The organism is Pseudomonas sp. Irchel 3H3 (assembly GCF_900187635.1).
Classification (GTDB): domain Bacteria; phylum Pseudomonadota; class Gammaproteobacteria; order Pseudomonadales; family Pseudomonadaceae; genus Aquipseudomonas.
In genome coordinates this window covers 57,672-115,342 of sequence record NZ_FYEC01000005.1, presented here as the reverse complement: position 1 = coordinate 115,342, position 57,671 = coordinate 57,672, and the positions used below count along the sequence as shown (strand labels likewise).

The window sequence follows — 57,671 nt, the reverse complement described above, 5'->3', positions numbered from 1 at the left end:
CGTCCGGCTGCAGGCCGATGGAACGCAGTTCCTTGACCGAATGCTGGGTTGGCTTGGTCTTGGTTTCGCCTGCGGTGGCGATGTACGGTACCAGCGTCAGGTGCATCAGCATCGCGCGCTTGGCGCCGACTTCGAAACGCAGTTGACGGATGGCTTCCAGGAACGGTTGCGACTCGATGTCACCCACGGTGCCACCGATCTCGACCATCGCCACGTCAGCGTCGCCAGCACCCTTGATGATGCGGCGCTTGATTTCGTCGGTGATGTGCGGGATCACCTGGATGGTTGCACCCAGGTAATCACCACGGCGCTCTTTGCGCAGCACGTGCTCGTAGACACGGCCAGTGGTGAAGTTGTTGTTCTGGGTCATGGTCGTGCGGATGAACCGCTCGTAGTGGCCCAGGTCCAGGTCGGTCTCGGCGCCGTCGTGAGTGACGAACACTTCACCGTGCTGGAACGGGCTCATGGTGCCCGGGTCGACGTTGATGTACGGGTCCAGCTTGAGCATGGTGACCTTAAGTCCCCGCGCCTCCAGGATGGCCGCCAATGATGCCGATGCAATGCCTTTCCCCAATGAAGAAACAACACCGCCCGTGACGAATATGTAGCGCGTCATGAAAAACCCTAGAAGTCTGCGTTAAAGCGGTCAGTGCCGCCGGGGAAAGCGAAGGAAGGCCGAAGCCCCCGATCACCTGCATTAATTACAGTGCATCTTTCAAAAAAACCGCCGCGTTGGGACAGACCGGTAGATGAATCACCAGTAGGTTGCTCGCTACACATTTTTTGGAATCGCCCAGCAAAGACTGCTTGGTAATCGGCAACTCCTGCAATTCAGGCGAATCCACAGAAGTTGTATCAAGAAGGGAGCGTAGTCTACCGGAAAGCCCCTTTCAGCTCAAACCTTGATCGTTGATTACTGGCTGCCATCGTAAAACCAGGTTTGCCCCCGCACTGACGTCCAGCCCGGGCAGGTTGGCCACGGCGATCAGTTGCTCATCGCAGTACAGCAGCGGCAATCTGCCACGGGCAAACAACGGCACCTGACGCTCATTGAGCAAGCGCTTGAGGTCACGGTGGCCACGACCGGGCAACTGCATGATTTCCCCGCCCTGGCGGTAGCGCACGCTGAGCAGGCCTTGCGGGGCCTCACCCGCCAGGCTGAGCCGGCCATTGCCGGGCAGTGCCAGTTCAACTGATGGATCAGCCCAGGGCACAGTACCCGTGAGCGCGGGCAGTCCCGCGCCGGACAACCACCAGACCCGCCCATTGGCCCGATGCAGCTCGCCATCTGCCAGGCGCCAGATCGGCCGGGCATCCGCCGCGGCATCCCGCAGGCTGTCCCAACCCGACCAATGGTCAGTGTCTGGCAGCCGAGTCAGCGTTGCCAACCAATGCCCCAAGGCGTTGCGCTGGCGAGCCGCGGACAGCCCGGCCAGCACCGCCAGGTCCAGCGACGGTTGCCCCAGCCAGGCAAATTCATGGGCAGTGGCAGCCTGGGCCAGGTCCATCTGGGCCAACTCATCGAGCAAGCCCTGGGCCTCGCGCAGATGGCCGGCACTACGAGCCAGGGTGGCGGCAGCCTGGGGCCAGCGGCAACTGAGCAAGGGGAAAACCTGCTGGCGCAGGTAATTGCGGGAAAACTGCTGGTCGCCGTTCGAGGGGTCCTCGACCCAGCGCAACTGATGCGCCCGGGCGTACGCCTCAAGCTCGGCCCGTGGCACATCCAACAACGGCCGCACCAGACTCCCGCGTCCCAAGGCACGATGGCCCGGCATTGCCGACAAGCCCCTGACCCCCGCGCCCCTTAACAGACGAAACAGCAGGGTCTCAGCCTGATCGTCGCGGTGCTGGGCCGTCAGCAACAGCTCACCGGCCTCAGTCACCTGGATAAAGGCGGCATAACGCGCCTCGCGGGCGGCTCGCTCCAGGCTGGCACCCGCCTGGACCTGCACCCGAATCACCGCCAGCGGCACGCCCAACTCGTCACACACGGCCTGACAATGCTGCGGCCATGCATCAGCCGCAGCCTGCAGGCCGTGATGTACGTGGACAGTTTGGAGTTTTGGCAGGTCCTGGGTTTTAGCCAGTTGCGCCAGGAGGTGCAGCAGCACGGTGGAGTCAAGGCCACCGGAGAAGGCGATACGCCAGGTCGGCGCGTTACGCCAGGGGGTCAGGTTCAACAGCAGTCTTGCAGATAGATCCGTGAGCTGGCGCATAACGATCACTTCGCACACATCAAAGGTGGGAGCGAGCCTGCTCGCGAAAAAAGCCAGCCAACACTGAGGTTGACTGTAGCTCCGTCATCGCGAGCAGGCTCGCTCCTACAATGATCTCGCGTCAGATCACAGACCGTAGCTCATCAGGCGCTCGTAACGGCGGGCCAGCAGCGCGTCGTTGTCGAATTTCTTGAGCATCTGCAGTTGCGCGACCAGTTCGCCACGGATCGAGGCAGCCGCAGCGGCTGGATCACGGTGGGCGCCGCCCAATGGCTCGCCGATCACTTTATCGACGATACCCAAGCCCTTGAGGCGCTCGGCGGTGATGCCCATCGCTTCGGCAGCATCCGGGGCCTTTTCTGCGGTTTTCCACAGGATCGAGGCACACCCTTCCGGCGAGATCACCGCGTAGGTCGAATACTGCAGCATGTTCAACTGATCGCAGACACCAATGGCCAGTGCACCACCGGAACCACCCTCACCGATCACGGTGGCGATGATTGGGGTTTTCAGGCGGGACATGACCCGCAGGTTCCAGGCAATGGCTTCGCTCTGGTTGCGCTCTTCGGCGTCGATCCCCGGGTACGCGCCCGGCGTGTCGATGAAGGTCAGGATCGGCATTTTGAAGCGCTCAGCCATTTCCATCAGGCGGCACGCCTTGCGGTAGCCTTCCGGGCGCGGCATGCCGAAGTTGCGGCGAACCTTCTCGCGCACTTCACGGCCTTTCTGGTGACCGATCACCATTACTGGCTGGTCGTCCAGACGGGCTACACCGCCAACAATCGCCGCGTCATCGGAGAAGTGACGGTCGCCGTGCAGTTCATCGAACTCGGTGAAGATGTGTTGGATGTAGTCCAGGGTGTAGGGACGACGCGGATGACGCGCCAGACGAGCGATCTGCCAGCTGGTCAGCTTGCCGAAGATGTCTTCGGTCAGCGTGCTGCTCTTGTCCTGCAGGCGCGAGATCTCATCGCCGATATTCAGCGAATTGTCATTACCGACCAAGCGCAACTCTTCGATCTTGGCTTGCAGGTCGGCGATCGGCTGTTCGAAATCTAGAAAATTCGGGTTCATAGGCGTCCGTCTTGGGTCGACGTCCAAGTGAGCTTGGGTCGGCCGGTTGTCTATTCGCGCCCTACCTTAAGGGACAGGCGCGTTCAGGTCGAGATTAAAAATTCGGGTCATGGCCAGGGCGCTTCAAGGGCCCCTGACCGTCAACGGTATTGGAGGAAGACGTTGTCTCGCCCGAACTGGTCACGCAGGGCTTGAATCAAGCTGTCTGCCGGATCGATTCGCCAGGTCTCGCCAAATTGCAGCAAGGCCTTCGCGTCGGGGCTGGTGTACTCCATGGTGATGGGGCAGGCGCCACGATGACGCTTGAACAACTCCCCCAGCCAGCGCAACTGATCGCCCTTGAGGTCCTGGGTCTGCACCTTCAGGCGCAGGCTTTCGGCCAGGTTGGTGCGCGCATCTTCCATGCTCATCACCCGCTTGACCCGTAGCCGCAGGCCACCGGAGAAGTCGTCATTGCTGACTTCGCCCTCGACCACCACCATCGCGTCGGTTTGCAGCAGCGATTGCGCGGAATGGAACGCCTCGGCGAACAGCGACGCCTCGATCCGGCCCGAACGGTCGTCGAGGGTGATAAAGCCCATCTTGTCGCCCTTTTTGTTCTTCATCACCCGCAGGGCGATGATCATGCCGGCGACAGTCTGGGTGTCGCGAGCCGGCTTCAGGTCGATGATGCGCTGGCGGGCAAAACGGCGGATTTCACCTTCATATTCGTCAATCGGGTGACCGGTCAGGTACAGCCCCAGGGTGTCTTTTTCACCCTTCAGGCGTTCCTTGAGCGTCAGCTCCTTGGCTTTGCGGTGATTGGCGTAGACGTCGGCGTCTTCTTCGACAAACAGCCCGCCGAAGAGGTCGGCGTGCCCGCTGTCGTGGGTCCGCGCCGTCTGCTCGGCCGCCTTGATCGCCTCTTCCATGGCCGTCAGCAGCACCGCGCGGTTACGGTCGATGTTGGCTTGGTAGGCTTTGGTCTCATCAAAGAAGTACGGACCCAGGCGGTCCAGCGCGCCGCTGCGGATCAGGCCGTCGAGGGTGCGCTTGTTGATTCGCTTGAGGTCGACCCGCGCGCAGAAATCGAACAGGTCCTGGAACGGCCCATCCTGACGCGCCTCGGTAATCGCCTCGACCGGCCCCTCGCCCACGCCCTTGATCGCGCCCAGGCCGTAGATGATCCGGCCCTCCTCGTTCACCGTGAACTTGAACTCCGAAGTGTTCACGTCCGGCGCGTCGAGACGCAGCTTCATGGTCCGCACTTCCTCGATCAAGGTCACGACCTTGTCGGTGTTGTGCATATCTGCCGAGAGTACCGCGGCCATGAACGGCGCCGGGTAGTGGGCTTTCAGCCAGGCCGTCTGGTAAGACACCAGGCCGTAGGCGGCGGAGTGGGATTTGTTGAAGCCGTAACCGGCGAATTTCTCCACCAGATCGAAGATGTTACCCGCAAGGTCAGCGTCGATATTGTTGGTCGCGCAACCTTCGATGAAACCGCCACGTTGCTTGGCCATCTCTTCGGGTTTTTTCTTACCCATGGCCCGACGCAGCATGTCCGCACCGCCGAGGGTGTAGCCGGCCATGACCTGGGCGATCTGCATCACCTGTTCTTGATACAGGATGATGCCGTAGGTCGGTGCCAGTACGGGCTTGAGGCCCTCGTACTGGTAGTCGGAGTGCGGGTACGCCAGCTCGGCGCGACCGTGCTTACGGTTGATAAAGTCGTCCACCATGCCCGATTGCAACGGGCCGGGACGGAACAGGGCCACCAGTGCGATCAAGTCTTCCAGGCAGTCGGGCTTGAGCTTTTTGATCAGCTCCTTCATGCCGCGCGACTCGAGCTGGAACACCGCGGTGGTCTCGGCCTTTTGCAGCAAGCTGTAGGTCGGCTTGTCGTCCAGCGGGATAAAGGCGATATCCAGCGGCGGCTCATCGACCTTGGCACGGTCGCGGTTGATGGTTTTCAGCGCCCAGTCGATGATCGTCAGGGTCCGCAGACCCAGGAAGTCGAACTTCACCAGGCCGGCCGCCTCGACGTCATCCTTGTCGAACTGGGTGACCAGGCCGCCACCCTCTTCATCGCAATAGATCGGCGAGAAGTCGGTCAGCTTGGTGGGTGCGATCACCACACCACCGGCGTGCTTGCCGACGTTACGCACAACACCTTCGAGTTTGCGCGCCATCTCCCAGATTTCCGCCGCCTCTTCATCGACCTTGATGAAGTCGCGCAGGATCTCTTCCTGCTCGTAGGCTTTTTCCAGGGTCATGCCGACTTCGAAGGGAATCATCTTCGACAGGCGATCCGCCAGGCCGTAGGACTTGCCCTGGACCCGCGCCACGTCGCGCACCACCGCCTTGGCGGCCATGGAGCCGAAGGTGATGATCTGGCTAACCGCGTTGCGCCCGTATTTCTCGGCCACGTACTCGATGACCCGGTCACGACCGTCCATGCAGAAGTCGACGTCGAAGTCGGGCATGGAGACCCGTTCCGGGTTGAGGAAACGTTCGAACAGCAGGTCGTATTCCAGCGGGTCGAGGTCGGTGATTTTCTGGACATAGGCCACCAGCGAGCCGGCACCCGACCCCCGGCCCGGCCCCACCGGAACCCCGTTGCTCTTGGCCCACTGGATAAAGTCCATCACGATCAGGAAGTAACCGGGGAACCCCATCTGGATAATGATATCCAGCTCGAAATTCAGCCGGTCGACGTAGACCTGGCGCTTGGCCTCGTAGTCCTCGGTGGTGTCCTTGGGCAGCAGCACGCTCAAGCGCTCTTCAAGCCCGTCGAAGGACACCTTGCGGAAATACTCGTCGATGGTCATGCCATCGGGAATCGGGAAGTTGGGCAGGAAGTGCTTGCCCAGTTTTACATCGATATTGCAGCGCTTGGCGATCTCGACCGTGTTCTGCACGGCATCGGGCAAGTCGCTGAACAGCTCGAGCATTTCCTCGGCACTCTTGAGGTATTGCTGGTCGCTGTAGTTCTTCGAGCGCCGGGGATCGTCGAGCGCCCGGCCTTCACCGATGCACACCCGGGTTTCGTGGGCGGCGAAGTCTTCCTGCTTGATGAATCGCACGTCGTTGGTAGCCACCAGCGGCGCGCCAATCTTGTCGGCCAGGGCCACGGCTGCGTGCAGTTGCTCTTCATCGTTGGGACGGTTGGTACGCTGGATTTCCAGGTAAAAACGGTCCGGGAACACCGCCATCCACTCGCGAGCCAGGGTTTCGGCTTCGTCCGGGTTGCCGCCGAGCAGGGCCATGCCGATCTCGCCCTCCTTGGCTGCCGAGAGCATGATCAAGCCTTCGTTGGCCTCTGCCACCCATTCGCGCTCGATGATGACCTGGCCATTGCGCTGGCCATCAATGAAGCCGCGGGAAATCAGCTCGGTGAGATTGCGATAACCGACCGCATTCATCGCCAGGAAGCTGATCCGGCTCAACGCGTTGTCCGGGTCCTTGTTCGACAGCCACAGGTCGGCGCCGCAGATCGGCTTGATCCCCGCACCCATGGAGTTTTTGTAGAACTTGACCAGGGAACACATGTTGTTCTGGTCGGTGACCGCTACGGCCGGCATGTTCATGCCGACCAGGGTCTTGACCAGCGGCTTGATCCGCACCAGACCGTCGACCAGGGAGTATTCAGTGTGCAGGCGTAGGTGAACGAATGAAGCCGGCATAGTGATCCTGCTAATAACGTGGAGACAACAAGGCCCGGATTGTACCGGGCCTTGGCAAAAACATCAGCTTGGACTAGCGCTCAAGCAGCCCTTCGCGAGCCTCGTAAGCCTGCCGCACCGGCGCGAACGAACGCCGGTGAATCGGGGTCGGGCCCAGGCGCGCCAGGGCTTCCAGGTGCACGGGAGTCGGATAACCTTTGTGGCCGCCGATGCCATACCCCGGGTAAATCAATTCAAAGGCGGCCATTTCGCGGTCGCGGCTGACTTTGGCCAGGATCGACGCCGCGGCAATCGCCGGGACCTTGCTATCGCCCTTGACCACCGCTTCCGCCGGCATGGCCAGCTTGGGGCAGCGGTTACCGTCGATCATCGCCAGTTTTGGCTGGATGTGCAGGCCTTCGACGGCGCGCTGCATCGCCAGCATGGTGGCATGGAGAATGTTCAACTCGTCGATTTCTTCGATTTCAGCGCGAGCGATACACCAGCTCAGGGCTTTTTCACAGATTTCGTCGTAGAGCTTTTCGCGACGAGCTTCAGTGAGCTTCTTCGAGTCATTGAGGCCGAGGATCGGGCGCAGCGGATCGAGGATCACCGCCGCCGTCACCACCGCGCCACAGAGTGGACCGCGCCCTACTTCATCGACTCCGGCGACCAGCGCTTGCGCATCCGCGACAAGGTTGAAATCCAGGCCCATTTGCATCTTTACCGTAGTCATTGTGGTGCGCCGATCAAATTGAGGACCGCGTCAGCAGCCTGGTTCGAGGCATCGCGGCGCAGGGTCCGGTGGATCTGGTCAAAACCGATGGTTTGCTCTTCGCCGCCATCGATCAGCGGCGACAGGGTCAGCGCCAACGCCTCGGGCGTCGCATCGTCCTGCAGCAACTCGGGCACCAGCAGACGCTGGGCCAGCAAGTTCGGCAAGGAGATGTAGGGGCTTTTCACCATGCGCTTGAGAATCCAGTAGGTCAGTGGCGCCAGGCGATAGGCCACGACCATCGGCCGCTTGTACAACAAAGCCTCCAGCGTCGCAGTACCCGAGGCGATCAGGACCGCGTCGCAGGCGGCCAGCGCCAGGTGCGAGCGCCCGTCCAGCAAGGTGACCGGCAAATCACGGCCAGCCAGCAGCTCTTCGAGCTGCACCCGCCGCTCAGGGTTGGCACACGGGATGACAAACCGCACCCCGGGGCGCATGGCCCGCAACCGCTGGGCGGCATCGAGGAACAAGCCGCCCAGGCGCCCGACTTCACCGCCCCGGCTGCCCGGCATCAGGGCGACCAGAGGGCCGTCCGGCAGGCCCAGCTCGGCGCGCGCTGCGGCGCGGTCGGCTTCCAGCGGAATGGCATCGGCCAGGGTGTGGCCGACAAACCGCACCGGCACGCCTTTCTCTTCGTAGAACCGAGCTTCGAACGGCAGCAGCGTGAGCATCAAGTCGCAGCCTTCGCGGATCTTCAGCACACGCTTCTGCCGCCAGGCCCAGACCGAAGGGCTGACGTAGTGCACGGTCTTGATCCCGGCCTGGCGCAGCTTGAGTTCGATATTGAGGGTGAAGTCTGGTGCATCGATGCCGATAAACACGTCCGGCTTTTCGGCGATCAAGGTCTTGATCAACTTCTTGCGCCGAGCCAACAGTTCACGCAAGCGCCCCAGGACTTCCACCAACCCCATGACCGACAAGCGCTCCATGGGAAAATAGGACGTCAGGCCTTCAGCCTGCATGAGCGGGCCACCGACACCGATGAACTCGACCGCCGGGTGGCGAGCCTTGAGCGCACGCATCAAGCCCGCGCCCAGGATGTCGCCGGAAGCTTCGCCCGCCACCAGCGCTATACGCAGATTAGCCATGGTTAGCGGGTGATGCCGCGGGTCGAAGACTGGATCGAGTCACGGAACACTGCAACTTCCGGAAACTGCGCCGAAGGCTCGACCAGCTCAGCCAATGCCTGCTCCACGGTCAAGCCCTGGCGGTAGACCACTTTGTAGGCGCGACGCAGGGCATGGATAGCTTCTTCGCTGAACCCACGACGGCGCATGCCCTCGAAGTTCATGCTGCGCGCTTCGGCCGGGTTGCCGAACACCGTGACATAGGCCGGTACATCCTTGCCGATGGCCGTGCCCATGCCGGAGAAGCTGTGGGCACCAATGTGGCAATACTGATGAACCAGGGTGAATCCGGAGAGGATCGCCCAGTCGGCCACGTGTACATGCCCGGCCAACGCGGTGTTGTTGACCAGGATGCAGTGGTTGCCGATGACGCTGTCGTGGCCGATGTGGGCATAAGCCATGATCAGGTTGTGATCGCCCAGGGTGGTTTCCGAGCGGTCCTGGATGGTCCCACGGTGAATCGTCACCCCTTCACGGATAACGTTGTGGTCACCGATCACCAGCCGCGTCTCTTCCCCCTTGTACTTCAGGTCAGGGGTGTCCTCACCGATCGAGGAGAACTGATAGATGCGGTTGTGCTTGCCAATCCGGGTCGGCCCCTTGAGCACCACGTGCGGGCCGATCACTGTTCCCTCGCCGATTTCCACACCTGCGCCGACGATCGACCAAGGGCCGACCTCAACGCCCTCAGCCAGTACGGCTGTCGGATCGATGATTGCGCGAGGGTCAATCAAACTCATACTTTTTGTTCCGCACAGATGATCTCGGCCGAGCACACGGGCTTGCCATCCACCGAAGCCTGGCATTCAAACTTCCAGATCTTGCGCTTGCAGCTGATGAAGGTGGCTTCGAGGATCAACTGGTCGCCCGGCTTGACCGGCTGACGGAAGCGTAGCTTGTCGGAGCCGACAAAGTAGTAAAGCGTGCCATCGGCAGGCTTGACGTCGAGCATTTTGAAACCAAGGATTCCGGCAGCCTGGGCCATCGCTTCGATGATCAATACGCCCGGCATGATTGGATGCGCGGGGAAGTGACCGTTGAAGAACGGCTCGTTGATGCTGACATTCTTGTAGGCACGAATGCGCTTTTCCTCAACATTGAGGTCCACTACGCGGTCCACCAGCAGGAACGGGTAACGGTGAGGCAGGTATTCGCGAATCTCGTTGATGTCCATCATTTCGGGGGGAAGCCTATGTAAAGATTGGGAACGCGCGACTGATGCACGCTCCTCTAGCAAATCAAGGAGGCAGTCTAACGGCTGTGCACGCTTGATATGGAAATGGTATCAGCCATCTGATGAAGCATTACCACCGGGGGTCACTTCACCTACCTGCTTTTCCAGCTGGCGCAGGCGTCGCGCGATGTCATCGAGCTGACGGATGCGTGCCGCGCTTTTGCGCCACTCGGCGGCCGGCTGCATGGCCGTACCGGAAGAATAGGCGCCCGGCTCGGTAATCGAGTGGGTAACCATGGTCATTCCGGTCAGGAATACGTTGTCGCAGATCTCGATGTGCCCCACCAGCCCGACACCGCCGGCCAGCATGCAATGCTTGCCGATCTTGGTGCTGCCGGAAATGCCTACGCACGCTGCCATGGCGGTGTGATCACCGACCTGCACGTTGTGCGCGATCTGAATCTGGTTGTCCAGCTTCACCCCATTGCCGAGGATGGTGTCAGCCAAGGCGCCACGGTCGATAGCGGTATTCACGCCAATCTCCACGTCATCACCGACCAGCACCCCACCGACCTGGGCAATTTTCTGCCAGATGCCCTTTTCGTTGGCGAAACCAAACCCTTCACCGCCGAGCACCGCACCGGACTGAATGACCACCCGCTTGCCAATGCGCACGTCGTGGTACAGCGTCACTCGCGGGGCCAACCAGCCACCTTCACCGATCTCGCTACGGGCACCGATGAAGCAATGGGCGCCGACCGTGACACCGGCAGCAATCCGGGCACCGCTCTCGATCACCGCAAACGCACCGATGCTCGCCGCCGGGTCAACCACCGCGTCCGCCGCGATGACTGCCGTCGGATGGATACCGGCAGCCGCCTTGGGCTTGGGATCGAACAGGTGGGACACCCGCGCGTACGCCGCGTAAGGATCCGGCACCACCAGCGCATCACCGGCAAAACCTTCGGCGTCAGCGGCCTTCAGCAACACGGCTGCGGCATGGCTGTCGGCCAGGTATTTACGGTATTGGGGGTTTGCCAGAAAGCTCAACTGAGCTGGGCCAGCCTCTTGTAAAGTGGCTAGCCCAGTAATTGTCTTCTCTGGGTCACCACACAATGTGGCGCCCAGGAACTCGGCCAATTGGCCGAGGGTTTTAGTCGCTGTCATGGATTACTTCAGCTGATTCATGCGCTCGATAACCTGGCGGGTGATGTCGTATTGCGGCTTGACATCAATCACTGCGCCACGCTCGAAGACCAGGTCAAAAGCACCTTTCTTGATGACTTCTTCCACAGCGCTGTCCAGTTTCGGCTTGAGCTGCTTGAGCATTTCACGGTCGGCAACAGCCTTGGCTTCGTTCAATTCCTTGGACTGGAACTGGAAGTCGCGGGCCTTTTGCTTGAATTCAAGCTCCAGACGCTCACGCTCGCCCTGGGCCATTTTGTCGCCACCGCTGACCAGACGATCCTGGATGCCTTTGGCACTGCTTTCCAGGGTCTTGAGCTTGCTCAGTTGTGGGCCGAACTTCTTCTCGGCGTCCACTGCGTACTTCTTCGCCGCGTCGGATTCCAGCAGCGCCATCTGGTAGTTCAGTACGGCGATTTTCATGTCGGCAAATGCCGGGGTCGCTACCAGGACAGTTGCCAGGAGAACCAATTGAGTCAACTTACGCACGATGCACTCCTACAAAATCCATTGTCGTTGTCTTGGGGCAGACGCTTAGAACGTCTGACCGAGGGAAAATTGGAACACTTGGGTTTCAGCGTTATCCGGTTCTTTCACCGGCATGGCCAGAGCAAAGCTCAAAGGACCCAATGCGGTAACCCAGGTCACGCCAATACCCACGGAGCTGGCCAGGTTGCTGAGGCTGACGTCGTTGCACTGCGTGTTCGAGTACGAACCAGGCTTGGTGTTCTTGGTCTGCTCGCACTTGGAGTCGAACACGTTACCGACATCCCAGAATACGGAAGTACGCAACGAACGCTGATCCTTGACGAATGGCAGCGGGAACAACAGCTCGGCACCGCCCTGGATCAGGACGTTACCACCAAACGGCAGCGGATCGTTGTCCGGATCGGCGACTGTACCCGCGTTGCCGGTACCATTCGGACCATCCGCCCCACGACTCGGAGTACTACGTGGACCCAAGGTGCTGTCCTTGAAACCGCGAACCGAGTTGAAACCACCAGCATAGTAGTTTTCGTAGAATGGCAAGCCATCCGTCGAGCCGTAGCCGTCACCGTAGCCCAGCTCGGTGTGCAGGCGCACGGTGTAGTTATCGGTCAATGGCTGGAACAACTGGCCACGGTAGTCGAGCTTGAAGAACGACAGGTCGCTGCCCGGCACCGTGGTTTCCAGGGTCACGCTCTGGGAGTGACCACGGGTGGCCAATACGCCTTTGTTCAGGGTCGACTCGGACCAACCGGCCGAAGCCTTGAAGTTCAGGTACTGGTCGCCTTCACGGTTAACGAAGTCGAAGATCTCGTCGACGGTGTACTGGCCGGTCTTGATCTTGTCTTGCTGTGCGTTCAGACCAAAGGTCAGGCGCGAAGTCTCGCTGATCGGGTAACCCACGCTGACACCGGCACCCAGGCTGTCCACGGCATAGCTGGAAACGTCGGTATCGAGCTCATCGTAGTCAGTGGTGCGGTAGAACGCGTTGTAACCCAGGCTCACGCCATCGGCTGTCCAGTAGGGGTCCACGTAACCGAAGTTGTAGCGGCTCTGGTATTCACTGCGGGTCAAACCGATGCTGACCTTGTTACCGGTACCCAGGAAGTTGTTCTGGGTAATCGAACCACCGAGGATCAGGCCGGCGCTCTGGGCAAAACCGACGCTGGCAGTGATGGAACCGGATGCTTGCTCTTCAACGCTGTAGTTGACGTCTACCTGGTCATCGACACCCGGCACGGCCGGCGTCTCGACGTTGACTTCCTTGAAGAAGCCCAGGCGTTCCAGGCGGGTCTTGGACTGGTCGATCAAGTAGGTCGAAGCCCAGCCACCTTCCATCTGGCGCATTTCACGACGCAGCACTTCGTCTTCGGACTTGGTGTTGCCACGGAAGTTGATACGGTTCACGTAGGCACGCTTGCCCGGATCGACCACGAAGGTGATATCGACCGTGTGGTCTTCGTCGTGCGGCTGAGGCACGCCGTTGACGTTGGCGAAGGTGTAGCCCTCGTTACCCAGGCGACGGGTGATCAGTTCGGAGGTGGTGGTCATCAGCTTGCGCGAGAACACTTGGCCTTTCTGCACCAGCAACAGCGCCTTGACCTGGTCTTCAGGCACTTTCAGGTCGCCGCTGAGCTTCACGTCACGAACGTTGTACTTCTGGCCTTCGTTGACGTTGACGGTAATGTAGACGTGCTTCTTGTCCGGGGTGATGGACACCTGGGTCGAAGCGATATCCATGTTGATATAGCCGCGGTCCAGGTAGTAGGAGCGCAGGCGCTCGAGGTCACCGGAGAGTTTTTCACGGGCGTACTTGTCATCGTTCTTGAAGAACGACAACCAGTTGGTGGTCTTGAGTTCGAACAGGTCGATCAGGTCATCGTCGGGGAAAACCGTGTTGCCCACCACGTTGATGTGCTGGATAGCGGCAACGGTGCCTTCGTTGATGTTGACCTTCAGGCCTACGCGGTTGCGCGGCTGAGGGACCACTTCGGTATCAACGGTGGCCGAGTAGCGGCCTTGAGCCACGTACTGGCGCTGCAGTTCGTTACGCACGCCTTCGAGGGTTGCGCGCTGGAAGATTTCGCCTTCAGCCAGACCGGATTGCTTGAGGCCCTTCATCAGGTCTTCAGTGGAGATCGCCTTGTTGCCTTCGATCTCGATACTGGCGACGGAAGGACGCTCGACCACCGTGATGACCAGGACGTTGCCGTCGCGACCCAACTGGATGTCCTGGAAGAAACCGGTTTTGAACAGCGCACGAGTGGATTCGACCAGGCGACGATCATCCGCCTGCTCACCGACGTTCAACGGCAAGGCACCAAAGACGCTACCGGCGGAAACCCGCTGGAGGCCGTTGACGCGAATATCGGAGATAGTGAAGGACTCGGCGTGAACTTCGGCGATCATCAATACGGTGAGAACCGCAGTTAGCAGCAGACGTTTCATGAAGTCCTTTCTTATTCCAACTGGCAATAAAAACTGCCGCAAAATGCGGCAGATTCGCAATTCAGCGAAGCGTTACAGTCGACCCAGATCGTTGACCAAGGCAAGCAACATCACCCCGACCACCAAACTGATACCGATCTGTATCCCCCAACCTTGCACCCGATCCGACAAGGGACGACCACGCGCCCACTCGATCAGATAAAACAACAAATGCCCCCCATCCAGTACAGGAATGGGCAACAAATTCAGAACCCCCAGGCTAATACTCAGATAAGCAAGGAAATTCAGGAAATCAGCGACGCCCGACTGGGCAGAAGCGCCCGCCACTTTAGCAATGGTTATCGGTCCACTCAAGTTTTTTACCGAGAGCTCGCCGAACAACATTTTCTTCAGCGAATCGAGGGTCAGCACACTCATGGTCCAGGTGCGCCGCGCCCCTTCGCCAATGGCCGCTACAGGACCGAAGCTGACCTCACGAATCATCGTTGGTGGCCAATCGACAGCTTTCACCCCCGCCCCCAGGTAACCGGTGGCGGCCTTGCCGTCACCTCGGACCGCCAGGGTCACAGGGACGTCGATTTGAGCACCGTCGCGCTCGACCTGCAGCACAATTTTGGTTTCAGGACGTACACGCACCCAATCGACCACTTGCTGCCAATCCGTCAGCGCCTGGCCATCGAGCTTCAACAGCCGGTCGCCGGTTTTCAGGCCTGCCGCCTGGGCCGGCCCCTTGGGATCGAGCTCAGCCAGGACCGGCGGCAAGGCCGGACGCCATGGACGAATGCCGAGGGAGCGAATCGGATCAGGCTCATCGGCGCCCTTGAGCCACTTGTCCAGAATCAGTTCACGGGGGGTATCGGCAGTGGAGCCCTCCTCGCGCACCAACAACTGCACCGCACCACTCTCACCCAGGCGGCGCACCAGTTGCAGATTGACGGCGGCCCAACCGGAAGTGGCCTCACCATCGACGGCGACGATTTCCTGGCCCGGGCTCAAGCCGGCCTTGGCGGCGATACTGCCGATTTCAACTGCGCCAATCACCGGGCGCACCTGCTCGGTACCGAGCATGGCCAGGACCCAGAAGAACACCAGGGCCAGCAGGAAGTTGGCAATAGGGCCGGCAGCAACGATAGCGATACGCTGGCGAACCGACTTGCGATTGAAGGATTGCTCCAATTGATCAGCCGGCACGTCGCCTTCACGCTCATCGAGCATTTTCACGTAGCCACCCAGCGGAATGGCGGCAATCACAAATTCGGTGCCCTGGCGATCGTGCCAGCGTATCAACGGCATGCCGAAGCCTACGGAAAAACGCAGGACCTTGACGCCACAACGACGCGCGACCCAGAAGTGGCCGAATTCATGGAAGGTGACCAGCACACCCAGGGCTACCAGGGTGCCGACAATCATATAGAGCGCGCTCATCTACTTTCTCCGCAATCCTATTCAGCGCTGGCGCCGGCAAACCTGCCGCAACACCTATCGCCCGTGGCGGCTCAACCAACGCTGCGCCAGTACACGCGCTTTCGCGTCCGCCGTAAACACTGCCTCGAGATCCGCCACAGCCACCACCGGCTCAAGGTTCAATACTTCCTCGATGATACTCGCGATCTCCAGGTAGCGGACACGCCCATCCAGAAAGGCGGCAACCGCCACTTCGTTGGCCGCATTCAACATGGCCGGCGCGCTGTTACCCGCCTCGGCCGCCTGGCGTGCCAGGCGCAGGCACGGGAAACGCTCTTCGTCGGGTGCCTGGAAATCCAGGCGCGCGATAGCAAACAGATCAAGCGGCGCCACACCGGAGTCAATCCGCTCAGGCCAGGCCAGCGCATTGGCGATGGGTGTGCGCATGTCCGGGTTGCCCAACTGGGCCAGCACCGAACCGTCCACGTAGTCGACCAGCGAGTGAATCACGCTCTGCGGGTGGATCACCACTTCGACCTGGGAGGGCTTGGCATCGAACAGCCAACAGGCCTCGATCAACTCCAGCCCCTTGTTCATCATGCTCGCCGAGTCGACCGAAATCTTGCGCCCCATCGACCAGTTGGGATGGGCGCAGGCTTGATCCGGCGTCACATCTGCCAGCTCGGCCAGGGCGGTCTGGCGGAACGGGCCACCCGATGCAGTCAGCAGAATCCGCCGCACCCCGACATTGCCCAGCCCGCGGGAAAAGTCCGTAGGCATGCACTGGAAGATCGCATTGTGCTCACTGTCGATCGGCAACAATACCGAACCGCTCTTGTGCACCGCCTGCATGAACAAGGCGCCGGACATCACCAGCGCCTCCTTGTTGGCCAGCAGGATCTTCTTGCCAGCTTCCACTGCCGCCAGGGTCGGGCGCAGTCCTGCCGCACCGACTATCGCCGCCATCACCGCATCCACTTCGGGATCGGCAGCCACCTGGCACAACCCCTCCTCCCCCACCAGCACACGGGTCGGCAGGCCAGCAGCCCGCAGATCGTCCTGCAGACGCCGCGCCGCGTCAGGTTGCGGGACCACGGCAAAACGCGGCACGTGACGGATGCACAAGGCCAGCAACTCACTAAGGCGCGAGAAGCCACTCAAGGCAAAGACCTGGAAACGCTCCGGGTGGCGAGCGATGACGTCCAGAGTGCTCAGGCCTATGGAGCCGGTCGCACCGAGGACGGTGATCTGTTGTGGCCGGCTCACGGTGCGGCCATCCACAACAGCACGGCAAACAAGGGGATTGCAGCGGTCAGGCTGTCGATTCGATCCAGCACACCGCCGTGACCCGGCAGCAGGTTACTGCTGTCCTTGATCCCGGCCTGACGCTTGAACATGCTTTCGGTCAGGTCACCGACCACCGAGATGAACACGATGATAGCCGCGCCGATCAGGCCCATGAGCAACTGGCCCACGCTCCAGTCGCGTACCAGGCCGACGACCAGGGTAATCACCAGGCTCAACAGCAGCCCGCCATACACCCCTTCCCAGCTCTTGCCAGGACTGACCAGCGGCGCCAGCTTGCGCTTGCCGAAGGCCCGGCCGGAGAAGTAAGCGCCGATGTCCGCGCCCCAGACCAGCACCATGACCGCCATAATCAGCCAGTTGCCCAGCGGGTATTGCTTGATCAGCACCAGGCCTTGCCAGGCCGGCAACAGGATCAGCAGGCCGATCACCAGCTTGCAGGCGGCACTCGCCCAATGCTCGCTGGTCTTGGGGTAGGTCAGCACCAGGAACGTCGCCACGCCCCACCACAGCACGGCTGCGCCCAACACCCAAGGCGCAAGCCCGGGCACCAAATGCAGGACCAGCAGCATCGCGGCTACCACGGCCCCGTAGGCGACACGCATCGACTGCGCCTCGAAGCCCGCCAGGCGCGCCCATTCCCAGGCGCCCAGGGTTACCACCAGGCCGATGAACAGCGCAAAAGCGGAACCTTCGAGCAGGAAAAACCCGCACAGGGCGATTGGCAGCAGGATCAGTGCCGTGATGATTCGTTGTTTAAGCATTAAACCCGGGCTCCAGCTTCGACCTGTTCGCTCGTTTTACCGAAGCGACGTTGGCGAGAAGCGAAATCGGCCAGTGCAGTACGCATGGCTTCGTGTTTGAAGTCCGGCCAGAACAGGTCGGAGAAGTACAACTCGGAATAGGCCATCTGCCACAACAGGAAGTTGCTGATGCGATGCTCGCCACCGGTGCGAATACACAGGTCCGGCAACGGCAGGTCGCCTGTGGACAGGCAGGTCTGCAGCAAATCCGGGGTGATGTCGTCCGGCCGCAGGTGGCCGGCCTGAACTTCTCGCGCCAGACGCTGCGCAGCCTGGGCAATGTCCCACTGACCGCCATAGTTGGCGGCGATTTGCAGGACAAAACGATTGGCCCCGGCCGTCATCGCCTCGGCTTCACGCATGGCTGCCTGAAGCTCCGGATGAAAACGCGAGCGATCGCCAATGATGCGCAAGGAAATGTTGTTGTCGTTGAGGCGCTTGGCCTCACGACGCAACGCCTTGAAGAACAGGTCCATCAAGGCACTGACTTCATCGGCCGGGCGCTGCCAGTTTTCACTGGAAAACGCGAACAGGGTCAGGACTTCCACCCCCGATTCCGCGCACACCTCGATTACGGCGCGCACAGCATCGACGCCCGCCTTGTGCCCGGCAACGCCGGGCAAGAAACGTTTTTTTGCCCAGCGATTATTGCCGTCCATGATGATCGCGACATGTCGCGGCACCGTGGACAGCGCAGGCTGCTTGGTCTTTTCCATGAAAGCGCGACCCTTATACGGCCATCAAATCCGCTTCTTTTTGCTTGGTCGCTGCGTCGATTTCGGCCTCAGCCTTGTCGGTCAGCTTCTGGATATCAGCAGCGGCACGACGCTCTTCGTCTTCGCTGATTTCCTTGTCCTTGACCAGTTTCTTCAGATCGCCCAGTGCATCACGACGAATGTTGCGCACGGCAACACGAGCATCTTCAGCTGCGCTACGCGCCTGCTTGGTGAAGCCCTTGCGGGTTTCTTCAGTCAGAGCAGGCATGGAGATCAACAGCAGCTCGCCCAGGTTCGTCGGGTTGAGGTTCAAACCTGCACTTTGGATCGCCTTGTCGACTGCCGCGAGCATATTGCGCTCAAACGCCACGACCTGAAGGGTCCGGGAGTCTTTTACCGTGATGTTGGCCACTTGGGTGATGGAAGTGTCCGTGCCGTAGTACGGCACCATCACGCTACCCAGGATGCTTGGGTGAGCCTTGCCGGTACGAATCTGACCAAATGCATGGTTCAGAGAGTCCAGCGATTTCTGCATGCGCTCTTGAGCGTCTTTCTTGATTTCGTTGATCATTGTTCGCCTTCCTCGATCAGAGTCCCTTCAGCGCCGCCATGTACGATGTTCAGCAGGGCGCCGGGCTTGTTCATGTTAAATACGCGCAGCGGCATCTTGTGGTCGCGGCACAGGCAGATAGCCGTCAGGTCCATGACACCCAGCTTGCGATCCAGTACTTCATCGTAGGTCAGATGATCGAACTTCTCGGCATGCGGGTCTTTGAATGGATCTGCGGTGTACACACCGTCAACCTTGGTCGCTTTCAGCACGACGTCGGCATCGATTTCGATCGCGCGCAGGCAGGCAGCCGAATCGGTGGTGAAGAACGGGTTGCCGGTACCGGCCGCGAAGATCACCACTTCCTTGGAGTTGAGGTGACGCATGGCTTTGCGGCGATCGTAGTGATCGGTCACGCCAACCATGGAGATGGCCGACATCACGATGGCCGAGATATTCGCACGTTCCAGCGCGTCGCGCATGGCCAGGGCGTTCATCACAGTGGCCAGCATGCCCATGTGGTCGCCAGTGACCCGATCCATGCCGGCCGCACTCAGTGCCGCGCCGCGGAACAGGTTGCCGCCACCGATCACCAGGCCGACCTGGACGCCGATACCGACCAGTTGGCCGACTTCCAGCGCCATGCGATCCAGGACCTTTGGGTCGATCCCGAACTCTTCGGAGCCCATCAAGGCCTCGCCGCTAAGCTTGAGTAGAATGCGTTTATAGCGAGCCTGATAACCACTGCCCTGCTGAGCCATTGCGAATCTCTCCTGCGGCGTATTTTAAAAAATTCTGTGCTGGCTGTTTACAGCCTGCGTTTACTCTAGCTTGACGCTATCACAGCGCCATCAGAACACGGCTTTGTAAGCCAGTTCCGAAGGGAAGCCAAATAAAATCGACCTCCCATTTGAAAAGAGGCTGCGCGCGTGAGCGGGCAGCCTCTTTCGGGCGACAGTTGAAAACTGTCTTATTGCTTGGCAGCAGCCAGCTGGGCAGCAACTTCTTCAGCGAAGTTGTCGACCGGCTTCTCGATGCCTTCGCCTACTTTGAAGTAAGTGAAGGAAACGATTTCAGCACCGGCTTTCTTGGCCAGTTCGCCAACCTTGATTTCAGGGTTCTTGACGAACGCCTGCTCAACCAGGCTTGCTTCAGCCAGGAACTTGCTGATACGGCCTTTGACCATGTTCTCAACAATGTTTTCTGGCTTGCCTTTGATTTTTTCTTCGTTCAGCTGCAGGAACACGGCTTTTTCGCGCTCGATCGCTTCAGCGGAAACTTCCGATGGCAGCAGGAACTCAGGGTTGCTAGCAGCTACGTGCATAGCGATGTCCTTGGCCAGCTCAACGTTGCCGCCTTTCAGAACAACAGCTACACCGATCTTGTTGCCGTGCAGGTAACCACCAACCACATCACCTTCAACGCGAGCCAGGCGACGGATGTTGACGTTTTCGCCAACCTTGCCGACCAGTACCAGGCGAGCAGCTTCTTGAGCCTCGATCAGCGGAGCGACGTCAGTCAGCTTGTCGGCGAACGCTTTTTCAACGCTTGCAGCAACAAATGCCTTGAAGTCGTCCTGCAGAGCCAGGAAGTCAGTCTGCGAGTTCACTTCCAGCAGGACTGCGGATTTACCGTCTTCCTTCAGGGCGATAGCGCCTTCAGCAGCAACGTTGCCTGCTTTTTTGGCAGCCTTGATGGCGCCCGAAGCACGCATGTCATCAATGGCTTTCTCGATGTCGCCGCCAGCCTTGGTCAAGGCCTTTTTGCAGTCCATCATGCCTTCGCCAGTACGCTCGCGCAGTTCTTTGACCAACGCTGCAGTAATCTCTGCCATTTTCAAATTCCTCTTGGATAGGTTTTCAACCATTCCACCCGATCGAACGGGCGTTCAATTCTTCTCGATCCACCCTTTGTTAGCTGCCGCACGTTACAAAAGGGCAGTGGGCGCCGACAAATGGTTTTCGAGGTGGCAAAAAGGGGGCCAAGCCCCCTTTTTGCTTACTGAGTCAACGCCAAGGCGTCAATTACTCAGCTGCTGCTACCGGAGCTTCTTCTACGAACTGCTCGGTGCCGCCAGCAACGTGGTTGCGACCGCGGATTACAGCGTCAGCCATCGAACCCATGTACAACTGGATAGCGCGGATTGCGTCATCGTTGCCTGGGATGATGTAGTCAACGCCTTCCGGGCTGCTGTTGGTATCGACTACGCCGATAACCGGGATGCCCAGCTTGTTGGCTTCGGTGATCGCGATGCGCTCGTGATCAACGTCGATAACGAACAGTGCGTCAGGCAGACCGCCCATGTCCTTGATACCACCCAGGGAACGATCGAGCTTTTCCAGGTCACGAGTGCGCATCAGCGCTTCTTTCTTGGTCAGCTTGGCGAAAGTACCGTCTTCGGCTTGCACTTCAAGGTCACGCAGACGCTTGATGGAAGCACGGATGGTTTTGAAGTTGGTCAGCATGCCGCCCAACCAGCGGTGATCGACGTACGGCGAACCGCAACGTGCTGCTTCTTCAGCAACGATCTTGCCAGCGGAACGCTTGGTGCCGACGAACAGAATCTTGTTTTTGCCCTGGGCCAGACGCTCTACGAAAGTCAGAGCTTCGTTGAACATTGGCAGGGTTTTTTCAAGGTTGATGATGTGGATCTTGTTACGCGCGCCGAAAATGTATTTACCCATTTTCGGGTTCCAGTAACGGGTCTGGTGACCGAAGTGCACACCGGCCTTCAGCATATCGCGCATGTTGACTTGGGACATGATAGTTCCTTAATAAGTCGGGTTTGGCCTCCACGTATCCCAATGACCAACCAGCAGCTTCAGCTGAAGGCACCCAGGTCATCGTGTCGACACGTGTGTGGATTTAAGCCTTTCGGGGCATCCCCGGAAAGCGGCGCATTTTATACCACAGCAAGGCTGAAAACGGAACCCGGTTTCTCAAAACCGGGCCAGCGCAGGTGTTCCAGCCCTTGGAATCGCTCCAGAATGCGCCATTCTATAGAGAGAAGCGATGCATGCCGCCACGGATTTGCCGTGATCGTCTGTTAGAATCGCCTTTTTCAGGCCTGCGCACCGCATCACGCAGAGCCCATTCCGTATAGCAAGCGCCACTGAGCGTAGAGAGAGCCTGTATGACCGTCACCCTCAAAACCCCAGAGGACATCGCCAAAATGCGTATCGCCGGCAAACTCGCCGCCGATGTGCTGGAAATGATTGCCGAACACGTCAAGCCCGGGATCACCACCGAAGAGCTCGACCGCATCTGCCACGACTACATCGTCAACGAGCAGCAGGCCATCCCTGCCCCGCTCAACTACAAAGGCTTCCCGAAGTCGATCTGCACCTCGATCAACCATGTGGTCTGCCACGGCATCCCGAACGAGAAAGCCCTGAAAGACGGCGACACCCTGAACATCGACGTCACGGTGATCAAGGACGGCTACCACGGCGACACCAGCCGCATGTTCCACGTCGGCAGCGTGCCGGTCTGGGCCGAGCGCCTGTCCCAGGTCACCCAGGAATGCATGTACAAAGCCATCGAGATCGTCAAACCCGGCTGCCGCCTGGGCGATATCGGCGAAGTGATCCAGAAGCACGCTGAAAAGAACGGTTTCTCGGTCGTGCGCGAGTTCTGCGGCCACGGCATCGGCAAGGTGTTCCACGAAGAGCCACAAATCCTGCACTACGGCCGTGCCGGTACCGGCATGGAACTGCAAGCCGGCATGACCTTCACCATCGAGCCGATGATCAACCAGGGCAAGGCCGACACCAAGGTCCTGGGCGATGGCTGGACCGCCATCACCAAGGACCGCAAGCTCTCGGCCCAGTGGGAACACACCCTGCTGGTGACCGAGACCGGCTACGAAATCTTCACCTTGCGCAGCGATGACACCATCCCTCGCGTTTCTGCCTGACCTGCCGTTCCCAGCCTTATAGAAAGGAAAGCCAATCGATGCCGCAGGTGGATCCCGAACTCTTCGACCGCGGCCAGTTCCAGGCTGAACTGGCCCTGAAGGCAAGCCCGATTGCGGCTTTCAAGAAGGCCATCCGCCAGGCTCGCGAGGTGCTGGATACGCGCTTTCGCAGTGGCCGGGACATTCGCCGGCTGATCGAGGATCGCGCCTGGTTCGTCGACAACATCCTGCAAAAGGCCTGGGACCAGTTCGACTGGAGCGAAGACGCCGACATCGCGCTGGTCGCGGTCGGCGGCTACGGCCGGGGCGAGCTACACCCCTATTCCGATATCGACCTGCTGATCCTGCTGGACAGTGCCGATCACGAAGTTTTCCGCGACTCCATCGAACGCTTCCTGACCCTGCTGTGGGACATCGGCCTGGAAGTAGGCCAGAGCGTGCGCTCGGTGGACGAATGCGCAGTGGAAGCCCGCGCCGACCTGACGGTTGTCACCAACCTCATGGAAAGCCGCACCATTGCCGGCCCCGAGCACTTGCGCCAGCGCATGCTCGAGGTCACCAGCACCGCACACATGTGGCCGGCCAAGGAGTTCTTCCTGGCCAAGCGCGCCGAACAGAAGGCCCGCCACCACAAGTACAACGACACCGAATACAACCTGGAACCCAACGTCAAAGGCTCGCCCGGCGGCCTGCGGGATATCCAGACGATCTTGTGGGTAGCCCGCCGCCAGTACGGCACCCTGAACCTGCGCGCCCTGGCCGGTGAGGGTTTCCTGGTGGAGAGCGAGAACGCCCTGCTGGCCTCCTCCCAGGAGTTCCTGTGGAAAGTCCGCTACGCCCTGCACATGCTCGCCGGACGCTCGGAAGACCGCCTGCTGTTCGACCACCAGCGTTCGATCGCCGGCCTGCTGGGTTTTCAAGGTGAAGACGCCAAGCACGCCATCGAAAACTTCATGCAGCAGTACTATCGGGTCGTCATGAGCATTGCCCAGCTCAGCGACCTGATCATCCAGCACTTCGAGGAAATCATCCTCGCCCCGGCCGACGAAGCGCCGCCGCAGCCGATCAACTCGCGCTTCCAGCTGCATGACGGCTACATCGAGGCCATCAACACCAACGTGTTCAAGCGCACGCCGTTTGCCATGCTGGAAATCTTCGTACTGATGGCCCAGCAGCCGGAAATCAAGGGCGTACGCGCCGATACCATTCGCTTGCTGCGCGAACACCGGCACCTGATCGACGACACCTTCCGCAACGACATCCGCAACACCAGCCTGTTTATCGAACTGTTCAAGTGCAAGATCGGTATCCACCGCAACCTGCGGCGGATGAACCGCTACGGCATCCTCGGCCGCTACTTGCCGGAGTTCGGTTTTATTGTCGGGCAGATGCAGCATGACCTGTTCCACATCTATACGGTCGATGCCCATACCCTGAACCTGATCAAACACCTGCGTAAGCTGCAGTACACCCAGGTGTCCGAAAAATTCCCGCTGGCCAGCAAGCTCATGGCCAAGCTGCCCAAGCCGGAGCTGATCTACCTGGCCGGGCTGTACCACGATATCGGCAAAGGCCGGCATGGCGACCATTCCGACATCGGCGCGGTGGACGCGGAAGCCTTCTGCCAGCGCCATCAGCTCCCTGCCTGGGACAGCCGCCTGATCGTCTGGCTGGTGCAAAACCACCTGGTAATGTCGACCACCGCCCAGCGCAAGGACCTGTCCGACCCGCAGGTGATCCACGACTTCGCCCAGGCAGTCAGCGACGAGACCCGCCTCGACTACCTGTATGTACTGACCGTCGCGGACATCAACGCCACCAACCCGACCCTATGGAACTCCTGGCGCGCCAGCCTGTTGCGCCAGCTCTACACCGAGACCAAGCGCGCCTTGCGCCGTGGCCTGGAAAACCCGGTAGACCGCGAGGAGCAGATTCGCCAGACCCAAAGCGCGGCCCTGGACATCCTGGTTCGCGGCGGCACCGATCCGGACGACGTCGAGCAGCTCTGGTCGCAACTGGGCGACGACTACTTCCTGCGCCACACCGCCGGCGATGTCGCCTGGCACAGTGACGCGATCCTCCAGCAACCAGCCGACGGCGGCCCGCTGGTCCTGATCAAGGAGACCACCCAGCGCGAGTTCGAAGGCGGCACGCAGATCTTCATCTATGCACCGGACCAACACGACTTCTTCGCCGTGACCGTGGCCGCGATGGACCAGCTCAACCTGAACATTCACGACGCCCGGGTCATCACCTCCACCAGCCAGTTCACCCTCGACACCTATATCGTGCTCGACACCGATGGCGACTCGATTGGCGACAACCCGGCCCGGGTCAAGCAGATCCGCGACGGCCTGACCGACGCGCTACGCAACCCGGACGACTACCCGACTATCATCCAGCGTCGGGTGCCGCGCCAGCTCAAGCATTTCGCCTTCGCGCCCCAGGTGACGATCCACAACGACGCCCACCGCCCCGTGACCGTGCTCGAGCTCAGCGCTCCGGACCGCCCGGGCCTGCTCGCGCGGATCGGCGGGATATTCCTGGAGTTCGACCTGTCGCTGCAGAACGCCAAGATCGCCACCCTCGGCGAGCGCGTGGAAGACGTGTTTTTCATTACCGACGCCCACAATCAACCGCTCTCGGACCCAGAGCTGTGCCGCCGACTGCAGGATGCAATCGTCGAGCAGTTGAGCGTCAACCAGGAACCGGATATCAAGCTGTCGCGCCTGAGCATTTGACTCCCAGCTTCCCCCTGTGGGAGCGGGCTTGCCCGCGATGGCGCCGGCACATTCAAGACCCACAGTGGCTGATCCACCGCTATCGCGGGCAAGCCCGCTCCCACGCTGGATCTGCTGCATTACACAGATTGCATTCATTTAATGACGCCATCGAGACTCACCGATGAACAACGCTCTGAACCAGCTCCAGCCCTACCCGTTCGAAAAGCTGCGCGCCCTGCTCGGTGCTGTCACGCCCAACCCTGACAAGCGCCCGATCGCCCTGTCCATCGGCGAGCCGAAACACCGCTCGCCAAGCTTCGTCGCCGAAGCCCTGGCCAGCAATCTGGAAAAAATGGCGGTATACCCGACTACCCTCGGTATCCCGCAGCTGCGTGAAGCCATCGCCGGCTGGTGCGAGCGGCGCTTCAACGTACCCGCCGGTTGGCTCGACCCGGCGCGCAACGTATTGCCGGTCAATGGCACCCGTGAGGCACTGTTTGCCTTCACCCAGACCGTGGTCAACCGTGGCGATGACGCGCTGGTGGTCAGCCCGAACCCGTTCTACCAGATCTACGAAGGCGCCGCGTTCCTGGCGGGGGCCAAGCCGCACTACCTGCCGTGCCTGGACGAGAACGGCTTCAACCCGGACTTCGACGCTGTTTCGCCGGACATCTGGAAACGCTGCCAGATCCTGTTCCTGTGCTCGCCAGGCAACCCGACCGGTGCATTGATCCCGGTGGACACCCTGAAAAAGCTGATCGCCCTGGCTGACGAATACGACTTCGTGATTGCCGCTGACGAGTGCTACAGCGAACTGTACTTCGACGAACAAACCCCACCACCTGGCCTGCTGAGTGCCTGCGTGGAACTGGGCCGCCAGGACTTCAAGCGCTGCGTGGTATTCCACAGCCTGTCCAAGCGCTCCAACCTGCCGGGCCTGCGCTCGGGCTTCGTGGCCGGGGATGCCGAGATCCTCAAGGGCTTCTTGCTGTATCGCACCTACCACGGCTGCGCCATGCCGGTCCAAACCCAACTGGCCAGCGTTGCCGCCTGGAACGATGAAGAGCACGTGCGCGCCAACCGCACCCTGTACCGCGAGAAGTTCGACGCAGTGCTGGCGATCCTCAGCCCGGTGCTCGACGTCCAGCGCCCTGACGGCAGCTTCTACCTGTGGCCGAACGTCGGCGGCGACGACGCCGCCTTCTGCCGCGACCTGTATGTCGAGGAGCACGTGACGGTAGTGCCGGGCTCTTATCTGTCTCGCGAAGTCGACGGCTTCAACCCGGGCGCCGGGCGCGTACGCCTGGCCCTGGTTGCGCCCCTGGCCGAATGCGTGGAAGCCGCCGAGCGGATTCGCGCCTTTATCCAGCGCCACCCGTAAGCCGGCGTCACTTCACCGGCCCCAGGTTGGCCTCGCTCAAATCGAGGTCGGCCAGCACCTCGCGCAGCACGTCATCGCCGATCTGGTGATGACGACTGAGCCGGTACAACTCCAGACGCTGGGCCCGCAGCGCATTCAAGCGCAGGCGCCGCTCCAGCAAGTCCATCTGAAACGCCAGGGCCTGGGCTTCGGCGGAATCGTTGAACACCTCCAGTTGATGCCGGTACTCGGACATGATCCGCGCCTTGAGCTCGGCAGCCAGTGCAGCCTGCGCCGCATCCTGCGGATTGGCCTCCTCGGCCTCCAAGGCATGAATCGCCGCCTCGGCGGTCTTGCGCCAGGCGTCGCGCACCTCTTGCCGGCGCTTGTCGTCCGGACTCTTCGGCAGGCCGCGCAACAGCAGCGGCAAGGCGATGCAGGCCGTCACCAGGGACAACAGGATCACCCCGGCAGCAATGAAGATCAGCAGGTCGCGTTCTGGAAATGCCTCGGCGCCCATCAGCATCGGCACCGACATCACACCCGCCAGCGTCACCGCCCCGCGCACACCACCCACCGTCAACAGCCAGCAGGAACGAGCGGTCGGCACCTCGGTCAGCTCGCCCTTGCCACGCCAGCGCCGCAACAGCACCGACAAGCGCCAGATGCTCTGCACCCAGATAAAGCGCAGCATCAGCAAAGCGAGGAAAATCGCCAGCACTTCCAGGCAACGATAAAACAGGGTCGGCCACAGCGTGCTTTCGTGACTGACCACGGCCTTGATGATGTCCGGCAGTTGCAGGCCCAATAGCAGGAAAATCAGGCCATTGAAGGCGAACTCCAGCAGCGACCAGACACTGCGATTGAGCAGCCGGGTACTGGTCTGGCGCGGCAGCAGGTCAAGCCAGCTCTGCATCATCCCCGCCGCCACCGCCGACAGAATGCCCGAGACACCCAGGCGCTCGGCCAGCACATAGGCGGCAAACGGCAGTAGTAACATGAACACCACGTGGGTCGCCGGGTCGTCCCAGCCACGGGCGATCATCCAGGCCCGCAGACGGCCGACCAGCCAACTCAGGGCCACGCCCACCAACAGCCCGCCAATCGCCACCAGGACAAAGGTCAGACTGGCATTGGCCAGGGAGAACGCTCCGGTAATGGCGGCCGCCAGGGCAAACTTGAAGGTCACCAGGCCCGAGGCATCATTCATCAGGGCCTCACCCTGCAGCATGTGCATCAAGGGCGTAGGCAAGCGGTTCTGGGAGATTGCCGAGACTGCCACGGCATCGGTCGGCGACAACACCGCTGCCAGCGCGAAGGCCACCGGCAATGGAATGCTCGGCACCAGCCAGTGAATGAAGTACCCCGCCCCGACCACGGTGAACAACACCAGCCCCACCGCCAGGGTCAAGATCGGTCCACGCAACTTCCACAGCGCCCGCTTGGGCATGCGCCAGCCATCGGAGAACAGCAGCGGCGGCAGGAACAGGAAAAGAAACAGCTCGGGATCGAGTGCCACATGCAGCCCCAGTGTCGGCCACGCGAGCAGTGCCCCGGCGGCGATCTGCACCAGCGGCAACGGCAGTGGAATCACCCGGCCCACCAGACGCGAGACACTGACCAGCATCAGCAGGATGAGGACGGTATAAGCGGTTTGCATAAAACAACAGTTCCCGGACAGTCGACGTGCAACAGCACACATCAGGCAACAAGTTGCCGTTGAAGTGCCATATTAGACGCTTAAGCTAGCCTTCGACCTTTGCACAAAGGTCGCACCTGACCCGGTAACCTGTCGCACAATCGTTTTATGGCCGTCGTCGCCGACGCCGAACCCCCTCGGTCATGGCATAATCCTTCACCTTTTAGTTCCAGCACCTCCAAAGGGGGGCAATTCCTTGACCGCTTCAAGCAAAACGTTGCACCTTTTCGGCATCAAAGCCTGCGACACCATGAAAAAGGCGCGCACCTGGCTCGATGAAAACGCTGTCAGCTTTGATTTTCACGATTACAAGACGGCCGGAATCGACCGTGAACACCTGACCCAGTGGTGCAACGAGCACGGCTGGCAAGTGGTGCTCAACCGTGCAGGCACGACCTTTCGCAAACTCGACGACGAACGCAAAGCCGATCTCGACCAGGCGAAAGCTATCGAACTGATGCTCGCACAACCCTCGATGATCAAGCGCCCGGTGCTCGATCTCGGTGACCGAACCCTGATTGGCTTCAAGCCAGATATCTACGCGGCCGCACTCAAGTAAGGCAGCCCGTTCAATTTTGTTAGAGGTAATTGCATGTCCACTACCCTGTTCAGCGTGGCCTTTGGTGTTGGTACCCAGAATCGTCAAGGCACATGGCTGGAAGTGTTTTACGCCCAACCCCTGCTCAACCCGTCGGCCGAATTGATCGCCGCCGTTGCCCCGATCCTCGGCTACACCGAAGGCAACCAGGCCATCGCGTTCACTACCGCCCAGGCCGCGCAACTGGCCGAAGCCGTGAAAGCCATCGATGCCACCCAGGCCGCCCTGCTGACCCGCCTGGCGGAAAGCCACAAGCCGCTGGTCGCCACCCTGCTGGCCGAAGACGCACAACTGAGCTCCACCCCTGAGGCCTACCTCAAACTGCACCTGCTGTCCCACCGCCTGGTCAAGCCGCACGGCCTGAACCTGGCCGGGATCTTCCCGCTGTTGCCTAACGTAGCCTGGACCAGCCAGGGCGCCATCGACCTCGGCGAACTGGCTGAACATCAACTCGAAGCGCGCCTGCGTGGCGAGTTGCTGGAAGTGTTCTCGGTGGACAAGTTCCCGAAAATGACCGACTACGTAGTGCCGGCTGGCGTGCGTATCGCTGACGCCTCGCGGATCCGCCTGGGTGCCTACGTGGGCGAAGGCACCACCGTGATGCACGAAGGTTTCGTCAACTTCAACGCCGGCACCGAAGGCCCGGGCATGATCGAAGGCCGCGTGTCGGCTGGTGTCTTCGTCGGCAAGGGTTCGGACCTGGGCGGCGGCTGCTCCACCATGGGCACCCTGTCGGGCGGCGGCAACATCGTGATCAAGGTCGGCGAAGGCTGCCTGATCGGTGCCAACGCTGGTATCGGCATTCCGTTGGGCGACCGCAACACTGTCGAGTCGGGCCTGTACGTCACCGCTGGGACCAAAGTGGCCCTGCTGGATGAAAACAACCAACTGGTCAAAGTGGTCAAGGCTCGTGAGCTGGCCGGTCAGTCCGACCTGCTGTTCCGCCGCAATTCGCAGACCGGCGCCGTGGAATGCAAGACCCACAAGTCGGCCATCGAACTGAACGAAGCGCTGCACGCTCACAACTAAGCGTCACTCGAATACCTGTGTAGGAGCGAGCATGCTCGCGATGGACGTCAACGATAACGCGGGAAAGCAGACAGCCCGCATCATCCATGCGTTTTTCGCGAGCATGCTCGCTCCTACAGGGGTTCGGCGTACCTCCTGCAGGGCCCGATAGCATGATGATTCCCTCACCCTGGCGCGCCGATTTCCCGGCCATCGCCGCCCTGCAACGGCAAGACCAGACCTATCTGGACAACGCCGCCACCACCCAGAAACCCCAAGCCCTGCTCGACGCGCTGGCGCACTACTACGCCAACGGTGCGGCCAACGTCCATCGGGCGCAACACCTGCCCGGTGCCCATGCCACGCAAGCGTTCGAAGACAGCCGCAACAAAGTCGCGCATTGGCTCAATGCGCAAACCAGCGGGCAAATCATCTTCTCCCACGGCGCGACCTCTGCGCTGAACCTCCTGGCCTATGGCCTGGAACACCTTTTCCAAGCGGGCGATGAAATTGTCATCAGCGCCCTGGAACACCACGCCAACCTGCTGCCCTGGCAACAACTGGCCAAACGTCGCGAGCTGAAACTGGTGGTACTGCCACTGGACGTCGACGGCGTGATCGACCTGCAGGCCGCCAGCACACTGATCGGGCCCCGCACCCGGTTGCTGGCAGTCAGCCAATTGTCCAACGTACTGGGGGCCTGGCAGCCACTGGCGCCCCTGCTGGCCCTGGCACAGGCCCACAACGCCTTGACCGTGATCGACGGTGCCCAGGGCGTGGTTCATGGCCGGCACGACGTGCAGGCGCTGGGCTGCGACTTCTATGTGTTTTCCAGCCACAAACTCTACGGGCCCGATGGTCTGGGGGTGGTATTTGGCCGCAACGCCGCCCTGGAGCAATTGCGCCCCTGGCAGTTCGGCGGCGAGATGGTGCTGGACGCCAACTACCACGACGCACGGTTCCGCCCGGCGCCCCTGGGCTTTGAAGCCGGGACCCCGCCGATTGCCAGCGTGATCGGCCTGGGCGCGACCCTCGACTACCTGGCAGGGCTGGATCAGGACGCGGTGTCGGCCCACGAAGCGGCGCTGCATGAGTACTTGTTGAAGGGCCTGCTGGCGCGCAATGGCATCCGGCTACTCGGCAAACCCCAACTGGCACTGGTCAGCTTTGTCGTCGAGGGCGTGCACAACGCCGACCTGGCCCACCTGCTCACAGAACAGGGAATTGCCGTGCGCGCCGGTCATCACTGCGCCATGCCATTGCTCAAGAGCTTCGAGCTGGCCGGGGCCATTCGTGTGTCGCTGGCGCTGTACAACGACTCCGAAGACCTTGAGCGCTTCTTCGAAGCCCTGGACCAAGCCCTGGAGCTGTTGCGATGAACCTGCCCGCCGAGGCCGTCAACGCCCTGCACACCTTCCAGGCCGCCGCCGGCTGGGAACAAAGGGCGCGCCTGTTGATGCAATGGGGCGACCGCCTGCCGCCCTTGAATGAAGCCGACAAATCCGAAACCAACCGCGTGCACGGCTGTGAAAGCCAGGTGTGGCTGGTGGGTGAACTGCACGACGGTCACTGGCAGTTTGCCGCGAGCAGCGATGCACGGTTGATTCGCGGGCTGGTGGCATTGCTGCTGGCGCGGGTCAATGGCTTGTCCGCGCAAGAGTTGCAACAGGTGGACTTACCAGACTGGTTCAACCAACTGGGCCTCAGCCGCCAGCTCTCACCGTCCCGCAGCAATGGCTTGAACGCGGTGTTGCAGCGGATGAATGAGTTGGCGGGTTAATCGCCATCGCGAGCAGGCTCGCTCCCACAAGGGGATTTGTACTCGCCACAGATCCACTGCGGGAGAGAGCCGGCCGGTGCTCCGTCTGCTCGCGACAAGGCCATCAGAGCCGACCATTAAGCCTGAGGCTTGACCTTGTCCGCCGGCCGTCGCACTCCCGCGACGATCTTGTCCACAGCCTTGGTCGCCGCGACCATGCCGAAGGTCGCGGTCACCATCATCACCGCGCCAAAGCCACCGGCGCAGTCGAGCTTGACGCCGTCACCGACAAAACTCTTCTGCAGGCAGATGCTGCCATCGGGTTTCGGGTAGCGCAGTTGTTCCGTGGAGAACACGCACGGCACGCTGTAGTGGCGGGTCACGGTGCGGGAAAAGTTGTAGTCGCGACGCAGGGTCGAACGCACTTTTGAGGCCAGTGGGTCATTGAAGGTGCGGTTCAGGTCGCAGACCTGGATCAGCGTCGGGTCAATCTGTCCGCCAGCGCCGCCAGTGGTAATGATCTGGATCTTGCGGCGCTTGCACCAGGCGATCAGGGCGGCCTTGGCGTTGACGCTGTCGATGCAATCGATCACGCAGTCGATATTCGGCGTGATGTACTCGGCCATGGTCTCGCGGGTGACGAAGTCCGCCACCGCGTGCACCGTGCACTCGGGATTGATCCCGCGCAGGCGCTCGGCCATGACCTCGACCTTGGGTTTGCCCACCGTGCTGTCCAAGGCATGCAATTGCCGATTGGCGTTGCTCACACAGACGTCGTCGAGGTCGAACAGGGAAATCTCGCCCACCCCGCAACGGGCTATGGCTTCCGCCGCCCAGGAACCTACGCCACCGACGCCGACAATTGCCACGTGGGCCGCGCGCAAGCGGGCCAGGCCTTCAATGCCATACAAGCGGGCGATGCCAGCAAACCGCGGATCTTCTGTACTCATGACCACTACCCTAAAAACCGGCGCGCATTATAGGGCCACGGGCCGACAAGTTTTCACCTTCTGGCTACAAGTGTAAGAACTAATGTGAAAGTAGGTTGCCCAATGTCCGGCATTTCCCTGTCTGCTATACGGTCAGTGAAGGCCCAGTGTAGGATGCGCGCCCTTTGGCGGTAAGCCGACCACCCCCTCGTTCCGCACCTTTTGGAACCCGAAATAGCCATGTCATCGCGTAAATTTGGACTCAACCTGGTGGTAGTGCTGGCAATCGCCGCGCTGTTCACTGGTTTCTGGGCGCTGATCAACCGCCCGGTCACGACCCCCAACTGGCCAGAGCAGATCTCCGGTTTTTCCTACTCGCCGTTCCAGCAAGGCCAGTTCCCGCAGAAAAACCAGTTTCCGTCCGACGAAGAAATGCGTCGTGACCTGGAAATCATGAGCAAGCTGACCGATAACATCCGCACCTACTCCGTCGACGGCACCCTGGGCGACATTCCCAAGCTGGCGGAAGAGTTCGGCCTGCGCGTGACCCTCGGCATCTGGATCAGCCCGGACCTGGAACGCAACGAACGGGAGATCCTGCGCGCCATCGAGATTGCCAACACCTCGCGCAGCGTGGTGCGGGTAGTGGTCGGTAACGAAGCGATTTTCCGCAAGGAAATCACCGCCGAGCAGCTCAGCGTGATCCTCGATCGGGTGCGCGCCGCGGTCAAAGTCCCGGTAACCACCTCCGAGCAATGGCACGTCTGGGAAGAAAACCCGATGCTGGCCAAGCACGTCGACCTGATCGCCGCCCACGTCCTGCCCTACTGGGAGTTCGTCCCGGTGGACCAGGCAGGCCAGTTCGTCCTGGACCGCGCCCGCGACCTGAAGAAGATGTTCCCGAAAAAACCCCTGCTGCTCTCCGAAGTGGGTTGGCCGAGCAACGGTCGCATGCGCGGCGGTGCCGATGCCACTCCCGCTGACCAGGCGATTTACCTGCGCACCCTGGTCAACAAGCTCAACCGCCAGGGCTTCAACTACTTCGTGATTGAAGCTTTTGACCAGCCGTGGAAAGCCAGCGATGAAGGCTCGGTAGGCGCCTATTGGGGCGTGTTCAACGCTGCGCGCCAGCAGAAGTTCAACTTTGAAGGCCCGGTCGTCGCGATCCCCCAATGGCGGGTACTCGCCATCGGCTCCGTGGTCCTGGCGCTGCTGTCCCTGACCCTGTTGATGATCGACGGCTCGGCCCTGCGCCAGCGTGGCCGGACCTTCCTGACCTTCATCGCGTTCCTTTGCGGTTCGGTGCTGGTGTGGATCGGCTACGACTACAGCCAGCAATACAGCACCTGGTTCAGCCTGACGGTGGGCTTCCTGCTCGCGCTCGGTGCCCTGGGGGTGTTTATCGTGTTGCTCACCGAGGCCCATGAACTGGCCGAAGCGGTGTGGATTCACAAGCGCCGGCGCGAGTTCCTGCCGGTCCTGGGTGATTCGAACTACCGCCCCAAAGTGTCGATTCACGTGCCCTGCTACAACGAGCCGCCGGAAATGGTCAAACAGACCCTCGACGCCCTGGCCAACCTCGATTACCCGGACTTTGAAGTCCTGATCATCGACAACAACACCAAGGACCCGGCGGTCTGGGAACCAGTGCGCGACTACTGCGCAACCCTCGGCCCGCGCTTCAAGTTCTTCCACGTCGCGCCCCTGGCCGGTTTCAAGGGTGGCGCGCTGAATTACCTGCTGCCGCACACCGCCAAGGACGCCGAAGTGATCGCGGTGATCGACTCCGACTACTGCGTGCACCCCAACTGGCTCAAGCACATGGTGCCGCACTTCGCCGATCCGAAAATCGCCATCGTGCAGTCGCCACAGGACTATCGCGACCAGAACGAAAGCACCTTCAAGAAGCTCTGCTACGCCGAATACAAGGGCTTCTTCCATATCGGCATGGTCACGCGCAACGACCGCGATGCGATCATCCAGCACGGCACCATGACCATGACCCGCCGTACCGTGCTCGAAGAGCTCGGCTGGGCCGACTGGTGCATCTGCGAAGACGCCGAGCTGGGCTTGCGGGTATTCGAGAAAGGCCTGTCGGCGGCGTACTACCACGACAGCTACGGCAAGGGCCTGATGCCCGATACCTTCATCGACTTCAAGAAGCAGCGTTTCCGCTGGGCCTACGGCGCGATCCAGATCATCAAGCGCCACACCGCCAGCCTGATCCGCGGCAAGGACACCGAGCTGACCCGTGGCCAGCGCTACCACTTCCTCGCGGGCTGGTTGCCGTGGGTGGCCGACGGCATGAACATCTTCTTCACCGTGGGCGCCCTGTTGTGGTCGGCGGCGATGATCATCGTGCCGCACCGGGTCGACCCGCCGCTGTTGATTTTCGCGATCCCGCCCCTGGCGTTGTTCGTGTTCAAGGTCGGCAAGATCATCTTCCTCTACCGTCGTGCGGTGGGGGTCAACCTCAAGGATGCATTCTGCGCGGCGCTGGCCGGCCTGGCGTTGTCCCACACCATCGCCAAGGCGGTGCTGTACGGCTTCTTCACCAGCAGCATTCCGTTCATCCGCACGCCGAAAAATGCCGATAGCCACGGCTTCTGGCTGGCCATTTCGGAAGCCCGTGAAGAGATGTTCATCATGTTTCTGTTGTGGGGCGCGGCGCTGGGCATCTGCCTGGTGCAAGGCTTGCCAAGCAACGACATGCGCTTCTGGGTGACCATGCTGCTGGTGCAGTCGCTGCCGTACCTGGCGGCGCTGATCATGGCCTTCCTGTCGTCGCTGCCAAAACCTTCGGCCGAGGTGCAAACCCAACCAGCGGTCTAAATCTGTAGCGATGCACTAAACGGCGGCCAATGGTCGCCGTTTTGCTTTAAGATATCCGCCATTTTGCGCGCCCTGGCCCAAGAGCCAAACCCAATACCTGTAGGAGCGAGCTTGCTCGCGATGAGTCCGTCACATTCAACCTCTATGTTGAGGCTGGTTGCGCTATCGCGAGCAAGCTCGCTCCTACACATTTAGATCTTCCGGAGTCCTACATGACGGCCCACGCCGACCTTTCGCCGACCCTCCAACTCGCCATCGACCTGATTCGTCGTCCATCGGTGACGCCGATCGATGCCGATTGCCAGAAGCAGATGATGCAGCGTCTGGGCGATGCCGGTTTTCTACTGGAGCCGATGCGCATCGAAGATGTGGATAACTTCTGGGCCACCCACGGCCAGCAGGAAGGTCCGGTGCTGTGCTTCGCCGGTCACACCGACGTGGTGCCAACCGGTCCGGTGGCGGCCTGGCAGATCGACCCGTTCGACGCGTTGATCGACGAACACGGCATGCTCTGCGGGCGTGGCGCAGCCGACATGAAGGGCAGCCTGGCGGCAATGACCGTGGCGGCCGAACGGTTTGTCGCCGATTACCCGAACCACAAGGGCAAGGTTGCCTTCCTGATCACCAGCGACGAAGAAGGCCCGGCACACCACGGCACCAAGGCGGTGGTCGAGCGCCTGGCTGCGCGCCAGGAGCGTCTGGACTGGTGCATCGTTGGCGAGCCATCGAGCACCACCCTGGTGGGTGACGTGGTCAAGAACGGTCGCCGTGGCTCCCTGGGCGCCAAGCTGACCGTGCGCGGCGTGCAAGGTCACGTGGCCTATCCGCACCTGGCGAAGAACCCGATCCACCTCGCCGCCCCGGCCCTGGCCGAACTGGCCGCCGAGCACTGGGATCACGGCAACGACTTTTTCCCGCCGACCAGCTTCCAGATTTCCAACGTCAATTCCGGCACCGGCGCGACCAACGTGATCCCCGGCGACCTGGTGGCGGTGTTCAACTTCCGCTTCTCCACCGAGTCCACCGTTGAAGGCCTGCAACAGCGGGTCGCCGTGATCCTCGACAAGCACGGCCTGGACTGGCACATCGACTGGGCCCTGTCCGGCCTGCCGTTCCTCACCGAGCCCGGCGCTTTGCTGGATGCCGTTGCCTCGAGCATCAAGGACATCACCGGTCGCGACACCCACGCGTCCACCAGCGGCGGCACGTCGGACGGGCGTTTTATCGCCACCATGGGCACCCAGGTGGTCGAGCTCGGCCCGGTCAACGCGACGATCCACCAGGTCAACGAGCGGGTCCTGGCCAGCGATCTCGACGTGCTGACCGAAATCTACTACCAGACCCTGATCAAGTTGCTCGCCTGATGCTCGCCTGCCCTATCTGCAGCGCGCCGCTGAGCGCGGTCGACAACGGTGTGACGTGCCCGGCCGGGCACCGTTTCGACCGCGCCCGCCAGGGTTACCTGAACTTGCTGCCGGTACAGCACAAGAACAGCCGTGACCCGGGTGATAACCAGGCCATGGTCGAAGCCCGACGCGACTTCCTCAACGCCGGGCATTACGCCCCGGTGGCCAAGCGCCTGGCTGAACTGGCCGCCGAACGCGCGCCGCAACGCTGGCTGGATATCGGCTGTGGCGAGGGTTACTACACCGCGCAGATCGCCGCAGCCCTGCCCACCGCCGATGGCTATGCCCTGGATATCTCCCGCGAAGCGGTGAAGCGCGCCTGCAAGCGCAATCCACAGCTGACCTGGTTGATCGCCAGCATGGCCCGGGTGCCGTTGGCCGACGCCAGCTGCCAATTCCTGGCCAGCGTCTTCAGCCCGCTCGACTGGCAGGAGGCCAAGCGCCTGCTCAGCCCTGGCGGCGGCCTGATGAAAGTCGGCCCGACCAGCGGTCACCTGATGGAATTGCGTGAGCGCCTGTACGACGAAGTCCGTGAGTACACCGATGACAAGCACCTGGCGCTGGTGCCGCAAGGCATGACCCTGCAACACAGCGAGACCCTGGACTTCAAACTGAACCTGGTACACCCCCAGGATCGTGCCAACCTGTTGGCCATGACCCCCCACGGCTGGCGCGCCAGCGCCGAACGCCGGGCGGCCGTGATCGAACAGGCCGAGCCGTTCGAGGTCAGTGTGTCGATGCGCTACGATTACTTCGTACTGCAATAACCCTTTAACTTTTGGCCCCCGCCAATGGCGTGGGCCGGCTAAATCCGCGAATGGATTTTTCGAAACTTGCCGTGAGGAACATCCATGCGCCAACCCGATATCGAGATTTACCTCAAAGACGCCGACGTCGACTACAAGGCCATCGCTGCCTGGCTCGGCGCTGCGCTGGGCCCTTGCACCGACTGGGTGCAGAAAGGCCAGACCTATAAGTGCAAGGCCGGCAACGTGCCCGTTACCTGGCTGCCAAAAGCCGTGGGCAAGTGGAACAGCCTGTACCTGGAAAGCGACCAGACCCCATGGGACGACGACATCGCCTGCGCCCGCGCCGCGTTTGCCGCGCTGAACGTCGAAGTACGCTGCGCGCCGGGGACCTGGGTCGAGGAAGAAGGTGAGGAATCGGCTGATCGCTGGATGCGCATCAGCGCTGACGGTGAAGAAGAGATCACCTGGAAAACTGCTTAATCACCTGTGGGAACGGGCTTGCCCGCGATGGCGGTATGTCAGCCACCATCGATGTTGAATGGACCGGCTCACATCGCTAGCAGGCTAGCTCCTACATTGGTTCTGGGTGTTCGCAAATTTTGGGTACACCTACTCAACCTGTGGGAGCGGGCTTGCCCGCGAAGACGATGGCACATCCAGCATTGATGTGAGTGCCAAACCGCTTTCGCGGGCAAGCCCGCTCCCACACTGGTCTTGCGTGTACTGAGGACCTGAGCTTACAGCCCTACCACATCCTCAGCCTGCAACCCCTTCTGCCCGTCCACCACGGCGTATTCCACCTGCTGGCCCTCGACCAGCGAGCGGTGGCCTTCGCCACGGATCGCACGGTAGTGCACAAATACATCGGCGCCCCCCTCACGCTGGATGAAGCCATAACCCTTGGCGTCGTTGAACCACTTCACGTTGCCGGTCTCGCGCGTTGCCATCAATCAGTACTCCCATTTTTATTATTAAGTCGGCTTGTTCATGGACAAGCCTGTAGTACGTTTGCCAGGACTCGATGATCGGTAAACATCCGGGTCGATAGTGGCAAACGGCTGGCCGAGTATATGCCAGCCGCAAAAACTCTCAACTCAACAATACTTCGCCACCTTTTTGCCGATTTTCGACGAATACGGCACACTAGCGGCCCCGAGCGCTTGCTCGGTTTATCCAACTCAAAGCAGAAGCCGTATGACCCGCTCCCCGCTCCGCCGTCTAGTGTTTGGCACCTTGCGCCGACTGTTGTACCTCTGGGTCCGCTCGGAGACGATCAACCAGTCGTCCTTTACCCTCAACCTCGACCGCAGTCGCCCGGTGTTCTACGTCCTGCAAAACCCCTCACTGACCGACCTCGCCGTGCTCGACACCGAGTGCACCAAGGCCGGTCTGCCGCGTCCGGTGCTGCCGGTATCGGTGGGCAGCCTGCTGGAGCCGGCCGCGTTCTTCTACCTGACACCGGAGCCGGACTGGCTCGGCCGCCAGGACAAGCGCGGCGCACCGCCGACCCTGACTCGCCTGGTCAGCGCCCTGAGCCAGAACGCCGTCGAAGACGCGCAGATCATTCCGGTCAGCGTGTTCTGGGGCCAGTCGCCAGACAGCGAATCGAGCCCATGGAAGCTGCTGTTCGCCGACAGCTGGGCCGTCACCGGCCGCCTGCGTCGCCTGCTGAGTATCATGATCCTGGGACGCAAGACCCGGGTGCAGTTCTCCGCACCGATTCACTTGCGCGAACTGATCGACCACAACAAGGGCCACGAACGCACCGTGCGCATGGCCCAGCGCATCCTGCGGGTGCATTTTCGCAACCTCAAGGCCGCGGTGATCGGCCCGGACATTTCCCACCGCCGCAACCTGGTCAAGGGCCTGCTCAACCAGCCGCTGGTCAAGCAGGCGATCCTCGACGAAGCCGAGCGCGAGAACATTTCGCCGGAAAAAGCCAAGGCCCAGGCCCTGCGGTACGGCAACGAGATCGCCTCGGACTACACCTACACCGCGATCCGCTTTCTGGAAGTGGTGCTGAGCTGGTTCTGGAACAAGATCTACGACGGCATCAAGGTCAACCACATCGAGGGTGTGCAGAAGGTCGCCCAGGGTCACGAAGTGATCTACGTGCCGTGCCACCGTAGCCATATCGACTACCTGCTGCTGTCCTACCTGTTGTTTCGCAACGGCCTGACCCCGCCGCACATCGCCGCCGGGATCAACCTCAACATGCCGGTGATCGGTGGCCTGCTGCGGCGTGGCGGGGCGTTTTTCATGCGTCGCACCTTCAAGGGCAACCCGCTCTACACCTCGGTGTTCAACGAATACCTGCACACCCTGTTCACCAAGGGCTTCCCGGTGGAGTACTTCGTCGAGGGCGGCCGCTCGCGCACCGGACGCATGCTGCAACCCAAGACCGGGATGCTGGCCATCACCCTGCGCAGTTTCCTGCGTTCGTCGCGCATGCCCATCGTCTTCGTGCCGGTCTATATCGGCTACGAGCGGGTGCTGGAAGGCCGTACCTACCTGGGTGAATTGCGCGGTGCGAGCAAGAAGAAAGAGTCGATCTTCGATATCTTCAAAGTCATCGGCGCACTCAAGCAGCGCTTCGGCCAGGTCGCGGTGAACTTCGGCGAGCCGATCAAACTGGCCGAGTTTCTCGACAGCGAGCAACCGGACTGGCGCTGCCAGGACCTGGGCCCGCAGTTCAAGCCCGCCTGGCTCAACGAAACCACCAACCGCCTGGGCGAGCGTGTAGCGCGTCACCTCAACGAGGCGGCGGCGATCAACCCGGTCAACCTGGTGGCCCTGGCATTACTCTCCACCAGCCGCCTGGCGCTGGACGACCGGGCCATGGCGCGGGTGCTCGACCTCTATTTGGCGCTGCTGCGCCGTGTACCTTACTCGCCGCACACCACCTTGCCCGAAGGCGACGGCCGCGCGCTGATCGAACACGTCAAGGACATGGACCTGCTGTCCGAACAAAGCGATGCACTGGGCAAGATTCTCTATCTGGATGAGCAAAACGCCGTCCTGATGACCTACTACCGCAACAACGTGCTGCACATCTTCGCCCTGCCGGCATTGCTCGCCAGCTTCTTCCAGAGCGCCTCGCGGATGAACCGCGAACAGATCCTGCGCTATACCCGCGCGCTGTACCCGTACCTGCAATCGGAGTTGTTCATTCGCTGGTCGCTGGACGAACTGGACGCGGTGATCGACCAATGGCTGGAAGCCTTTGTCGAGCAAGGCCTGCTGCGCCTGGAAAACGATGTGTACCTGCGGCCGGCCCCCAGCTCGCGACATTTCGTGTTGCTGACCCTGCTGTCCAAGAGCATCGCCCAGACCCTGCAGCGTTTCTACATGGCCATCTCGCTGCTGCTCAACAGCGGCCAGAACACCCTCAGCGCCGAAGAACTGGAGGACCTGTGCACAGTCATGGCCCAGCGCCTGTCGATCCTGCACGGCCTCAACGCTCCCGAGTTCTTCGACAAGAGCCTGTTCCGCCACTTCATCCAGACCCTGCTCGACCTCGACGTGCTGCGGCGCGACGAAGCCGGCAAGCTCAGCCATCACGAGTTGCTGGGGGAGCTGGCCGAAGGCGTGGCCAAACGTGTATTACCGGCGGAAATTCGCCTGTCGATCCGCCAGGTCGCGCTGCATCGCAGTGAAGATGCCGCCGATCAACCTGAAACGCCACCGACTGTCTAAATGAATCAGGGCGCCAGTCTGATACTGGAGCCCTCGCTACGGAGATCCGTGATGAAAAAACTCACCCTGCTCGCCGCCGCAGCCCTGCTTACCGCTTGCCAGACACCCTCCTCCGAGCCCGAGGCCTCCCTGGACGGGGAGGTCTTCTACCTGCAACGCATCGCTTTGCCGCCGACTGCGACCTTGAGTGTCAGCCTGCAGGACGTGTCCCTCGCCGATGCACCGGCCCGGGTGATCGACGAACACAAAGGCCCGGTTCAAGGCCAGGTCCCCCTGAAGTTCCACCTCAGCTACGATCCCCTGCAAGTCGAACCTGGCCACCGCTACTCGGTGAGCGCGCGGATCGAAAACGACGGCAAGCTGCTGTTCATCACCACCGAACATCACGCCGTGCAACTGGACGGCAAGGATCCCCTGCCGCTGCAAGTGCGCGTCGACGCCGTACGCCAAGGAACTCTCTAGCAGCTGCCGAGCCCGCGAGGCTGCGTTCGAGGACGAAGTCCTCGCTGGGCTAATGTGGCTCCTTGGCGTCTGCTTCGCAGCCGAACGCAGCCTCGCAGGCTCGACAGCTGCTACGGGCTGCTTCGGTCTGCTTGGATGTGCAATGCGTCACGCAGAAAGAACACCCACTCGCGCCCCATCTTTTTCTTCTCGAACACCTTGAGTTCGACCAGACCGTTCAGTGTGCTGGCAGCGGTGTTGTAAGAGCAGTTCAGGTTCTCCTTCACATTGACGGCGGTGAACTCTTTGGCCATGCCACTCTTGGCTACCTGAAATACCGTTCGTTGCTTGTCCGTCAATTGCTTGAACAGTCCCGACTCCTCAAGCCAACGATCAAATCCTTGGGCATAGACCAGACTCTTGCGATACACCGCCGAAAACTCGGTGACTGCGCGCAATATGACCGAGCACTGATGGTCGATGAAATACGTCAGGTCCAGCCCATCACTTTCGGTAGCCAGGTAGGAGCGACCGTACTTCACGGGTGCATTGCGCAACAGAATGCTGATAGCAATGTAGCGAAACGCGGAAAAATCATTCTTGAACATGAACCAGTAAAACAGGGCCCGCGCCACCCGACCGTTGCCATCGCGAAATGGATGCTCATAACCCATCGCAAAATGCAGGGCGATAGCCTTGATCATCGGGTGCACATAGTCGGCCTGCAACGGGTCGTTTTGCGACTGGTTGATCCAATGTGCCAAACCGCTGAGGCGAGCGCCGATGCCTGATGCCGGAGGTGGCGTATGGACGGTATTGCCCTCACCGTCCTGCACCACGACGTCATCATTGCTGCGAAAAAGCCCCGGCGAATACTGCGCATCGTCGATACCTTCGACCCCCACGCGATGAAGCTGGCTGATGAGTTCGAGGCTCAACGGCTCATGACGATTCTCCCAGGCAAACGTCATCATCTTGTAGTTGCCAATGACCATCTGCTCATCCGCAGAACGAGGCAGGCGATTGCGCTTGAGCATGTCCTTGGCCACCTGCGTGGTGGTCGCAGCACCTTCCAGCTGGCTACTGCTGATGGCTTCGTCTTCGATCAGGTCATTGAGCAAGTAGCTGAAATGCGCCGTCTCACCGATGTGATGAGTCATGTACTCCAGCGCGGCAGTGGTTGCCTGACGGTCGACCACCGACAGGGTTTTCTGCGCCAGTGGGGTGAGGATGAAGTGAGCCCATTGGTTAGGCTCCCCCAATGGCAGCAGTTGGCTGTACTGGGTCATGCGCGCCTTTTTCACCAAGGCCCAACACAGCGTCGTATCCAGGCCTGGCGGCCAGCGATAACGCAGCTCATCGAATGGCAGATAACGACCCTGACTATCCAGTGGCTTGAGCAGGGCCAAATACTGCACGAGCTTTTCTTTGTAGGGTGAGATCCCAAGTTTTTCTAGAACGTCGGGATCTACGGTGGGCGGCCCCTTGATCATCTCTGTCTCAAAAAATAATAAAACTGAGACAGAAGTACAACACACCAACGACCTTGTCTCAACATTCTTAAATATTGAGACAAGGAACGCCGATCAACTGCCAGTCAAATCCTCACTCTCTCTTCACCCTGAACCACGCCGCATACAGTGCCGGCAGGAACAACAGGGTCAGGGCCGTGGCGACGATCAGGCCGCCCATGATGGCCACGGCCATCGGGCCGAAGAACACGCTGCGCGACAGCGGGATCATCGCCAGCACGGCCGCCAGCGCCGTCAGCACGATGGGCCGGAAGCGTCGCACCGTGGCTTCGATGATCGCCTGCCAAGGCTTGAGACCGGCCCGAATGTCCTGTTCGATCTGGTCCACCAGGATCACCGAGTTACGCATGATCATCCCCGACAAGGCGATGGTGCCCAGCATCGCCACAAAACCGAACGGCTGGCGAAACACGATCAGGAACAGGGTGACACCGATCAGCCCCAGCGGCGCCGTCAGGAACACCATCGCGGTGCGCGAGAAGCTGCGCAATTGCAGCATCAGCAAGGTCAGCACCACCACAATGAACAACGGCACACCGGCCTTCACCGAGTTCTGGCCGCGGGCCGAGTCTTCCACCGTGCCGCCGACATCCAGCAGGTAGCCGTCGGGCAGTTCGGCGCGAATCGGCGCCAGGGTCGGCAAGATCTGCTGGACCAGGGTGGCCGGTTGTTCCTTGCCGTAGATATCGGCGCGCACCGTCACGTTGGGCAAGCGGTCGCGGTGCCAGATGATGCCCTCCTCAAAGCCGTATTCCAGGGTCGCGACCTGGGACAGCGCCACGCTCTTGCCGTTATCGGTCGGCACCGCCAGGCTCGACAGCAGCGACAGTTCGCTGCGTTCGTGCAAGGTGCCGCGCAAGAGGATTTCGATCAACTCGTTGTCTTCGCGGTACTGGCTGACGCTGGAACCGGTCAGCGAGCTTTGCAAAAACTTCGACAGGTTGGCCGTACTCACGCCCAGTGCCCGGGCCCGGTCCTGATCGACATTGAGGTACACCACCTTGCTCGGCTCTTCCCAGTCCAGGTGCACATTGACCACATGGGGGTTCTCACGCACCTTGGCCGCCACTTTGCGGGCCAGGGCACGCACCTCCTCGATGTGCTCGCCGGTCACCCGGAACTGCACCGGGTAACCCACCGGCGGGCCGTTTTCCAGGCGCGTCACCCGTGAGCGCAATGCCGGGAACTGCTCGTTGAGGGTTTCGATCAGCCAGGTCCGCAGGTTCTCCCGCTCCTCGATGGTATTGGCCAGCACCACGAACTGGGCAAAGCTCGCCGCCGGCAATTGCTGGTCCAGCGGCAGGTAGAAACGCGGCGAACCGGTGCCGATGTAGGCCACGTAGTTTTCGATGCCGGCGTGTTCCTTGACCAATGCCTCCAGGCGCTTGACCTCGGCGGTGGTATTGCTCAGGGAGGCACCTTCGGCCAGCTTCAGGTCGACCATCAACTCCAGGCGGCCGGAGGCTGGAAAGAACTGCTGCGGGACAAACCGGAACAGCACCACCGAGGCCACGAACAGCACGACGGTCAGTGCAATCACCGTTTTACGCCGGCGCACGCACCACTCCACCAACCGTCGGACCCGTTGATAGAACGGCGTGCCGTAAGGATCGGGCTGGCCAGCGCCGTGCTTGGCGGCGTGAATCTTTGCCAGGTCCGGCAGCAGCTTTTCGCCCAGGTACGGCACGAACACCACCGCCGCCACCCAGGACGCCAGCAACGCGATGGTCACCACCTGGAAGATCGAGCGGGTGTATTCGCCGGTACCCGATTGCGCCGTGGCAATCGGCAGGAAGCCGGCGGCAGTGATCAAGGTGCCGGTGAGCATTGGGAAGGCGGTACTGGTCCAGGCATAGCTGGCGGCCTTGAAGCGGTCGTAGCCCTGCTCCATTTTGATCGCCATCATTTCCACGGCAATGATCGCGTCGTCCACCAGCAGCCCCAGGGCCAGCACCAGCGCCCCCAGGGAAATCTTGTGCAGGCCGATGCCCAGGTAATACATGCAGGCAAAGGTCATCGCCAGCACCAGGGGGATAGCCAGGGCAACCACCATGCCGGTGCGCACGCCGAGCGAGAAGAAACTCACCAGCAGGACAATCGCCAGCGCTTCGGCCAACACTTGCACGAACTCACCGACACTGGTTTTCACCGCCGCCGGCTGATCCGAAACCTTGCGCAGCTGCATGCCGGCCGGCAAGTTGTTCTGGATGCGCTCGAACTCCAGTTCCAGGGCCTTGCCCAGTACCAGGATGTCGCCGCCGTCCTTCATCGCCACTGCCAGACCGATCGCATCTTCACCCATGAAGCGCATGCGCGGCGCCGGTGGATCGTTGAAACCCCGACGCACATCGGCCACGTCGGCAATCCGCAACGTCCGGTCGCCGACCCGGATTGGAAACCGCTGGATCTGCTCCACCGTCTCGAAGTTGCCCGTGACCCGCAGTTGCAGGCGCTCGCTGCCGGTTTCAAAGAAGCCGGCATTGGACAGCGCGTTCTGCTCCTCCAGCGCCTGCTGCACAGCGGCCAGGGGCAAGCCCAGGGTGGCGAGCTTGACGTTGGACAGCTCGATCCAGATCTTCTCGTCCTGCAGCCCGAGCAGCTCGACCTTGCCGACATCCTTGACCCGCTGCAGCTGGATCTGGATCCGGTCGGCATAATCCTTGAGCACCGCGTAATCAAACCCCTCGCCGGTCAACGCATAGATGTTGCCGAAGGTGGTGCCGAATTCATCGTTGAAGAAGGGTCCCTGGATTCCTGGTGGCAGGGTCTGGCGAATGTCGCTGACCTTCTTGCGCACCTGGTACCACAGCTCGGGAATCTGCTGCGAGTGCATCGAGTCGCGGGCAATGAACGTCACCTGGGATTCGCCGGGGCGCGAAAACGAGACAATGCGCTCGTACTCGCCGGTTTCCATCAGCTTCTTTTCGATGCGTTCGGTGACCTGGCGCGAGACCTCCTGGGCGGTTGCCCCGGGCCAATTGGTCTTGATCACCATGGCCTTGAACGTGAACGGCGGGTCCTCGCTCTGCCCCAACTTGGTGTAGGACAGGGTGCCAACGACGGCCAGCAGGATCATCAGGAACAGTACGATCTGGCGATTGCGCAACGCCCATGCGGAAAGATTGAAACCCATTGGGTATTACTCCTTGCCCGCCAGATTGACCACGCGGTTGGAGCGATCCACCGGCCGCACCTGCTGGCCGTCGAGGAGCACATGCACACCGGCCGCCACGACCCAGTCGTCGGGGTTCAAGCCCTCGAGCACTGGCACGGTTTTTTCACCGAACGCGCCGACCCGCACCGGGACTTTTTTCAGCGTGTTGTTGGCGCCCACGACCCAGACGTAAGTAGCACCGTTCTCAGCCGTAAGCGCCGACAGCGGCACGGTGAGCGCGACCGCATCGGCGCTCTGAATGAACACTCGGGCACTTTGCCCAAGTTCGGCCGGAACCTTGCCGGCGGTAAAGGTGATACGCGCCGCGAAGGTCCGCGACTTGGGATCGGCGGCGGGCGACAGCTCGCGAATCGTCCCGGCGAAGCGCTGGCCCTGTTGGGTCCAGAGTTCGACCGTGACCGGCTGGCCGACCTTGAACCGGCCGAAATGCTGCTCCGGCAGGCTGATCAGCACCTCACGCTCGCCGTCGGTTGCCAGGGTAAAGACCGTTTGCCCGGCACCCACCACTTGCCCGACTTCCACTGCGCGCTTGGCCACCACCCCATCCTGGGGCGCGCGCAATACCGCGTAGCTGGCCTGATTGCTGGCCACATCGAACTCTGCCTTGATTTGCTTGAGGCGTGCTTCACCCGCGCGGTAGAGGTTCTCGGCGTTGTCGTACTGCGAGCGGCTGACCATCTGCCGCTCCATCAGGGTCTTGTACCGATCGCGTTCGGCGCGTACCAGGTTGAGGTTGGCCGCTGCTGCTGCAACCTGGGCCCGGCTCGCGTCCAGTTGCAGGCGCACGTCCTCGGGGTCGAGTTCGGCCAGTGCTTGGTTGGCCTTGACCCGCTGCCCTTCATCTACCAGTCGTCGGCTGACTTTGCCACCGATGCGAAATGCCAGGTCTGGCTCATAACGCGCTCGGACTTCACCGGGGTAGCTGTCCAGCGCCTGCGCCGAAGGCTCTGGCTGGACCACCATGGCCGGGCGCACGGTGGCCTGCACCGGCTCTTCGTGACCGCATGCCGTTAATAACAGCGCCAGGCTGACTGGCAACGCGAGGGGCAAGGCATAGCGGAACATGGTGAACGACCTTTCGCTAATGGTGCTAGGAATAATTATACTGGGCAGTATGTTATTAATAGCAAACTCACCAGTCCAGTATTAAAAGCGAAAAATGTCCGACAATCTTTCTCCTTCCAACGGCCCCGGCCGCCCAAAAGATCTCGCCAAGCGCGAAGCGATCCTCGAGGCAGCCAAGCGCCTGTTCCTGAGCAACGGTTATGCGAGCACCAGCATGGACGCGGTAGCGGCTGAGGCCGGCGTATCAAAACTGACCGTCTACAGCCACTTCAATGACAAGGAGACGCTGTTCAGTGCCGCGGTCATGGCCAAGTGCGAAGAACAATTGCCCACCCTGTTCTTCGAATTGCCCGAAGGCATGCCGGTAGAAAATGTGTTGCTGAACATTGCCCGGGGCTTTCATCAACTGATCAACAGCGATGAGTCGGTCAACCTGCACCGCCTGATCATGGCCCTGGGCAGCCAGGACCCGAAGCTCTCGCTGATCTTCTTCGACGCCGGCCCGCAACGAATGCTCAACGGTATGGAACGCTTGCTCGGCAAGATCGACCAACTGGGGGCCTTGCACATCGACAAGCCGCGCAATGCCGCCGAGCACTTCTTTTGCCTGCTCAAGGGCGCGGGGAATTTCCGCCTGCTCTATGGCTGCGGTGAGCCGCCCATCGGCGAGGCGGCCGAAGCCCATGTGCAGGAAGTGGTGGGGTTGTTTATGCGGGCCTATCGGCCATAGGCAGCTGCAAGCTGCATGCTATGTGGCTTACGACTTGAGCGCTTTTTTCGGATAGATGTCATACCGGCTGGACTTGCCATCCAACGCATGACTCGGCTTGGGCCCGGCAATGCACGGGGCCTTGCGTGGGCGCTTGACCACGACCCGGTGGCTGGCCAGGGCCAGGGCAGCTTCCAGCAGGGCCGGGGCATCCGCGTCGTCCCCCACTAACGGGCGAAACAGGCGCATTTCCTTTTTCACCAGTGCGGTTTTCTCACGGTGCGGGAACATCGGGTCGAGGTAGATCACCTGCGGCGGTTCGCCTTCCCAGTTGCGCATCAGTTCGATTGAATTGCCCTTGAGCAAGCGCATCCGCGCGACAATCGGCGCTACCTCGAAATCCTCTGCCGCCCGCGCCAGACCATCCTCGAGCAAGGCGCCAATCAACGGCTGGCGCTCGATCAGGCTGATTTCGCAGCCCAGGCTGGCCAACACAAAACCGTCCTTGCCCAGCCCCGCCGTGGCATCCAGCACCCTGGGGCGCACGCCCTGTGCGACGCCTACCGCCTTGGCGATCATCTGCCCGCTGCCGCCACCGTACAACCGGCGATGGGCCGCGCCACCCTCGACGAAATCCACCCGCACCGGACCGGGCGCATCCGCCCCGAGTTGCTGCAACTGCAAACCCTGTTCACCCACTTGGAGGGCGAACTCGGCATCGTCCAGTTGCAGCGGCAGGCCCAGGCGCTCGGCCCAATGCAAGGCTTGCGCCTGAAAGCCATCCGCCAGGGCCTGGACTTTGATGCGGCTGGCCGCAGGTTGCTCACTCATCAGAAAACACACTCAAAAAATTAATGATCGGCAAAAACGGCCGATAACCAAACTATCGAGCATTTTGCCAGAGCTGAGCGTCGACCGAGAAAAATGTCAGACATTCAACACGTACCCGCCGGGTTTATTTCGCCTTACCGCGAATACAGCCGGCACAACACCCAAACACTGAGCGGCGTCAGTCACCTGTGGCAGGATTTTTTTGCCCAGGCCCTGGCCGATCAGTTGGGTGACCGGGTACCGGCGGCAGGTGACTACACGCCCGTTGCCATCGATAGCTCGGTTGAGCCCGCTGGCGGCTCCGAGTTGCTGAGCGAGATCGTCAGCCAGCGCGCGTGCAACATCGTCGATACCGAGATCCGCCCGCCCGAACCGTTGTTCCTGCCGATCGCCGAATTCGAGATGCAACTGCTGGACCCGCCAGCCCCGCCCTTCCCGGCTGATGAGATAGTCGCCCAGCAAGCGCAACAGGACTTCGACCACGAGTGGCTGCGTCCGCTGGTGCTCACGGCCGGCCACCCCCTGCCACCCCCAGGCCCGGCTCCGCAACCGCGGGCGCTGTTCCTGCCGATCGCCGAGTTCGAACTGCAACTGCTGCCGCCGCCTGCGCCACCCTATCCGCCGGAAGAACAGGTCGAACAACAGAAACAACTGGACTTCGACACCCGCTGGGCGCGGCCGATCGTCCTGCACAATCTGCGCATCGCCGCCTGAGTCTCAGCGGCAGACCCACCAGGGCCCAGTATCCAGGTGAAAATGATTGCGATGAGCGGCGTTGTAGTCCGGGCTCAGCACCACGTTGAACACCTCACAGGCGTCATCGCGCACCTGGCGCAAAAACCGCGCGTCGGCGTTGTCCTGTGGCCAGTCCCGCAGCACGTTGACTGTGCGCCCATCGGCCAGGCGAAAACCGGCAATGTCCAGGGCATTGGCCGTGGCGTGCTGGCTGCGTGCAGCTTTATCCCGGTTGTACATATTGCGACAGGCAAAGCTGCCCAGGTGATCGACCCGCGCCACCGCCTGGCCGTAGACCGCCTGAGCCGCTGGCTGCAGCGCGTGGCGCTGAAACAGGGCGAAGGCCACAGCCAGGGGACAACTGGCGAGAAAGCTGCTGCTCAGCGCCACCTCGCCACCTGACACCCGCAAGGTGTTGTGCAACGGGCAGGTGGCATCGGTCGGGCTGTCCGCCTGGCGGCTGAACTTCAGGCCGGAGGTAGCGAGTACCTGGTCACAGAGTGCCGGGTTATCACGCAGGCGCATCAGCTTGTAGCGCGTCAGCAGGTTCGGCGCCGCCTGCACCTCCAGCGGCGCCCAGGGATTCCACGCCGAGGACACAGGCAACCAGCCCCGCCACACACCGAACAACCCAGCCCCCACCAGCAATAACAGCAGCACCAGGACTTTCAGCCACTTCACCATCACGCCCCGTCAGTCAGCCTTTGAATAGTTGATTGGCCTGCGCATACGGCATCGAGCGCTCGGTGAAGCCAAAGGTGCCGTGTTCCTGAATCTCCCTGGCGGCGCGGAAGAACTCGCCATAGGCCGCCAAGGCCATGGCCGAACCGACGCTGATACGCTTGACCCCCATCTCGTTGAGTTGCGCCACGTTAAGCTTGAGCCCCCCGGACATCAACACGTTGACCGGTTTGGGCGCCACCGCCCGCACGACCGCCAGCACTTCTTCAGCCGTACGCAGGCCGGGGGCATACAGCACATCGGCGCCCGCCTCGGCGAACGCCTGCAGGCGGCGGATGGTATCGGCCAGGTCTGGATTGCCGTGCAGATAATTCTCCGCGCGCGCGGTCAAGGTGAAGGGAAATGGCAGGCTGCGCGCGGCCGCCACCGCGGCCTCGATGCGCGCCACGGCATGCTCGAAGCAGTAGATAGGGGCGTCTTCGCGGCCCGTGGCGTCTTCGATCGAGCCGCCGACGGCCCCGGCGCTGGCGGCAAGCAGCAGGCTTTCGGCGCACTGCGTGGGATCATCGGCAAAGCCGTTTTCGAGGTCGACGGCGACCGGCAAGTCGCTGGCCGCGACAATCGCCCGGACGTTGGCCAGGGTGTCCTCAAGCTTCAGTGCGCCGTCGGGGCGAGCCATGGAAAACGCGTAGCCGGCACTGGTGGTTGCCAGCGCCTGGTAACCCAGGCTGGCGAGCATCCTGGCCGAACCGGCATCCCAGGGATTGGGAATCACAAAGGTCCCGGGACCTTCATGCAAGGCTTTGAACGCTTGGGCTTTGAAGATTTGCGTGGCCATTGGCTCGCTCCTGTCGCGGGGGGGTGGCCCGTCGTCAGAGCAAACCGAGCTGCTCGGCGGCGGGTTCTCTATATAGCTCAGGCAGCGCCGGCAAGCCAGGCAAACGCGTCATCAACCGAGCATGAAAGTGCTGTGCCAACGCGGCTGCCTGCAGGTTGTCGGCAGTGTGCAGGAAGATGTACGGCGTGCGTCCCTCTTCGATCCACTGGGCGATTTTCTCGACCCAGGGCGTCAGGAACGGATCATTGGCCAGCAGCAGCGGATGACCGATGAAGCGCACCTGCGGGCACTGGGTGAACGCTGCCGGGCGAGTCGGCACGTTAGGTTTCTTCGACTGCGCATGCAGGACCCCAGGGTCACTCGAGGTGCAACTGAACAGCGCTCGCGGATCCAGGCAGATCCGCTCAACGCCACGCGCAAGCAACAGGCGATTGAGCTGGCGCTCGGCATCGCCCTTGGCAAAAAAATCCGGATGCCGCACCTCCACCGCCAGGGGCCGCTGCAAACCGTCGATAAACCCGGCGAGTTCCGGCAAGCGTTGCGGGGTGAAGGCCTTCGACAGCTGCAGCCAGAACGGCGCCACCCGCTCACCCAGCGGGCTGAGCAATTGCACGAAAGACTCTGCGGCCGTCAGTTGCTCACGCAGGTCACCGCCGTGGCTGATATCGCTGGGGAACTTGGCGGTAAAACGAAAGTGTCTGGGCATGATTTGCGCCCAGCGCTCCACCGTCGCCGGTGCTGGGCGCGCATAGAAGGTGGTGTTGCCTTCAACGGCGTTGAACACCTGTGAGTACAACTCCAGGAACTGGTTAGGACGGGCGTCTTGCGGATACAGATACTGGCGCCAGGCGTTTTCGCTCCAGGATGGGCACCCGAGGAAATACGGCAGCGACATCAGATGTGCAGGTCGAGACCCAGCACTTCCATGTCCCAATCGACGAAAGCGGCGGTACTCAGGTAACTGGCCAGGGCCAGGGAGACATGCCGGCTCATCGCACGGTGGTAGAGCAGGTCTTGCGGGCGCGCGGGCAGATTGCTCTGGCGCTGGGCGGCGCGGGCGGCCAGTTGCTCTTCAGAGGGCACTTGCGGTTCGTCGTCGTGGTCCAGGACGGAGTCGTCCACCGTCGCACTGCCCTTGCGAGGCTTGCGGGGGATGGGATAGGACTGCGAGGAAAAACCGTCTACGCGCATAGAGATAAACTCGTTATCAATGATGGCAATTTAGCGGCACTTACTGCGACGCGCAAATTGCCAAGTGATAACTAGAACACATAAAAGGCAAAAGGTTTAAAAGCCCGGGCTGAAAACTGACGATTGACGTCACGTACTGACCCTGACGAGGGCTTAGCGGGCCTTGGGCGTCGCCACTTTGTCGCGCAGGTAAACCGGCTGGGCGTTGTCGGCGACAATCGCTTCACCACGCTCCCAGGCGAACTGCGCCAGGCTCAGCAAGTCCTGGGCGTGGGGCAGCATGCCGGCGTCCTGGCCACTCAGGCTGACGGCGATGCGCTCGGCATAACCCCAACCGGTGCCGGCACCAAACCAGTCGCCCGCCGCATCAGCAGGCAGAGCCGCGACTTCCGGTGGCAGCACCGCCTCGGCGCCGACCAGGCGCATTTCACCGGCGGTTTCGCGGTAGCAACCCCAATAGACTTCATCCATGCGGGCATCGATGGCGGCCGCCACCTGGGTCGCGCCGTGCTCGCGCAACGCGCGCTGCGCCAGCACCGCCAGGTTGGACACCGGCAACACCGGGCGGTCCAGGGCAAACGCCAGGCCCTGGACCACGCCGATGGCAATCCGTACGCCGGTAAACGCCCCTGGCCCACGGCCAAAGGCAATCGCATCGACCGCTTGCAAGGTGGTGCCGGCCTCGGCCAGCAATTGCTGGATCATCGGCAGCAGCTTCTGCGCATGCAGCCGCGGGATCACCTCGTAATGGCTGGTTACCTTGCCGTTATGCAGCAAGGCAACGGAGCAAGCTTCAGTCGCGGTGTCCAGGGCCAGCAAGGTACTCATCGATGTTTCCGTCAACGTGGTAGAAAAAAGTCCGTCAGTATAAACAACAACGGCCCGCAAGCGGGCCGTTGAACGTAAAGCCAGTGAGCTTTATCAGCTCAGTGCTTCAAGCACCTTGCCGGTGATGGCTTCAACCGAACCAACGCCTGCAATGTGGCTGTACTTCGGCTTGCCCTGGGCAGCCGCGAGATTCTGGTAGAACGCCACCAAAGGCTTGGTCTGGTCGTGGTAGACCGACAGGCGATGACGCACGGTTTCTTCGGTATCGTCTTTGCGCTGCACCAGCTCTTCGCCAGTGATGTCGTCCTTGCCAGCCAGTTTTGGCGGGTTGTAGACGGTGTGGTAAACGCGGCCGCTGGCTTCGTGGACACGACGACCGGCGATACGCTGGACGATTTCTTCGTCGTCGACGGCGATTTCCACCACGTGATCCAGCTCGACGCCTTCGCTGACCAGTGCTTCAGCCTGCGGGATGGTGCGCGGGAAACCGTCGAACAGGAAACCGTTGGCGCAATCTGGCTGCGCGATACGGTCCTTGACCAAGGCGATGATCAGGTCGTCGGAGACCAGGCCACCGGCATCCATGATGCCCTTGGCCTTGATGCCCAGCTCGGTGCCAGCCTTGACCGCCGCACGCAGCATGTCGCCGGTGGAGATCTGCGGAATGGAGAATTTTTCGGTGATGAACTTAGCCTGAGTACCTTTACCGGCCCCGGGAGCTCCCAGCAGAATGACGCGCATCGATGTGCTCCTCAATTTCTTATTTATAAACGATCGGATTCGCCGCTTGGGGCCAATCTCAGAATAGGGTCGTGGGCCGCCCAAACGGCCAAAGGCTGATCAAGATACACAGCAGGCACGGCCCACACAAGCCGCCGAAAGTCGGAGGAACCCGCGCTGGTCCTGCCGTTGCGACGAGGTATTCCAAGTCGCAACCCCATAACAAAGTGTCGCCTGCCAGGCCCCGGCAGCCCTCCTCACCTGCCGGTTGGCGAGGCAGAACGGACTGCCGAGGTTGCCCATCGGCCCTTAGCCGGTGTTGCGCAAACCGGCGGCAATCCCCGCTACAGACACCAGCAACGCCTGTTCCACCGGGCTGCCCTGCGCCACGTCCTGCTGTCGCGAGCGGGCCAGCAGCTCGGCCTGCAATAGATGCAGCGGATCGAGGTAGGTGTTGCGCAGGCGAATGAATTCCAGAGTGTCAGGGCTATGGGCAAGCAACTGCGACTGGCCAGTCAGGCCCAGGACCACGGCGCAGGCCTGCGACAATAGGTCGCGTAAATGCGCCCCCAAAGGCAGCAAATCGGCCTCCACCAGACGCTCGTCGTAGGACCTTGCGATGTCCGCGTCGGCCTTGGCCAGGACCATTTCCAACATGTCGATCCGGGTGCGGAAGAACGGCCATTGCTCGCGCATCTGCGCCAGCAGTTCACCCTCGCCTCGGGCCAGCGCCTTGCTCAGCGCCGCTTCCCAACCCAGCCAGGCCGGTAGCATCAGGCGGGTCTGGGTCCAGCCGAAGATCCACGGGATCGCCCGCAGGCTTTCAATGCCTCCGGCCCGGCGCTTGGCCGGGCGACTGCCCAGCGGCAACCGCCCCAGCTCCTGCTCGGGGGTGGATTGGCGGAAGTATTCGACGAACTGCGGATTCTCCCTTACCACCGCGCGATAAGCGCTCACGCCATCGGCGGCCAGTTCATCCATCAAGCCCCGCCACGCGGGTTCCGGCGGCGGTGGCGGGAGCAATGTCGCCTCCAGCACAGCGGCCAGATAGAGGTTCAGGTTCTGCTCGGCGATGTCCGGCAAGCCGAACTTGAAGCGAATCATCTCGCCCTGCTCGGTGGTACGGAAACGCCCAGCCACCGAACCCGGCGGCTGCGACAGAATCGCCGCATGCGCCGGACCACCGCCACGGCCCACGGTCCCACCGCGACCATGGAACAGCAGCAGTTCGACTTGCTGCTCACGGCAAATATCCACCAGCCGCTCCTGCGCCCGGTATTGCGCCCAGGCCGCCGCGGTGGTGCCGGCGTCCTTGGCCGAGTCGGAGTAGCCGATCATCACTTCCTGGGGGCCTTGCAAGCGCGCGCGATAGCCGGGCAGCAGCAACAGCTTTTCGATCACCGGCCCGGCGTTGTCCAGGTCCGCCAGGGTTTCGAACAGCGGCACCACGCGCATCGGCCGCAGCACCCCGGCTTCCTTGAGCAGCAGTTGCACGGCGAGCACGTCGGAGGCGGCACCGGCCATGGAGATCACATAGGAGCCCAGCGAAGCCGCCGGTGCGGCGGCGACTTCGCGGCAAGTCGCGAGGACCTCTGCAGTGTCGGCCGAAGGCTTGAAGTGGCTGGGCAGCAGCGGCCGGCGATTGTGCAGCTCAGTCATGAGGAACGCGATGCGCGCCTCCTCGTCCCAATCTTCATACCGCCCCAGGCCGAGGTAATCGGTGATCTCGGTCATCGCCGAGCAATGCCGGGTGGAGTCCTGTCGTACGTCCAGGCGCACCAGGAACAGGCCGAAAGTCACGGCCCGGCGCACACAGTCGAGCAGCGGGCCATCGGCAATCACGCCCATACCGCATTCGTGCAGCGACTGGTAGCACAGCTCCAGCGGGTCCAGCAGGTCGCGGTTGTTGTGCAGCACATCGGCCCCGGCCGGGGTATTCGCCGTCAACGAGACCTGGGCCCAGTTGCGGGTCGCCCGCAGGCGTTCGCGCAATTGCTTGAGCACCGCCCGGTAAGGCTCGGCACTGTCGCCGGCCTTGGCCTGCAGCGCCGCGCTGGCCTGTTGCATCGACAGGTCGGCTGCCAGTTGATCGACGTCACGCAGGTACAAGTCTGCCGCCATCCAGCGTGCCAGCAGCAACACCTCACGGGTCACCGCCGCCGTCACATTGGGATTGCCGTCGCGGTCGCCGCCCATCCAGGAGGCGAAGCGGATCGGCGCGGCTTCCAGTGGCAAACGCAGGCCGGTGGCGGTCTGCAGGGCCAGGTCGGCCTTGCGCAGGTAATTGGGAATCGCCTGCCACAGCGAATGTTCGATCACCGCGAACCCCCACTTGGCTTCGTCGACCGGGGTGGGTCGGGTGCGGCGGATTTCTTCGGTGTGCCAGGCCTCGGCGATCAAGCGCTGCAAGCGTTGGTGGATCTGCTCGCGTTCGGCACTGGTGAGGTCGCGATGGTCCTGCGCGGCCAGTTGCGCGGCAATCGCGTCGTACTTCTGGATCAGGGTCCGGCGCGCCACTTCGGTGGGGTGCGCGGTGAGCACCAGCTCGATCTCCAGCCGGCCCAATTGCCGCGCCAGTGATTCGCCACTGTGACCCTCGGCCCGCAGCCGGGCCAGCAGTTGCGGCAGGACCCGCGCCTCGAACGGCGCCGGCTGCGACTCTTCGCGGCGATGGATCAACTGGTACTGCTCGGCGATGTTCGCCAGGTTGAGGAACTGGTTGAACGCCCGCGCTACCGGCAGCAGTTCGTCCTCACTCAGCTGGTTGAGGCTGGCGCTCAGTTCGGCGTCCATGGAGCCACGCCGGTCAGCCTTGGCACCCTTGCGAATCTGCTCGATCTTGTCGAGAAAACCATCCCCGTACTGTGCGCGGATGGTGTTGCCCAACAGCTCACCCAAGAGGTGAACATCTTCGCGCAAGCGTGCATCGATATCGGTCATCAGCAGTTCTCCAGCGAGTGGCGGTCAGCTATCAGGCGCAATCCTTGAGGCTCAAGAGTGCCGCTCGCGGCCGGTTCTTACAAGCAGACGACGAATCGACTTTAAACCTTCGCGGTTGCGGCTAGTCTCATGAGTAAGCCGTACCCAGGCTTGCTACCGGCCACCGCCGAAGACTCATCACAACCTGTCACGAGCAGGTGATTATTGAGGTCATTATGAAAATTCGTGAACTGGCCCTGCATTGGGAAGAAACCGCCAAAGGCCGTTTGACCAAGACCGGCTACAGCATTCACCTGGACGTCGAAGCCGCTGCACGCCTGGCGGCACTCAGCGAAATGTACCCCAAGCGCCACCCCGAAGAGTTGCTCGGGGAACTGATTGGCGCCGCCCTGGAAGAGCTCGAGGC

At 61.5% G+C, this 57,671-nt stretch carries 49 protein-coding genes (2 of these 49 cut by a window edge); 16 read left to right on the top strand and 33 right to left on the bottom strand.

Annotation, left to right across the window (positions count from 1 at the left end; translation table 11 throughout):
• The 19 genes from CKW24_RS08095 to rpsB form a co-directional block, all read right to left on the bottom strand.
• Window positions 1-616, bottom strand: partial view of a CTP synthase gene (locus CKW24_RS08095; RefSeq protein ID WP_095166818.1) — the 5' end (the start) only. 1,016 nt of this gene lie to the left of the window's left edge; 616 of the gene's 1,632 nt are visible here — the first part of the coding sequence; it begins with the start codon at window positions 614-616; its stop codon lies off the left edge, out of view.
• 274 nt (window positions 617-890) lie between these two features.
• Entirely contained in the window at window positions 891-2,216 is a 1,326-nt protein-coding gene (gene tilS, locus CKW24_RS08090; RefSeq protein ID WP_095166816.1) for a tRNA lysidine(34) synthetase TilS, read from the bottom strand.
• A gap of 126 nt (window positions 2,217-2,342) precedes the next feature.
• Window positions 2,343-3,290, bottom strand: coding sequence for an acetyl-CoA carboxylase carboxyltransferase subunit alpha (locus tag CKW24_RS08085; RefSeq protein ID WP_095166814.1), 948 nt, complete (start codon window positions 3,288-3,290; stop codon window positions 2,343-2,345).
• A gap of 140 nt (window positions 3,291-3,430) precedes the next feature.
• Window positions 3,431-6,952 carry a DNA polymerase III subunit alpha gene (gene dnaE / locus CKW24_RS08080; RefSeq protein WP_095166812.1) on the bottom strand — a complete coding sequence of 1,174 codons (3,522 nt, stop codon included), beginning with the start codon at window positions 6,950-6,952 and terminating at the stop codon, window positions 3,431-3,433.
• A 73-nt stretch (window positions 6,953-7,025) separates the two neighbouring features.
• Window positions 7,026-7,652 carry a ribonuclease HII gene (rnhB, locus tag CKW24_RS08075; RefSeq protein ID WP_095166810.1) on the bottom strand — a complete coding sequence of 209 codons (627 nt, stop codon included), beginning with the start codon at window positions 7,650-7,652 and terminating at the stop codon, window positions 7,026-7,028.
• Between the two features lie 11 nt (window positions 7,653-7,663).
• A complete protein-coding gene (gene lpxB, locus CKW24_RS08070; protein ID WP_095166808.1) occupies window positions 7,664-8,794 on the bottom strand; it encodes a lipid-A-disaccharide synthase in 1,131 nt (376 codons plus the stop codon).
• A gap of 2 nt (window positions 8,795-8,796) precedes the next feature.
• The gene (gene lpxA / locus CKW24_RS08065; protein WP_095166805.1) at window positions 8,797-9,573 is read right to left on the bottom strand and encodes an acyl-ACP--UDP-N-acetylglucosamine O-acyltransferase; all 777 of its coding nucleotides are present in this window, start codon (window positions 9,571-9,573) and stop codon (window positions 8,797-8,799) included.
• The gene (fabZ, locus tag CKW24_RS08060) at window positions 9,570-10,010 is read right to left on the bottom strand and encodes a 3-hydroxyacyl-ACP dehydratase FabZ (RefSeq protein ID WP_027619040.1); all 441 of its coding nucleotides are present in this window, start codon (window positions 10,008-10,010) and stop codon (window positions 9,570-9,572) included. The genes lpxA and fabZ overlap by 4 nt, the downstream gene beginning before the upstream one ends.
• Window positions 10,011-10,118: 108 nt before the next feature.
• Window positions 10,119-11,174: a UDP-3-O-(3-hydroxymyristoyl)glucosamine N-acyltransferase gene (lpxD, locus tag CKW24_RS08055; protein ID WP_095166803.1), complete on the bottom strand. Its 1,056-nt coding sequence runs from the start codon at window positions 11,172-11,174 to the stop codon at window positions 10,119-10,121.
• A 3-nt stretch (window positions 11,175-11,177) separates the two neighbouring features.
• Entirely contained in the window at window positions 11,178-11,681 is a 504-nt protein-coding gene (locus tag CKW24_RS08050) for an OmpH family outer membrane protein (protein ID WP_095166801.1), read from the bottom strand.
• 45 nt (window positions 11,682-11,726) lie between these two features.
• Window positions 11,727-14,126, bottom strand: a complete 2,400-nt coding sequence (gene bamA, locus CKW24_RS08045) for an outer membrane protein assembly factor BamA (protein WP_095166799.1) — start codon at window positions 14,124-14,126, stop codon at window positions 11,727-11,729.
• Window positions 14,127-14,198: 72 nt separating this feature from the next.
• Window positions 14,199-15,551 (bottom strand): sigma E protease regulator RseP, encoded by a 1,353-nt coding sequence (rseP, locus tag CKW24_RS08040; protein WP_095166797.1) that lies wholly within the window; start codon window positions 15,549-15,551, stop codon window positions 14,199-14,201.
• A 54-nt stretch (window positions 15,552-15,605) separates the two neighbouring features.
• The gene (gene ispC, locus CKW24_RS08035) at window positions 15,606-16,796 is read right to left on the bottom strand and encodes a 1-deoxy-D-xylulose-5-phosphate reductoisomerase (RefSeq protein WP_095166795.1); all 1,191 of its coding nucleotides are present in this window, start codon (window positions 16,794-16,796) and stop codon (window positions 15,606-15,608) included.
• Entirely contained in the window at window positions 16,793-17,599 is an 807-nt protein-coding gene (locus CKW24_RS08030) for a phosphatidate cytidylyltransferase (RefSeq protein ID WP_095166793.1), read from the bottom strand. Before CKW24_RS08030 ends, ispC begins: the two co-directional genes overlap by 4 nt.
• The gene (gene uppS, locus CKW24_RS08025) at window positions 17,599-18,354 is read right to left on the bottom strand and encodes a polyprenyl diphosphate synthase (RefSeq protein ID WP_095166791.1); all 756 of its coding nucleotides are present in this window, start codon (window positions 18,352-18,354) and stop codon (window positions 17,599-17,601) included. The genes CKW24_RS08030 and uppS overlap by 1 nt, the downstream gene beginning before the upstream one ends.
• A gap of 13 nt (window positions 18,355-18,367) precedes the next feature.
• Window positions 18,368-18,925, bottom strand: a complete 558-nt coding sequence (gene frr / locus CKW24_RS08020; RefSeq protein ID WP_095166789.1) for a ribosome recycling factor — start codon at window positions 18,923-18,925, stop codon at window positions 18,368-18,370.
• The gene (pyrH, locus tag CKW24_RS08015) at window positions 18,922-19,665 is read right to left on the bottom strand and encodes a UMP kinase (protein ID WP_011059526.1); all 744 of its coding nucleotides are present in this window, start codon (window positions 19,663-19,665) and stop codon (window positions 18,922-18,924) included. The genes frr and pyrH overlap by 4 nt, the downstream gene beginning before the upstream one ends.
• A gap of 209 nt (window positions 19,666-19,874) precedes the next feature.
• Window positions 19,875-20,738, bottom strand: coding sequence for a translation elongation factor Ts (tsf, locus tag CKW24_RS08010; RefSeq protein ID WP_095166787.1), 864 nt, complete (start codon window positions 20,736-20,738; stop codon window positions 19,875-19,877).
• A 190-nt stretch (window positions 20,739-20,928) separates the two neighbouring features.
• Window positions 20,929-21,666, bottom strand: coding sequence for a 30S ribosomal protein S2 (gene rpsB, locus CKW24_RS08005; RefSeq protein WP_003219330.1), 738 nt, complete (start codon window positions 21,664-21,666; stop codon window positions 20,929-20,931).
• Between the two features lie 371 nt (window positions 21,667-22,037).
• Between rpsB and map the strand changes: the two genes are divergently transcribed.
• From map to dapC, 3 genes are all read left to right on the top strand, one after another.
• On the top strand, window positions 22,038-22,820 hold the full coding sequence (map, locus tag CKW24_RS08000) for a type I methionyl aminopeptidase (RefSeq protein WP_095166785.1): 783 nt from the start codon (window positions 22,038-22,040) through the stop codon (window positions 22,818-22,820).
• 38 nt (window positions 22,821-22,858) lie between these two features.
• Window positions 22,859-25,561 carry a [protein-PII] uridylyltransferase gene (locus CKW24_RS07995; protein ID WP_095166783.1) on the top strand — a complete coding sequence of 901 codons (2,703 nt, stop codon included), beginning with the start codon at window positions 22,859-22,861 and terminating at the stop codon, window positions 25,559-25,561.
• A 163-nt stretch (window positions 25,562-25,724) separates the two neighbouring features.
• The gene (dapC, locus tag CKW24_RS07990) at window positions 25,725-26,924 is read left to right on the top strand and encodes a succinyldiaminopimelate transaminase (protein ID WP_095166781.1); all 1,200 of its coding nucleotides are present in this window, start codon (window positions 25,725-25,727) and stop codon (window positions 26,922-26,924) included.
• 7 nt (window positions 26,925-26,931) lie between these two features.
• Here the strand turns inward: dapC and CKW24_RS07985 are convergent, their stop codons facing one another.
• Window positions 26,932-28,563, bottom strand: a complete 1,632-nt coding sequence (locus CKW24_RS07985; RefSeq protein ID WP_095166779.1) for a Na+/H+ antiporter — start codon at window positions 28,561-28,563, stop codon at window positions 26,932-26,934.
• A gap of 289 nt (window positions 28,564-28,852) precedes the next feature.
• On the opposite strand from CKW24_RS07985, the gene CKW24_RS07980 reads away from it, so the two are divergent.
• The 4 genes from CKW24_RS07980 (at window position 28,853) to CKW24_RS07965 (ending at window position 31,988) form a co-directional block, all read left to right on the top strand.
• Window positions 28,853-29,161, top strand: a complete 309-nt coding sequence (locus CKW24_RS07980) for an arsenate reductase (protein WP_232534623.1) — start codon at window positions 28,853-28,855, stop codon at window positions 29,159-29,161.
• 33 nt (window positions 29,162-29,194) lie between these two features.
• Complete coding sequence (gene dapD / locus CKW24_RS07975) at window positions 29,195-30,229, top strand: 2,3,4,5-tetrahydropyridine-2,6-dicarboxylate N-succinyltransferase (protein WP_095166776.1); 1,035 nt, start codon at window positions 29,195-29,197, stop codon at window positions 30,227-30,229.
• Between the two features lie 152 nt (window positions 30,230-30,381).
• Window positions 30,382-31,587 (top strand): aminotransferase class V-fold PLP-dependent enzyme, encoded by a 1,206-nt coding sequence (locus tag CKW24_RS07970; protein WP_095166774.1) that lies wholly within the window; start codon window positions 30,382-30,384, stop codon window positions 31,585-31,587.
• The gene (locus CKW24_RS07965) at window positions 31,584-31,988 is read left to right on the top strand and encodes a SufE family protein (protein ID WP_095166772.1); all 405 of its coding nucleotides are present in this window, start codon (window positions 31,584-31,586) and stop codon (window positions 31,986-31,988) included. The genes CKW24_RS07970 and CKW24_RS07965 overlap by 4 nt, the downstream gene beginning before the upstream one ends.
• 116 nt (window positions 31,989-32,104) lie before the next feature.
• On the opposite strand, the gene tcdA is transcribed toward CKW24_RS07965, so the two are convergent.
• Entirely contained in the window at window positions 32,105-32,917 is an 813-nt protein-coding gene (gene tcdA / locus CKW24_RS07960) for a tRNA cyclic N6-threonylcarbamoyladenosine(37) synthase TcdA (RefSeq protein ID WP_371917577.1), read from the bottom strand.
• A gap of 219 nt (window positions 32,918-33,136) precedes the next feature.
• On the opposite strand from tcdA, the gene CKW24_RS07955 reads away from it, so the two are divergent.
• The 4 genes from CKW24_RS07955 to CKW24_RS07935 all read left to right on the top strand — a co-directional run bounded on the left by CKW24_RS07955 (window position 33,137) and on the right by CKW24_RS07935 (window position 38,363).
• On the top strand, window positions 33,137-35,728 hold the full coding sequence (locus tag CKW24_RS07955; protein WP_095166769.1) for a glycosyltransferase: 2,592 nt from the start codon (window positions 33,137-33,139) through the stop codon (window positions 35,726-35,728).
• Window positions 35,729-35,940: 212 nt separating this feature from the next.
• Window positions 35,941-37,092, top strand: coding sequence for a succinyl-diaminopimelate desuccinylase (gene dapE, locus CKW24_RS07945; RefSeq protein WP_095166765.1), 1,152 nt, complete (start codon window positions 35,941-35,943; stop codon window positions 37,090-37,092).
• On the top strand, window positions 37,092-37,901 hold the full coding sequence (locus tag CKW24_RS07940; RefSeq protein WP_095166764.1) for a putative RNA methyltransferase: 810 nt from the start codon (window positions 37,092-37,094) through the stop codon (window positions 37,899-37,901). The genes dapE and CKW24_RS07940 overlap by 1 nt, the downstream gene beginning before the upstream one ends.
• An 84-nt stretch (window positions 37,902-37,985) precedes the next feature.
• Entirely contained in the window at window positions 37,986-38,363 is a 378-nt protein-coding gene (locus CKW24_RS07935) for a hypothetical protein (protein WP_065932867.1), read from the top strand.
• 257 nt (window positions 38,364-38,620) lie between these two features.
• Here CKW24_RS07935 and CKW24_RS07930 read toward each other — a convergent pair whose 3' ends face one another.
• Entirely contained in the window at window positions 38,621-38,830 is a 210-nt protein-coding gene (locus CKW24_RS07930) for a cold-shock protein (RefSeq protein ID WP_095166762.1), read from the bottom strand.
• A gap of 247 nt (window positions 38,831-39,077) precedes the next feature.
• Here CKW24_RS07930 and plsB point away from each other — a divergent pair, with 247 nt between their 5' ends.
• Window positions 39,078-41,579 (top strand): glycerol-3-phosphate 1-O-acyltransferase PlsB, encoded by a 2,502-nt coding sequence (plsB, locus tag CKW24_RS07925; protein ID WP_095166761.1) that lies wholly within the window; start codon window positions 39,078-39,080, stop codon window positions 41,577-41,579.
• A 51-nt stretch (window positions 41,580-41,630) separates the two neighbouring features.
• The gene (locus CKW24_RS07920) at window positions 41,631-42,041 is read left to right on the top strand and encodes a YbaY family lipoprotein (protein WP_095166759.1); all 411 of its coding nucleotides are present in this window, start codon (window positions 41,631-41,633) and stop codon (window positions 42,039-42,041) included.
• Between the two features lie 110 nt (window positions 42,042-42,151).
• On the opposite strand, the gene CKW24_RS07915 is transcribed toward CKW24_RS07920, so the two are convergent.
• The 3 genes from CKW24_RS07915 to CKW24_RS07905 all read right to left on the bottom strand — a co-directional run bounded on the left by CKW24_RS07915 (window position 42,152) and on the right by CKW24_RS07905 (window position 47,792).
• On the bottom strand, window positions 42,152-43,513 hold the full coding sequence (locus CKW24_RS07915) for a Fic family protein (RefSeq protein WP_095166757.1): 1,362 nt from the start codon (window positions 43,511-43,513) through the stop codon (window positions 42,152-42,154).
• A 112-nt stretch (window positions 43,514-43,625) separates the two neighbouring features.
• Window positions 43,626-46,685: an efflux RND transporter permease subunit gene (locus CKW24_RS07910; protein ID WP_095166755.1), complete on the bottom strand. Its 3,060-nt coding sequence runs from the start codon at window positions 46,683-46,685 to the stop codon at window positions 43,626-43,628.
• 6 nt (window positions 46,686-46,691) lie between these two features.
• Window positions 46,692-47,792 (bottom strand): efflux RND transporter periplasmic adaptor subunit, encoded by a 1,101-nt coding sequence (locus tag CKW24_RS07905; protein ID WP_095166753.1) that lies wholly within the window; start codon window positions 47,790-47,792, stop codon window positions 46,692-46,694.
• Window positions 47,793-47,886: 94 nt separating this feature from the next.
• On the opposite strand from CKW24_RS07905, the gene CKW24_RS07900 reads away from it, so the two are divergent.
• Window positions 47,887-48,522, top strand: coding sequence for a TetR/AcrR family transcriptional regulator (locus CKW24_RS07900; protein WP_095166752.1), 636 nt, complete (start codon window positions 47,887-47,889; stop codon window positions 48,520-48,522).
• Window positions 48,523-48,549: 27 nt separating this feature from the next.
• On the opposite strand, the gene CKW24_RS07895 is transcribed toward CKW24_RS07900, so the two are convergent.
• Window positions 48,550-49,332, bottom strand: a complete 783-nt coding sequence (locus CKW24_RS07895) for a class I SAM-dependent methyltransferase (protein WP_095166750.1) — start codon at window positions 49,330-49,332, stop codon at window positions 48,550-48,552.
• A 93-nt stretch (window positions 49,333-49,425) separates the two neighbouring features.
• On the opposite strand from CKW24_RS07895, the gene CKW24_RS07890 reads away from it, so the two are divergent.
• Window positions 49,426-50,046 carry an energy transducer TonB gene (locus tag CKW24_RS07890; RefSeq protein WP_095166748.1) on the top strand — a complete coding sequence of 207 codons (621 nt, stop codon included), beginning with the start codon at window positions 49,426-49,428 and terminating at the stop codon, window positions 50,044-50,046.
• 3 nt (window positions 50,047-50,049) lie between these two features.
• On the opposite strand, the gene CKW24_RS07885 is transcribed toward CKW24_RS07890, so the two are convergent.
• From CKW24_RS07885 to ppc, 7 genes are all read right to left on the bottom strand, one after another.
• Window positions 50,050-50,751: an extensin family protein gene (locus CKW24_RS07885; RefSeq protein WP_371917576.1), complete on the bottom strand. Its 702-nt coding sequence runs from the start codon at window positions 50,749-50,751 to the stop codon at window positions 50,050-50,052.
• A gap of 13 nt (window positions 50,752-50,764) precedes the next feature.
• Window positions 50,765-51,586 carry an oxaloacetate decarboxylase gene (locus tag CKW24_RS07880; protein ID WP_095166746.1) on the bottom strand — a complete coding sequence of 274 codons (822 nt, stop codon included), beginning with the start codon at window positions 51,584-51,586 and terminating at the stop codon, window positions 50,765-50,767.
• Window positions 51,587-51,620: 34 nt separating this feature from the next.
• Window positions 51,621-52,481, bottom strand: coding sequence for a DUF72 domain-containing protein (locus CKW24_RS07875; RefSeq protein WP_095166744.1), 861 nt, complete (start codon window positions 52,479-52,481; stop codon window positions 51,621-51,623).
• Window positions 52,481-52,777 carry a hypothetical protein gene (locus CKW24_RS07870; RefSeq protein ID WP_095166743.1) on the bottom strand — a complete coding sequence of 99 codons (297 nt, stop codon included), beginning with the start codon at window positions 52,775-52,777 and terminating at the stop codon, window positions 52,481-52,483. Before CKW24_RS07870 ends, CKW24_RS07875 begins: the two co-directional genes overlap by 1 nt.
• A gap of 153 nt (window positions 52,778-52,930) precedes the next feature.
• Window positions 52,931-53,605, bottom strand: coding sequence for a tRNA (adenosine(37)-N6)-threonylcarbamoyltransferase complex dimerization subunit type 1 TsaB (gene tsaB / locus CKW24_RS07865; RefSeq protein ID WP_095166741.1), 675 nt, complete (start codon window positions 53,603-53,605; stop codon window positions 52,931-52,933).
• 93 nt (window positions 53,606-53,698) lie between these two features.
• The gene (gene adk / locus CKW24_RS07860; protein WP_095166739.1) at window positions 53,699-54,346 is read right to left on the bottom strand and encodes an adenylate kinase; all 648 of its coding nucleotides are present in this window, start codon (window positions 54,344-54,346) and stop codon (window positions 53,699-53,701) included.
• A 288-nt stretch (window positions 54,347-54,634) separates the two neighbouring features.
• The gene (ppc, locus tag CKW24_RS07855; RefSeq protein ID WP_095166738.1) at window positions 54,635-57,265 is read right to left on the bottom strand and encodes a phosphoenolpyruvate carboxylase; all 2,631 of its coding nucleotides are present in this window, start codon (window positions 57,263-57,265) and stop codon (window positions 54,635-54,637) included.
• 215 nt (window positions 57,266-57,480) lie between these two features.
• Here ppc and CKW24_RS07850 point away from each other — a divergent pair, with 215 nt between their 5' ends.
• Window positions 57,481-57,671, top strand: the 5' portion of a protein-coding gene (locus tag CKW24_RS07850; protein ID WP_095166736.1) for a pilin assembly protein. The gene runs 154 nt beyond the window's last position; 191 of the gene's 345 nt are visible here — the first part of the coding sequence; it begins with the start codon at window positions 57,481-57,483; the stop codon falls past the right edge of the window.

Coding starts and splice junctions, on each gene's coding strand:
- plsB (WP_095166761.1), top strand. CDS start 39,078: ATGACCCGCTCCCCGCTCCGCCGTCTAGTGTTTGGCACCTTGCGCCGA.
- bamA (WP_095166799.1), bottom strand. CDS start 14,126: ATGAAACGTCTGCTGCTAACTGCGGTTCTCACCGTATTGATGATCGCC.
- CKW24_RS07885 (WP_371917576.1), bottom strand. CDS start 50,751: ATGGTGAAGTGGCTGAAAGTCCTGGTGCTGCTGTTATTGCTGGTGGGG.
- CKW24_RS07920 (WP_095166759.1), top strand. CDS start 41,631: ATGAAAAAACTCACCCTGCTCGCCGCCGCAGCCCTGCTTACCGCTTGC.
- CKW24_RS07900 (WP_095166752.1), top strand. CDS start 47,887: ATGTCCGACAATCTTTCTCCTTCCAACGGCCCCGGCCGCCCAAAAGAT.
- ppc (WP_095166738.1), bottom strand. CDS start 57,265: ATGACCGATATCGATGCACGCTTGCGCGAAGATGTTCACCTCTTGGGT.
- tsaB (WP_095166741.1), bottom strand. CDS start 53,605: ATGAGTACCTTGCTGGCCCTGGACACCGCGACTGAAGCTTGCTCCGTT.
- tilS (WP_095166816.1), bottom strand. CDS start 2,216: ATGCGCCAGCTCACGGATCTATCTGCAAGACTGCTGTTGAACCTGACC.
- map (WP_095166785.1), top strand. CDS start 22,038: ATGACCGTCACCCTCAAAACCCCAGAGGACATCGCCAAAATGCGTATC.
- CKW24_RS07915 (WP_095166757.1), bottom strand. CDS start 43,513: ATGATCAAGGGGCCGCCCACCGTAGATCCCGACGTTCTAGAAAAACTT.
- CKW24_RS07995 (WP_095166783.1), top strand. CDS start 22,859: ATGCCGCAGGTGGATCCCGAACTCTTCGACCGCGGCCAGTTCCAGGCT.
- dnaE (WP_095166812.1), bottom strand. CDS start 6,952: ATGCCGGCTTCATTCGTTCACCTACGCCTGCACACTGAATACTCCCTG.
- CKW24_RS07895 (WP_095166750.1), bottom strand. CDS start 49,332: ATGAGTGAGCAACCTGCGGCCAGCCGCATCAAAGTCCAGGCCCTGGCG.
- tsf (WP_095166787.1), bottom strand. CDS start 20,738: ATGGCAGAGATTACTGCAGCGTTGGTCAAAGAACTGCGCGAGCGTACT.
- CKW24_RS08030 (WP_095166793.1), bottom strand. CDS start 17,599: ATGCTTAAACAACGAATCATCACGGCACTGATCCTGCTGCCAATCGCC.
- CKW24_RS07930 (WP_095166762.1), bottom strand. CDS start 38,830: ATGGCAACGCGCGAGACCGGCAACGTGAAGTGGTTCAACGACGCCAAG.
- pyrH (WP_011059526.1), bottom strand. CDS start 19,665: ATGGCTCAGCAGGGCAGTGGTTATCAGGCTCGCTATAAACGCATTCTA.
- adk (WP_095166739.1), bottom strand. CDS start 54,346: ATGCGCGTCATTCTGCTGGGAGCTCCCGGGGCCGGTAAAGGTACTCAG.
- dapC (WP_095166781.1), top strand. CDS start 25,725: ATGAACAACGCTCTGAACCAGCTCCAGCCCTACCCGTTCGAAAAGCTG.
- uppS (WP_095166791.1), bottom strand. CDS start 18,354: ATGGAAAAGACCAAGCAGCCTGCGCTGTCCACGGTGCCGCGACATGTC.
- rpsB (WP_003219330.1), bottom strand. CDS start 21,666: ATGTCCCAAGTCAACATGCGCGATATGCTGAAGGCCGGTGTGCACTTC.
- CKW24_RS07940 (WP_095166764.1), top strand. CDS start 37,092: ATGCTCGCCTGCCCTATCTGCAGCGCGCCGCTGAGCGCGGTCGACAAC.
- CKW24_RS07970 (WP_095166774.1), top strand. CDS start 30,382: ATGATGATTCCCTCACCCTGGCGCGCCGATTTCCCGGCCATCGCCGCC.
- CKW24_RS07935 (WP_065932867.1), top strand. CDS start 37,986: ATGCGCCAACCCGATATCGAGATTTACCTCAAAGACGCCGACGTCGAC.
- lpxD (WP_095166803.1), bottom strand. CDS start 11,174: ATGACAGCGACTAAAACCCTCGGCCAATTGGCCGAGTTCCTGGGCGCC.
- CKW24_RS07955 (WP_095166769.1), top strand. CDS start 33,137: ATGTCATCGCGTAAATTTGGACTCAACCTGGTGGTAGTGCTGGCAATC.
- dapD (WP_095166776.1), top strand. CDS start 29,195: ATGTCCACTACCCTGTTCAGCGTGGCCTTTGGTGTTGGTACCCAGAAT.
- fabZ (WP_027619040.1), bottom strand. CDS start 10,010: ATGATGGACATCAACGAGATTCGCGAATACCTGCCTCACCGTTACCCG.
- tcdA (WP_371917577.1), bottom strand. CDS start 32,917: ATGAGTACAGAAGATCCGCGGTTTGCTGGCATCGCCCGCTTGTATGGC.
- lpxB (WP_095166808.1), bottom strand. CDS start 8,794: ATGGCTAATCTGCGTATAGCGCTGGTGGCGGGCGAAGCTTCCGGCGAC.
- dapE (WP_095166765.1), top strand. CDS start 35,941: ATGACGGCCCACGCCGACCTTTCGCCGACCCTCCAACTCGCCATCGAC.
- CKW24_RS07965 (WP_095166772.1), top strand. CDS start 31,584: ATGAACCTGCCCGCCGAGGCCGTCAACGCCCTGCACACCTTCCAGGCC.
- frr (WP_095166789.1), bottom strand. CDS start 18,925: ATGATCAACGAAATCAAGAAAGACGCTCAAGAGCGCATGCAGAAATCG.
- CKW24_RS07910 (WP_095166755.1), bottom strand. CDS start 46,685: ATGGGTTTCAATCTTTCCGCATGGGCGTTGCGCAATCGCCAGATCGTA.
- CKW24_RS07980 (WP_232534623.1), top strand. CDS start 28,853: ATGAAAAAGGCGCGCACCTGGCTCGATGAAAACGCTGTCAGCTTTGAT.
- CKW24_RS07880 (WP_095166746.1), bottom strand. CDS start 51,586: ATGGCCACGCAAATCTTCAAAGCCCAAGCGTTCAAAGCCTTGCATGAA.
- CKW24_RS07875 (WP_095166744.1), bottom strand. CDS start 52,481: ATGTCGCTGCCGTATTTCCTCGGGTGCCCATCCTGGAGCGAAAACGCC.
- CKW24_RS08085 (WP_095166814.1), bottom strand. CDS start 3,290: ATGAACCCGAATTTTCTAGATTTCGAACAGCCGATCGCCGACCTGCAA.
- CKW24_RS07890 (WP_095166748.1), top strand. CDS start 49,426: ATGTCAGACATTCAACACGTACCCGCCGGGTTTATTTCGCCTTACCGC.
- CKW24_RS07905 (WP_095166753.1), bottom strand. CDS start 47,792: ATGTTCCGCTATGCCTTGCCCCTCGCGTTGCCAGTCAGCCTGGCGCTG.
- CKW24_RS07985 (WP_095166779.1), bottom strand. CDS start 28,563: ATGCAAACCGCTTATACCGTCCTCATCCTGCTGATGCTGGTCAGTGTC.
- CKW24_RS07870 (WP_095166743.1), bottom strand. CDS start 52,777: ATGCGCGTAGACGGTTTTTCCTCGCAGTCCTATCCCATCCCCCGCAAG.
- rnhB (WP_095166810.1), bottom strand. CDS start 7,652: ATGCAAATGGGCCTGGATTTCAACCTTGTCGCGGATGCGCAAGCGCTG.
- lpxA (WP_095166805.1), bottom strand. CDS start 9,573: ATGAGTTTGATTGACCCTCGCGCAATCATCGATCCGACAGCCGTACTG.
- rseP (WP_095166797.1), bottom strand. CDS start 15,551: ATGAGCGCGCTCTATATGATTGTCGGCACCCTGGTAGCCCTGGGTGTG.